The organism is Arthrobacter sp. 9V (assembly GCF_902506065.1).
GTDB lineage: Bacteria > Actinomycetota > Actinomycetes > Actinomycetales > Micrococcaceae > Arthrobacter.
This window is the reverse complement of sequence record NZ_LR732912.1, coordinates 2225614-2282965: the sequence shown is the minus strand read 5'-3', so window position 1 is coordinate 2282965 and position 57352 is coordinate 2225614. Positions and strand designations below refer to the sequence as shown.

At 62.2% G+C, this 57352-nt stretch carries 50 protein-coding genes (2 of these 50 running past the window's edge); 28 read left to right on the top strand and 22 right to left on the bottom strand.

Translation table 11 applies throughout. The features are described from left to right. A protein-coding gene (locus BACI9J_RS10690) for an alpha/beta fold hydrolase (protein ID WP_159734350.1) crosses the window boundary here: on the top strand, positions 1-893 show its final stretch. 1849 nt of this gene lie to the left of the window's left edge; 893 of the gene's 2742 nt are visible here — the last part of the coding sequence; the start codon falls outside the window, past its left edge; the stop codon is at positions 891-893. After that, positions 890-1948: an NAD-dependent epimerase/dehydratase family protein gene (locus BACI9J_RS10685; RefSeq protein WP_159734349.1), complete on the top strand. Its 1059-nt coding sequence runs from the start codon at positions 890-892 to the stop codon at positions 1946-1948. Before BACI9J_RS10690 ends, BACI9J_RS10685 begins: the two co-directional genes overlap by 4 nt. Here BACI9J_RS10685 and BACI9J_RS10680 read toward each other — a convergent pair. Continuing rightward, positions 1860-2672, bottom strand: a complete 813-nt coding sequence (locus tag BACI9J_RS10680; RefSeq protein WP_159734348.1) for an MBL fold metallo-hydrolase — start codon at positions 2670-2672, stop codon at positions 1860-1862. The genes BACI9J_RS10685 and BACI9J_RS10680 overlap by 89 nt on opposite strands. A gap of 120 nt (positions 2673-2792) precedes the next feature. Between BACI9J_RS10680 and BACI9J_RS10675 the strand changes: the two genes are divergently transcribed. Then, on the top strand, positions 2793-2999 hold the full coding sequence (locus tag BACI9J_RS10675; protein WP_159734347.1) for a DUF2945 domain-containing protein: 207 nt from the start codon (positions 2793-2795) through the stop codon (positions 2997-2999). A 2-nt stretch (positions 3000-3001) separates the two neighbouring features. Next, on the top strand, positions 3002-4198 hold the full coding sequence (locus BACI9J_RS10670) for an NAD(P)/FAD-dependent oxidoreductase (protein WP_159734346.1): 1197 nt from the start codon (positions 3002-3004) through the stop codon (positions 4196-4198). Positions 4199-4295: 97 nt separating this feature from the next. Here BACI9J_RS10670 and BACI9J_RS10665 read toward each other — a convergent pair whose 3' ends face one another. From BACI9J_RS10665 to ligD, 3 genes are all read right to left on the bottom strand, one after another. Beyond that, a complete protein-coding gene (locus tag BACI9J_RS10665) occupies positions 4296-4499 on the bottom strand; it encodes a cold-shock protein (protein ID WP_014921815.1) in 204 nt (67 codons plus the stop codon). A gap of 159 nt (positions 4500-4658) precedes the next feature. Next, positions 4659-5909, bottom strand: a complete 1251-nt coding sequence (locus BACI9J_RS10660; protein WP_236558658.1) for a cation:proton antiporter — start codon at positions 5907-5909, stop codon at positions 4659-4661. A 57-nt stretch (positions 5910-5966) separates the two neighbouring features. Continuing rightward, complete coding sequence (gene ligD, locus BACI9J_RS10655; protein WP_159734345.1) at positions 5967-7211, bottom strand: non-homologous end-joining DNA ligase; 1245 nt, start codon at positions 7209-7211, stop codon at positions 5967-5969. A gap of 356 nt (positions 7212-7567) precedes the next feature. On the opposite strand from ligD, the gene BACI9J_RS10650 reads away from it, so the two are divergent. Then, positions 7568-7918 carry a DUF3846 domain-containing protein gene (locus BACI9J_RS10650; protein ID WP_159734344.1) on the top strand — a complete coding sequence of 117 codons (351 nt, stop codon included), beginning with the start codon at positions 7568-7570 and terminating at the stop codon, positions 7916-7918. A gap of 87 nt (positions 7919-8005) precedes the next feature. Further along, a complete protein-coding gene (locus tag BACI9J_RS10645; RefSeq protein ID WP_159734343.1) occupies positions 8006-9754 on the top strand; it encodes a pyruvate dehydrogenase in 1749 nt (582 codons plus the stop codon). 2 nt (positions 9755-9756) lie between these two features. On the opposite strand, the gene uvrA is transcribed toward BACI9J_RS10645, so the two are convergent. Beyond that, positions 9757-12327, bottom strand: coding sequence for an excinuclease ABC subunit UvrA (gene uvrA, locus BACI9J_RS10640; RefSeq protein ID WP_201296558.1), 2571 nt, complete (start codon positions 12325-12327; stop codon positions 9757-9759). A 134-nt stretch (positions 12328-12461) separates the two neighbouring features. Between uvrA and BACI9J_RS10635 the strand changes: the two genes are divergently transcribed. Then, positions 12462-14000, top strand: a complete 1539-nt coding sequence (locus BACI9J_RS10635; RefSeq protein ID WP_236558657.1) for a hypothetical protein — start codon at positions 12462-12464, stop codon at positions 13998-14000. 11 nt (positions 14001-14011) lie between these two features. Here the strand turns inward: BACI9J_RS10635 and BACI9J_RS10630 are convergent, their stop codons facing one another. Together BACI9J_RS10630 and BACI9J_RS10625 are read right to left on the bottom strand one after the other, a co-directional pair. Then, positions 14012-15259 (bottom strand): M20 family metallo-hydrolase, encoded by a 1248-nt coding sequence (locus BACI9J_RS10630; RefSeq protein WP_159734341.1) that lies wholly within the window; start codon positions 15257-15259, stop codon positions 14012-14014. Then, entirely contained in the window at positions 15256-16971 is a 1716-nt protein-coding gene (locus BACI9J_RS10625; protein ID WP_159734340.1) for an amidohydrolase, read from the bottom strand. Before BACI9J_RS10625 ends, BACI9J_RS10630 begins: the two co-directional genes overlap by 4 nt. 138 nt (positions 16972-17109) lie before the next feature. Between BACI9J_RS10625 and BACI9J_RS10620 the strand changes: the two genes are divergently transcribed. From BACI9J_RS10620 to BACI9J_RS10610, 3 genes are all read left to right on the top strand, one after another. After that, positions 17110-18345, top strand: a complete 1236-nt coding sequence (locus BACI9J_RS10620) for a helix-turn-helix domain-containing protein (protein WP_159734339.1) — start codon at positions 17110-17112, stop codon at positions 18343-18345. A 154-nt stretch (positions 18346-18499) separates the two neighbouring features. After that, on the top strand, positions 18500-19831 hold the full coding sequence (locus tag BACI9J_RS10615; protein ID WP_159734338.1) for an MFS transporter: 1332 nt from the start codon (positions 18500-18502) through the stop codon (positions 19829-19831). 31 nt (positions 19832-19862) lie between these two features. Then, complete coding sequence (locus BACI9J_RS10610) at positions 19863-21140, top strand: ArgE/DapE family deacylase (RefSeq protein ID WP_159734337.1); 1278 nt, start codon at positions 19863-19865, stop codon at positions 21138-21140. Here BACI9J_RS10610 and BACI9J_RS10605 read toward each other — a convergent pair. Beyond that, positions 21100-23493, bottom strand: a complete 2394-nt coding sequence (locus tag BACI9J_RS10605; RefSeq protein WP_236558656.1) for an alpha-L-rhamnosidase — start codon at positions 23491-23493, stop codon at positions 21100-21102. The genes BACI9J_RS10610 and BACI9J_RS10605 overlap by 41 nt on opposite strands. A gap of 110 nt (positions 23494-23603) precedes the next feature. Here BACI9J_RS10605 and BACI9J_RS10600 point away from each other — a divergent pair, with 110 nt between their 5' ends. After that, positions 23604-24251, top strand: a complete 648-nt coding sequence (locus BACI9J_RS10600; protein WP_236558655.1) for a TetR/AcrR family transcriptional regulator — start codon at positions 23604-23606, stop codon at positions 24249-24251. Here the strand turns inward: BACI9J_RS10600 and BACI9J_RS10595 are convergent. Then, a complete protein-coding gene (locus tag BACI9J_RS10595; protein ID WP_159734334.1) occupies positions 24248-25072 on the bottom strand; it encodes an IclR family transcriptional regulator in 825 nt (274 codons plus the stop codon). The genes BACI9J_RS10600 and BACI9J_RS10595 overlap by 4 nt on opposite strands. A gap of 237 nt (positions 25073-25309) precedes the next feature. Between BACI9J_RS10595 and BACI9J_RS10590 the strand changes: the two genes are divergently transcribed. The 9 genes from BACI9J_RS10590 to BACI9J_RS10545 all read left to right on the top strand — a co-directional run bounded on the left by BACI9J_RS10590 (position 25310) and on the right by BACI9J_RS10545 (position 37833). Next, the gene (locus BACI9J_RS10590; RefSeq protein ID WP_159734333.1) at positions 25310-26866 is read left to right on the top strand and encodes an ABC transporter substrate-binding protein; all 1557 of its coding nucleotides are present in this window, start codon (positions 25310-25312) and stop codon (positions 26864-26866) included. A gap of 55 nt (positions 26867-26921) precedes the next feature. Further along, positions 26922-27875, top strand: coding sequence for an ABC transporter permease (locus BACI9J_RS10585; protein ID WP_159734332.1), 954 nt, complete (start codon positions 26922-26924; stop codon positions 27873-27875). Continuing rightward, on the top strand, positions 27872-29932 hold the full coding sequence (locus BACI9J_RS10580) for a dipeptide/oligopeptide/nickel ABC transporter permease/ATP-binding protein (RefSeq protein ID WP_159734331.1): 2061 nt from the start codon (positions 27872-27874) through the stop codon (positions 29930-29932). The genes BACI9J_RS10585 and BACI9J_RS10580 overlap by 4 nt, the downstream gene beginning before the upstream one ends. Further along, positions 29929-30936, top strand: a complete 1008-nt coding sequence (locus tag BACI9J_RS10575; RefSeq protein WP_159734330.1) for an oligopeptide/dipeptide ABC transporter ATP-binding protein — start codon at positions 29929-29931, stop codon at positions 30934-30936. Before BACI9J_RS10580 ends, BACI9J_RS10575 begins: the two co-directional genes overlap by 4 nt. A gap of 54 nt (positions 30937-30990) precedes the next feature. Further along, on the top strand, positions 30991-32001 hold the full coding sequence (locus BACI9J_RS10570) for an alpha/beta hydrolase (RefSeq protein WP_159734329.1): 1011 nt from the start codon (positions 30991-30993) through the stop codon (positions 31999-32001). Then, a complete protein-coding gene (locus BACI9J_RS24340) occupies positions 31998-33932 on the top strand; it encodes an alpha/beta hydrolase (protein WP_236558653.1) in 1935 nt (644 codons plus the stop codon). The genes BACI9J_RS10570 and BACI9J_RS24340 overlap by 4 nt, the downstream gene beginning before the upstream one ends. A gap of 91 nt (positions 33933-34023) precedes the next feature. Next, entirely contained in the window at positions 34024-34881 is an 858-nt protein-coding gene (locus BACI9J_RS10555; RefSeq protein ID WP_159734328.1) for a fumarylacetoacetate hydrolase family protein, read from the top strand. Beyond that, positions 34881-36617 (top strand): FAD-dependent monooxygenase, encoded by a 1737-nt coding sequence (locus tag BACI9J_RS10550; protein ID WP_159734327.1) that lies wholly within the window; start codon positions 34881-34883, stop codon positions 36615-36617. The genes BACI9J_RS10555 and BACI9J_RS10550 overlap by 1 nt, the downstream gene beginning before the upstream one ends. Next, positions 36595-37833, top strand: coding sequence for a DUF3500 domain-containing protein (locus BACI9J_RS10545; protein ID WP_159734326.1), 1239 nt, complete (start codon positions 36595-36597; stop codon positions 37831-37833). Before BACI9J_RS10550 ends, BACI9J_RS10545 begins: the two co-directional genes overlap by 23 nt. A 78-nt stretch (positions 37834-37911) precedes the next feature. On the opposite strand, the gene BACI9J_RS10540 is transcribed toward BACI9J_RS10545, so the two are convergent. The 4 genes from BACI9J_RS10540 to BACI9J_RS10525 form a co-directional block, all read right to left on the bottom strand. After that, positions 37912-38979 (bottom strand): quercetin 2,3-dioxygenase, encoded by a 1068-nt coding sequence (locus BACI9J_RS10540; RefSeq protein ID WP_159734325.1) that lies wholly within the window; start codon positions 38977-38979, stop codon positions 37912-37914. Positions 38980-39062: 83 nt separating this feature from the next. Next, a complete protein-coding gene (locus BACI9J_RS10535; protein WP_159734324.1) occupies positions 39063-41342 on the bottom strand; it encodes an alpha-L-rhamnosidase in 2280 nt (759 codons plus the stop codon). 50 nt (positions 41343-41392) lie between these two features. Continuing rightward, positions 41393-42682: a glycoside hydrolase family 1 protein gene (locus BACI9J_RS10530; protein ID WP_159734323.1), complete on the bottom strand. Its 1290-nt coding sequence runs from the start codon at positions 42680-42682 to the stop codon at positions 41393-41395. Positions 42683-42728: 46 nt separating this feature from the next. Beyond that, positions 42729-44033 carry an MFS transporter gene (locus tag BACI9J_RS10525; RefSeq protein ID WP_159734322.1) on the bottom strand — a complete coding sequence of 435 codons (1305 nt, stop codon included), beginning with the start codon at positions 44031-44033 and terminating at the stop codon, positions 42729-42731. A 189-nt stretch (positions 44034-44222) separates the two neighbouring features. Between BACI9J_RS10525 and BACI9J_RS10520 the strand changes: the two genes are divergently transcribed. Then, positions 44223-44834 carry a TetR/AcrR family transcriptional regulator gene (locus tag BACI9J_RS10520; RefSeq protein ID WP_159734321.1) on the top strand — a complete coding sequence of 204 codons (612 nt, stop codon included), beginning with the start codon at positions 44223-44225 and terminating at the stop codon, positions 44832-44834. A gap of 75 nt (positions 44835-44909) precedes the next feature. On the opposite strand, the gene arfB is transcribed toward BACI9J_RS10520, so the two are convergent. Beyond that, positions 44910-45329: an alternative ribosome rescue aminoacyl-tRNA hydrolase ArfB gene (arfB, locus tag BACI9J_RS10515; RefSeq protein ID WP_159734320.1), complete on the bottom strand. Its 420-nt coding sequence runs from the start codon at positions 45327-45329 to the stop codon at positions 44910-44912. A gap of 114 nt (positions 45330-45443) precedes the next feature. Next, positions 45444-46112, bottom strand: a complete 669-nt coding sequence (locus BACI9J_RS10510; RefSeq protein ID WP_236558652.1) for a TetR/AcrR family transcriptional regulator — start codon at positions 46110-46112, stop codon at positions 45444-45446. 87 nt (positions 46113-46199) lie between these two features. Here BACI9J_RS10510 and BACI9J_RS10505 point away from each other — a divergent pair, with 87 nt between their 5' ends. The 5 genes from BACI9J_RS10505 (at position 46200) to BACI9J_RS10485 (ending at position 49366) form a co-directional block, all read left to right on the top strand. Beyond that, positions 46200-46655, top strand: a complete 456-nt coding sequence (locus tag BACI9J_RS10505; RefSeq protein ID WP_159734319.1) for a nuclear transport factor 2 family protein — start codon at positions 46200-46202, stop codon at positions 46653-46655. After that, on the top strand, positions 46652-47527 hold the full coding sequence (locus BACI9J_RS10500; RefSeq protein WP_159734318.1) for an SDR family oxidoreductase: 876 nt from the start codon (positions 46652-46654) through the stop codon (positions 47525-47527). Before BACI9J_RS10505 ends, BACI9J_RS10500 begins: the two co-directional genes overlap by 4 nt. Before the next feature lie 17 nt (positions 47528-47544). Further along, on the top strand, positions 47545-47940 hold the full coding sequence (locus tag BACI9J_RS10495) for a hypothetical protein (RefSeq protein WP_159734317.1): 396 nt from the start codon (positions 47545-47547) through the stop codon (positions 47938-47940). Between the two features lie 98 nt (positions 47941-48038). Then, positions 48039-48659 carry a dihydrofolate reductase family protein gene (locus BACI9J_RS10490; RefSeq protein WP_159734316.1) on the top strand — a complete coding sequence of 207 codons (621 nt, stop codon included), beginning with the start codon at positions 48039-48041 and terminating at the stop codon, positions 48657-48659. Further along, entirely contained in the window at positions 48659-49366 is a 708-nt protein-coding gene (locus BACI9J_RS10485) for an MBL fold metallo-hydrolase (RefSeq protein ID WP_159734315.1), read from the top strand. Before BACI9J_RS10490 ends, BACI9J_RS10485 begins: the two co-directional genes overlap by 1 nt. A gap of 89 nt (positions 49367-49455) precedes the next feature. Here the strand turns inward: BACI9J_RS10485 and BACI9J_RS10480 are convergent, their stop codons facing one another. Next, positions 49456-49881, bottom strand: coding sequence for a hypothetical protein (locus tag BACI9J_RS10480; RefSeq protein WP_201296557.1), 426 nt, complete (start codon positions 49879-49881; stop codon positions 49456-49458). Positions 49882-50114: 233 nt separating this feature from the next. Between BACI9J_RS10480 and BACI9J_RS10475 the strand changes: the two genes are divergently transcribed. Together BACI9J_RS10475 and BACI9J_RS10470 are read left to right on the top strand one after the other, a co-directional pair. Next, positions 50115-50597, top strand: coding sequence for a pyridoxamine 5'-phosphate oxidase family protein (locus tag BACI9J_RS10475; protein WP_159734314.1), 483 nt, complete (start codon positions 50115-50117; stop codon positions 50595-50597). Between the two features lie 6 nt (positions 50598-50603). Beyond that, positions 50604-50960 (top strand): TraR/DksA family transcriptional regulator, encoded by a 357-nt coding sequence (locus BACI9J_RS10470; protein ID WP_159734313.1) that lies wholly within the window; start codon positions 50604-50606, stop codon positions 50958-50960. 16 nt (positions 50961-50976) lie between these two features. Here the strand turns inward: BACI9J_RS10470 and BACI9J_RS10465 are convergent, their stop codons facing one another. From BACI9J_RS10465 to BACI9J_RS10440, 6 genes are all read right to left on the bottom strand, one after another. Beyond that, a complete protein-coding gene (locus tag BACI9J_RS10465) occupies positions 50977-51237 on the bottom strand; it encodes a hypothetical protein (RefSeq protein ID WP_159734312.1) in 261 nt (86 codons plus the stop codon). Positions 51238-51299: 62 nt separating this feature from the next. Further along, positions 51300-52607, bottom strand: a complete 1308-nt coding sequence (locus BACI9J_RS10460) for an MFS transporter (RefSeq protein WP_159734311.1) — start codon at positions 52605-52607, stop codon at positions 51300-51302. A 55-nt stretch (positions 52608-52662) separates the two neighbouring features. Then, the gene (locus BACI9J_RS10455; protein ID WP_236558651.1) at positions 52663-53889 is read right to left on the bottom strand and encodes a VWA domain-containing protein; all 1227 of its coding nucleotides are present in this window, start codon (positions 53887-53889) and stop codon (positions 52663-52665) included. Then, on the bottom strand, positions 53886-56219 hold the full coding sequence (locus BACI9J_RS10450; protein WP_159734310.1) for a DUF5682 family protein: 2334 nt from the start codon (positions 56217-56219) through the stop codon (positions 53886-53888). Before BACI9J_RS10450 ends, BACI9J_RS10455 begins: the two co-directional genes overlap by 4 nt. Positions 56220-56222: 3 nt before the next feature. Continuing rightward, positions 56223-57329, bottom strand: a complete 1107-nt coding sequence (locus BACI9J_RS10445; RefSeq protein WP_159734309.1) for an ATP-binding protein — start codon at positions 57327-57329, stop codon at positions 56223-56225. Beyond that, positions 57326-57352 carry the end of a DUF5691 domain-containing protein gene (locus tag BACI9J_RS10440; RefSeq protein ID WP_236558650.1) on the bottom strand. 1095 nt of this gene lie beyond the right edge of the window, so 27 of the gene's 1122 nt are visible here — the last part of the coding sequence; its start codon lies off the right edge, out of view — the gene reads right to left on this strand; its stop codon occupies positions 57326-57328. The genes BACI9J_RS10445 and BACI9J_RS10440 overlap by 4 nt, the downstream gene beginning before the upstream one ends.

Genomic DNA, 57352 nt, shown 5'->3' with positions numbered 1-57352 from the left:
TCTTCGCTTCTCCGGCTGCTTTGCGTAACGTCGTGGCCACTCGGGATAACCTCAGCGGGTCGCTCAAAAAGGCTCTCGAAGAAGTGGAGTTGCTCCTGTCTGCCGGTGCGCCGGTGCCGGAGTCACTCCTGGCCGACGTGCAACAGTTGATGCCCCAGGCTTCCCTTCATACGCCCTACGGGATGACGGAGGCTTTGCCGGTCACAGACATCAGCTTTGAGGAAATTCGGGCCGCTGGCGCGGATGCTGTGGCCGGGTCTGTACTTGGAGCCGGCAACGGGGTCTGCGTGGGCACGCCCGTGCATGGCGCCCGGTTGGCGATCAGTCCGCTGGAGGCCGATGGAACCGCATCCGGAGAGCATCGAGGCACCGAAGCCGGTGTGACCGGGGAAATCCTGGTCAGCGCGCCGCACGTAAAAGAAGCCTATGACAGGCTTTGGCTGACCCAACGGGAGAGCGTCGGCGTGAAGGGATGGCACCGAACGGGAGATGTAGGCCACTTCGATGCTGCCGGCCGTCTGTGGGTGGAGGGACGCCTTGCCCATGTGGTGACGGCGCCGGGGGCTGTAGTGACGCCGGTTGGTGCCGAGCAATCCATTGAACGCCTGGACACTGTGCGGATGGCCGCCATCGCCGGAGTGGGCCCTTTGGGGACGCAAGCTGTGGTGGCCGTCGTCGAGACCGTTCCCCCTGCTTCCAAAGCCGGTCCGGCAGCGCCGCAACTGGCAGCGAGTGTCCGACGAGCAGCCTCCGAGGCGGGCGTCGATGTCAGCGCCGTGCTCGTAGTCCCCGCACAACCCACCGACATCAGGCATAACGCCAAGATCGACCGGACCCGCTTGGCACGTTGGGCCTCACGGGTGCTGGCCGGCGGCCGTCCGGGGAAGCCATGAGGGTACTTGTCACCGGCGCCAGCGGACTCCTTGGAGGCGAGGTGGCCCGGCAGCTGGTGCGTCAGGGCCATGACGTAGCATCGTTTCAGCGCCGCCCTTCAGGGGTGGACGGCGTGGAAGACTTCCGGGGATCCATTAACGACGACGACGCCCTCCAGCGCGCACTGGATGGTGCAGAGGGAGTGGTCCACCTCGCTGCCAAAGTATCCATCACCGGGCACGCGGCCGAATTTGATGCCGTAAATGTTGAAGGCACCCGCCTGCTGCTGCGCCTTGGCCGGGCTGCCGGAGTGCGGGACATGGTGTTTGTCTCCTCACCGTCTGTTGCCCACTCCGGTGCAGCCATCATGGGCTCCGATGCGGAGCAAGCTGACCCGCCGCATGCGCGCGGTGACTATGCCCGTACCAAGGCCGAGGCTGAATTGCTGGCCCTCGCGGCCGACGGTGCCGATTTGCGGGTGGCAGCAGTGCGCCCCCACATTGTGTGGGGGCCCGGCGACACCCAGTTGGTTGAACGCGTTCTGGCGCGCGCGGGACGCGGCAGGCTACCACTGCTTGACTCCGGCGCTGCCCTGATCGACACAACGTATGTGGACAACGCCGCTTCGGCAATCGTCGCAGCGCTGCACCGTATGGAATACGTCCATGGCAAAGCCGTGGTGGTCAGCAACGGTGAGCCCAGACCCATCGGCGAGCTGCTGGCAGGCATTTGCGCGGCAGGCGGGGTGGCCCCGCCGTCGTGGTCTGTTCCAGGTGAGTTGGCGCGGGCAGCCGGAGCGGTAGTGGAGAAATTGTGGATCCGGGCAGGACGCCAAGAGGAGCCGCCCATGACCCGGTTCCTCGCTGAGCAGCTCTCTACCGCCCATTGGTTCGATCAACGCGCCACCCGCGACCTCCTCAACTGGACACCTGCCGTCTCCATTGATCAAGGACTGGCAAAGCTGGCCGAGTACTACGGAGGGGACATCACGTCAGGTGGTCAAAGTCTCCCCGTGTCCAAGCTGCATGCCGCCGGGCAGAGTCCAGCAGGGCGTCTTTCGCTCCGAAAGAAATGACGTTGTTGAAGTTGCCGTAGATCCGGTCGAACTCAAGCTTTCCCAGTTGGGCCGCGATTCGCAGCGCCACCGCTCCGGAGAGTGGCAAGCGATTCGGGTAGCTGCGCATGAAGGCGACCGTGCGCCGATCAGGGTTGGGAAAAACGCTGTCACCGGTCAGCAGAACCCCTTTTCCGTCAGCACCGGCGGCCCAGTGCGCTACAGCACTGCCCGGGAAGTGCCCGCCTGTCTGGTGCAGGGCCAACCCCTCGGAAATCGAAACGGTGCCGGTCCAATAAGCGATGCTTGGGTCTGTGCGGCCGAGCCATTCCCGGTCTGCCTCCGCCACCAGGACCGGAACGTTGCCAAGGCGGCGCGACCATTCCACCTGCACACCAAACATGTGCGGATGACTGGCGGCGATCGCCACAACCGGACCGTGCTCAAGGATCGATTGCACAGCTTCGTCATCGAGAAAACCCACAGGATCCCAGAGCAATGAGCCCTGCGAGGTCACCACAAGCTGGGCAGTTTGGCCAATACCGACCTTCGGCTCAGTACTGACCGCTATGAGTCCGGGTTCATTTTGCTCCAGCACGGCCTGACCTCCACTTTGGGCGAGCTGGTCCAAACTAAGCCAGTGTTGTCCGTCCTCGGGGACATACTGCCGATCGTCGGCACAGATCGGACAGAGATCCGGTATGGGTTCCTCGCGTTCCACGGCACAGGTGGCGCAGATCAGCATCGAAAGTCCTTTCCGCAGTACGTGGTTTCCGGTTGCTCCACCACGTGGCCATAAATGATCACCATGCTTACTATTGTGGAGCAGCGGAAGATGGACCGGGATACCACACTAGGAGCGGACATGGCACTGAGCAAGGGAACACACGTGGAGTGGAACACCCCGCAGGGCAAGACGCACGGAAAGATCGTGGAAAAGAAGACGAGTGACTTTGAACTGGATGGAAACAAACACGTGGCCAGTGAGGACGAGCCCCAGTACGTGGTGGAATCCGGGAAAACCGGTGCCAGGGCAGCGCACAAGGGCTCCGCATTGACTGAAAAGAGCTAGGGGTGGCACGGCATCACGAGGTGGTGATCATCGGCGGGGGCAATGCCGGCGTGTCCCTGGCCGCACGTTTGAAGCGGTACGGCATCAAGGACATTGCCCTGATCGAACCCAAGGAGCACCACCTCTACCAGCCGCTGTTCTCCCATATTGCCGGTGGCAGGGCGCTGGTGAAGGAAGCCGTCCGGAGCCAGGAATCCGTAACGCCCAAGGGCGTGGCGTGGATCAAGGACAGGGCAATGGATGTGGACGCCAAGTCCAATTCGGTGGCGCTGGCCTCCGGTTCAACAGTGACCTACGAGCACCTTGTGGTGTGCCCGGGACTGCAGTATCACTGGGATGCAGTGCCGGGGCTGGCAGCGTCCGTGCACTCGCCGTATGGTGCATCGCACTACGAGTTTGAGCTTGCCCCGAAACTTTGGACACTGTTGAGCTCCATGACCTCCGGCACGGTCATCTTCACCATGCCCCCGGGGCCGGTCAAATGCGCTGGAGCGAGCCAGAAACCCATGTACCTGGCCTGTGACTACTGGAGGGAGCAGGGCGTCCTGGAGAGCATCCGGGTTGTGATGGTCCAGCCTTATCCCACAGTTTTCGGCATCCCCGAGGTTGACCGTGAGCTTGACCGCAATATCGCCGAGTACGGCATCGAACTGCGGACAAACAGCGAACTCGTGGCAGTGGATGCTGCCGATCGCGTGGCCACTATCCGCAACAACAAGGACAACAGCTCGGAGGAACTGCGCTACGACGTCCTCAACGCCGTTCCGCCCCAGTCAGCACCGGACTGGCTCAAAACGACGGACTTGCCGGCGCCTGGAGACCATCACGGCTTTGTGGAGGTGGACACGCGGACGTTGCGGCATTCGAGGTACCCCAACGTCTGGTCACTGGGGGACGCTGCGGGAACTGCCAACTCGAAGGCCGGCGGCGCGCTCCGTAAGCAGACAAAGGTCCTGGCGAAGAATCTGCTCTCGGCACGAAAAGGCGAAGCTCTCAGCGCGAAGTACAACGGATATTCCGTGTGTCCGTTTACTGTTTCCCGGAGAACCGTGGTCTTTGCCGAGTTCGATGCCAATTACCAACCGATGCCCACCATCCCCAAGGTGCCCACATGGAAGGAAAGCCGGCTCTCCTGGTGGGTGGATCGCGACATGTTCCCGCAGGTGTACTGGCACCTTATCCTCAAAGGCCGGGCGTAAGATTCGCCAAGAGACCGGTCAGGCCAATAGGCCCGGCCGGTCTCCCGTTACGTACTTTGTATTGTGAACGTTAAGTTCTGAACCTTATGTTCTGAACTCAGGCGGGCTGAATGTTTTCAGCCTGCGGGCCTTTGGGGCCCTGCGTGATGTCGAATTGGACCTTTTGGTTCTCCTCCAGCGAACGGTATCCGCTGGACGTGATTGCTGAGTAGTGAGCAAACACGTCCGGGCCTCCATCGTCCGGGGCGATGAATCCGAAACCCTTTTCAGCGTTAAACCACTTGACTGTTCCTGTTGCCATGCCTTTATTTCCTTCACCCGGGTCGCTGGTCGGTCCCGCTGGTCGGTTTGCCGTCCCTGCCACTCACGTTATGAGCCTATGGGCCGGTTCCGCCGGGGGCAACACTTTCGGCAGGCTTCCGGGCAAACAAGTTCCCTGCGCAGCGTCAGTTGCGCAGCGTCAGGCTTTTGGCGGGCGCAGCCCGGCGGTCAGCGCTTCCGGGCGGCGCAACCGGCGAAGCGCCAGCAAAGGAAACAGGAGCACCGAGAGCATCCCTGCACCGATGAGGGCGGACGAAATTCCAGTGGTGATCAGTCCGTGTTCCCGGCCAATGGTCGTCACGGCCACGATGATGGGCAGCGCTGTGGCACCGAACAGCATGAGCGCACCTTTGTCCCTTGGGCTGGACCCGGGGGGTGCTGCGAGCAATGAGGGCAGGCCACGGATGATCAGCAGTAGGACAAGGAACAGCGGGACCATAGCCAGGGCGAAGGGGCTGGAGGTCAGGGCGCCCAGATCGAAATCAATGCCGGTGTCGATGAAGAAGATGGGTACCAGGAAACCGAAAGCTACGGCATCGATCTTCGTCTCAATAGTCTTCCTGTCCGATTCAGGAGCGCGTGCTATGGTCACCTTCCACAAAACCCCAGCGGCAAAGGCACCCAGCAGCATATCCAGTCCCAAGACCATGCTGAGCACCACCAGCGAACTGAGAATCAACAGGATGGACCGCATGGCGAACTGGCTGCTGGTGTGCAGAGTCGCCGATACTTGGGCGTGGAACAGAGTGTGCCGCGCTTGGGAAGCCAGGTAGATTGCCACTCCGGTCAAGAGAACGAACCCCAGAAGGACTCCTGATGCCACTCCCGGTTGTTTGCTGCTGAAGAACAGCGAGATGGCAATCAGCGGACCAAATTCGCCGGCAGCGCCCACGGCAGTGACTGCCACACCGATTGGCGAAGTTGAGGCGCCGGCGTCGCGGAGGATGGGGAGCAACGCGCCCAAGGCCGTTGAGCACAAGGCAACGCCGATGATCACGGCAGCCTCCGGGGAGGGAACCAGGACAAAACCTGCCCCGATGCCCGCCGCCAAGGAGATCACCCAGCCTGTGGAGGCGCGGTAGACGGGTTGTCCGCGGATGGCTGTGAAGTCAATTTCGTTGCCCGCCACGAAGAACAGCATGGCCAGCCCGAAGTCGGCCAGTGTATCGGTGAACGAGGTGGATTGGACCCAGCCCAGGAGGCTGGGACCTAAGAGGATGCCAAGGAGAATCTCAAAGACCACGATCGGCACTTTGACCCAGCGATTAAGGAACCTGCCGGCAAGAGGAGCAACCACCGCCATGAGGGCGATCAGGACCAGCGACGTGGACAAGCCTTGCATCGGCAGTGCCTCCGGTACCTCGGCTGCTTCAAGGAAAAGTACTCCCAAGCTACCGCCACGCGCCGCTGTCCGCCATAACTGCTGCGCTGCAGATCATGCGCGGTTTCAGGGCGCCGGCCGGCCCGGCCATTGTTTACCCGCCCATGGGTCGTAGTCTGCAATGAGTTCCTCTTGGGGCGGACGCCGGTCTTCGGGAATATGTTGAAGGTTAATCCGCACCCGGTACCAGAGCGAGCTGGATCCCCGCATCCCGTCCACCAGGACGTCGGCGGGATGCAGCAGGGAAACAACATCCTGATGCCGGGCCTTCCACTCATCCAGTGCCGCCTGGGCCTCGGGTTTGGTCTTGGTCCGGGCCAGCTCGATGAGCGGCATGGTTGAAACCCGGCGACCGGATCCGTCTCCGCTCCTGGGTGCTTTCTCAGCAGGACCAAGCTCAGCTGCAAGGGCCAACAGTCGGTCCAGCGAGCCGGCAGCCTGGTCGATTCCTGTGTGGGGGTCACCCATATCCCGGAAACGTGCGGGCACTGTGCGGACGGTGAACTGCCCTGGGCGTGCGGATCGGACTTCTTCCCATGTGAGCGGGGTTGAGACGCGGGCGTCGGGGCGGGAACGAACCGAGTAGGCGGAAGCTACGGTGCGGTCCTTGGCGTTCTGGTTGAAGTCCACAAACACGCTCTCACCGCGTTCCTCTTTCCACCATTTGGCCGTTGCAAGTCCGGGAGCGCGATTTTCCACTTCGCGGGCAAGTGTTTCCGCGGCGAGGCGAACGTCGCGGTAAGACCACTGCGGTGCAATGCGGACCAGGATGTGGAGCCCTCGGGAGCCGCTCGTCTTCGGCCAGCCCACCAAGCCGACGTCGTCCAGTACCTCCTGAGCTACATAGGCGGTGTCAACAATCCGGGACCAGTCGACTCCGGGCATCGGGTCCAGGTCAACCCGTAGTTCGTCGGGGTGGTCAAGGTCCTCGGCGCGTACAGGGTGTGGATTGAGGTCCAGGCATCCCAGGTTCACCACCCATGCAAGGCCGGCAGCATCCCGGATCACCGTTTCCTCTGCGGAGGTACCGGAGGAGTAATGGAGTGTTGCCGTGTCAATAAAGCCAGGGTGGTTCTCGGGCACGCGCTTTTGAAAGAACGGTTCGGCGTCGATGCCCTTGGGGAAGCGCTTGAGCACCATGGGGCGGCCCCCTGCCCCACGTAGTGCCCCTTCGGCCACGGCGAGGTAGTAGTTCACCAGGTCCAGCTTGGTCACCCCCGGCTCAGGAAACACCACCTTGTCCGGGTTGGAGATTCGGACCTCGTGGCCGGCGATGTTGAGGATCTCAGCCGGGGGCTTCGATGGGTTCATGCGGCAACGCTAGCAATTAACCGGTCACCGGGCCAGAGCATTGTTCAGGAAAATGCGTAGACAGGGTTCGCTTCGGGTCCATAAATTCGGTAGCTGGCTTTAAAAATATAAGTTGATATGGTGTTGTCATACCCAAATATTGAAGGAGAAAAAATGTCCGGTAAGTCGCCATCCAGTTCCAAATCCAAGAAGTCCGGCAAGTCCATACTGGAAAAGCGGGCAGAAAAAAGAGCGAAGGCTGAAGGCAGTGAAAACCTCTTTGCGAAGCCTAGGAAAAACCAGCGCTAAAGAGCAGCTGCCTGCCCTGTGAGGCTGGAAAGGAGAGGTGTTGACATGGAGAAAAGGAACTTCAAGCTATGCCGAAGCTAATTTATGCTCTAATTATTCCTGCACAGCTCAATGCGCCTGTTCGTGTAGAGCCCACCGAGAATTCAGTCGAAAATTATCAGTCCCTTGTGGCAGGAAATATTGAAGCAATAACGGGAAATGGCTGGCATGTTCTTCTGAACGACCAAGCAATGCACCTCCCTTTGCCCCTGAACCCGCGCGCTGAAGTCCTGATCCGGGAGGCGGGCGTTCCCCTTGAGGACACCGTTGGTGGAACTGCCGTTTTCCTCGGTCACGGCAGCAGCGGCAACGACGCAAATGTGCCGGGCCACGTGGTGAGCCTGGCGGAGCGCCTCTTCGAGACTCGGCTGGCAGCTTAAGCCGCAGGCATTCCCAGGTGAGACCGGGTGGGGCCGACTATATTGGCCCTGTCAGCCCACCACCACCACTGAGGGAGCCTGCACACTATGGCCAAGGAACTTGCCACCCAACTCATCGAACAACTCCAGGCTGCCGGGGTGCAGCGGATCTACGGAATTGTTGGCGACAGCCTGAATCCAATCGTGGATGCTGTACGGCAAACAGGAGGCTCAAAGAAGGGCGGCATCGACTGGATCCATGTTCGCCATGAGGAAGCAGCAGCCTTTGCAGCTGCTGCGGAGGCCCAATTGACGGGCAAGTTGGCTGTGTGCGCGGGGTCATGCGGCCCCGGCAATCTGCACCTGATCAACGGGCTGTACGACGCAAATCGCACGGGGGCGCCTGTACTGGCTATCGCTTCGCACATCCCCAGCAAGCAGATCGGCAGCGGATTCTTCCAGGAAACCCATCCGGACCGTTTGTTCAATGAATGCTCCGTGTATTCGGAAATGATCAGTACCGCCGAACAAGCGCCACGGGTCATGCACAGCGCTATTCAGAACGCCCTAGGGCTTGGGGGAGTCGCTGTTGTCACCCTGCCGGGCGACATCGCCGGCATTGAGGCTACGGCGCCAACTCCACTTCCTGCCACGTTCCGGCCAGCCGTTTTGGTTCCGGATCCGGAAAGCGTCCGCGATCTGGCGGACGCCATCAACGACGCCGGTAAGGTTGCCATTTTCGCCGGAGCGGGCGTCGAAGGCGCCCACGATGAACTGATCGCCTTGGCCGAATTGGTCAACGCGCCCATTGGTCATTCCCTACGTGGCAAGGACTTCGTCCAGTACAACAACCCTTTCGATATTGGCATGACCGGGCTGCTCGGCTATGGAGCGGCAGCGGAGGGCATTGAAGACGCAGACTTGCTCATCCTGCTCGGCACCGACTTTCCCTACGACCAATTCCTGCCGGACACCCGTACGGCCCAGGTGGACAGGGCCGCACAGCGGCTGGGACGGCGAACCGACGTCGACGTTGCAGTTCATGGCGATGTCCTGCCCACCCTGACGGCCCTGCTGCCGTTGGTCACGCCGAAGAAGAACCGGCGTTTCCTTGACCAGATGCTGAAGAAGCATGATCGCCTGATGAACAAGGCCGTGGGTGCCTACACGCGCAAAGTGGAGAAGAAGCAGCCCATCCACCCGGAGTACGCCGCTTCACTTCTGGACCAAGTGGCGGCGGAGGACGCTGTCTTCACAGCCGATACCGGCATGTGCAATGTCTGGACCGCGCGTTACATCAACCCGCTGGGCACCCGCAGGCTGATCGGCTCGTTCCTCCACGGATCCATGGCCAACGCCCTTCCACACGCCATTGGCGCGCAGGTGGCTTATCCCGGACGCCAGGTCATTTCCGTCTCGGGCGACGGTGGACTGTCCATGCTGCTGGGTGAGCTCATCACGGTGGCCGCGCACCAGCTGCCGGTGAACGTGGTGGTCTTCAACAACTCCACGCTGGGCATGGTGAAACTGGAAATGCTGGTGGATGGGCTTCCGGATTTCGGCGTGGACGTGCCGGACGCCAACTACGCTGCAGTGGCCCGGGCCTTGGGTTTCCATGCCGTGCGCGTGACGGATCCTGCGGACATCGAGTCAGCGTACCGGGCGGCCTTCGCGCACCCGGGGCCGTCGTTGGTGGAGCTCATCACTGATCCCAATGCCCTGTCCATTCCGCCGAAAATTTCGGGCTCGCAGGTCATTGGCTTCGCTACGGCCATGTCCAAAGTGGTGCTGAACCGCGGTGCCGGGGAGGCCGTCAGCATGGCGCGCAGCAATCTGCGCAATATTCCCCGGCGTTAGGTTCAGAGTCCGCGCGCGGCGGTCAGGTAGGGTGCGGTCCGGCTCGTTGAGGAACCCGCGACGACGGTTGGCGGGCCGGCCACCATGATCTGCCCACCGGCATCGCCACCGCCGGGACCCAGATCGATCACCCAGTCCGCACCTGCCACAACATCCATCTCATGTTCGACCACGATGACCGTGTTCCCGGCATCCACAAGCTTGTGCAACTGGGCCATCAGGAGTTGGACGTCTGCCGGGTGCAATCCGGTGGTGGGTTCATCCAGCAGGTACAGGGTGTGGCCGCGCTGGATGCGCTGCAGCTCGGTGGCGAGTTTGATGCGCTGTGCTTCGCCGCCGGAAAGTTCCGTGGCGGGCTGGCCCAGGCGAAGATAGCCCAAGCCCACCTCTCGAAGTGTTTGGAGGCTGCGGGCGACGCCGGGAAGTTCAGCCAGGAACTCAGATGCTGCGTTCACGGTCATGCCCAGGACCTCGGCTATGGTGCATCCACGGTAGGTGACTTCCAACGTTTCGGGATTGAAGCGTGAACCGTGGCATTCGGGGCAGGGGCCGTAACTGCCAGGGAGGAACAGCAACTCCACGGAGACAAAGCCTTCACCCTGGCACGTTTCGCACCGGCCTCCGGCTACGTTGAAGGAGAACCGTCCTGCGCCATAGCCGCGGGAACGTGCTTCATCGGTGGCGGCGAACTCCTTCCGGACTCCGTCGAAGAGTCCGGTGTAGGTAGCCAGGTTGGAGCGAGGCGTCCGACCGATGGGTTTTTGGTCCACCTTGACGAGGCGATCCAGCTGGTGGAGGCCGGACACCAGCCCCACGGCGTCGGGTGTTTGTGGAGTGGCTGCAGCTTGGTTTCCTGATTCAGGAGTTTCCGGATGAAGCGCAGCGCCCACCACTTCGGCGAGAACGTGGCTGACCAAGGTGGACTTACCCGAGCCGGACACGCCTGTCACTGCTGTCAATACGCCCAACGGGAACTCAGCGTGGACGTCGCGAAGGTTGTGCCTGTTGATGTTGTGAAGTGTGAGCCATTCTTTCGGTGGCCTTGGCTTTGCCTGTTGACTCGCATTATCCGATCGAAGAGGTTCATGCGGAGACGGCGCAAATTCCGGGAACAGGAAGGGCCGCGTCACGGATTCCTGTACAGCTGCCAGCCCGGCCACCGGGCCGCTGTAGAGGATGTGCCCTCCGCCCTCACCCGCGTCCGGACCAACGTCGACCAACCAGTCGGCCGCCCGGACAAGATCCATGTTGTGCTCCACCACGAACACAGAGTTTCCTGAGCTCTTCAGCTGGTTGAGCACCGCGAGCAGCGGCTCGGCATCGGCCGGGTGAAGTCCGGCGGACGGTTCATCAAGTACATAGATGACGCCGAAAAGCCCCGAGCGCAGTTGTGTGGCTATCCGGAGGCGCTGCATTTCCCCCGGGGAGAGGGTGGGCGTGGGCCTACCCAAGGCGAGGTAACCCAAGCCAAGGTCCAGGAGTACTGTGACGCGGCTCAGGAGGTCGCGGGTGATGGCGACGGCAACCTCGTTGCCTTCACCGGAGGTCTGCGCACGGGAAGCAGTGCCGGCGCCGGTCAACTCCGTGGTGGGGCGGATGATGGCCGCCAGTTCGCTCATGGGTAGCGCGTTGAGTTCTGCGATGGTTTTCCCGGCGAAGGTGACGGCGAGCGCTTCCGGGCGGAGGCCGCTGCCACCGCACAGCGGGCACTGTCCCGTTTCCATGAAGCGCAGCACCCGCTCACGCATAGTGGAACTCTTGGAGTCCGCCAGAGTATGGAGCACGTAGCTTTTTGCACTCCAGAACCGGCCCTTGTACGGCTTCGCGACGCGGTCACGCTGGGGCGTCACCTCCACGACTGGCTGCTCGTCGGTGAAGAGAATCCAGTCGCGGTCCTTTCTTGGAAGCTTCCGCCATGGCGTGTCCACGTCATAACCCAGGTGCGTGAGGATGTCCCGCAAATTCTTTCCTTGCCACGCGCCAGGCCACGCCGCGATCGCACCATCCTGGATGCTGAGCGATGGGTCAGGAACCAGGGACGACTCCGTGACAGTGTGGGCTATGCCCAGTCCGTGGCATTCGGGGCAAGCTCCGGCAGCGGTGTTGGGGGAGAAGGCATCGGAATCCAGTTGGCTCACCCCTTCCGGATAACTTCCGGCTCGCGAGAAGAGCATCCGCAACGAGTTGGACAGCGTCGTCAGCGTGCCAACGCTGGAACGGGCGGTGGCCGTGCCGCGGCGTTGTTGAAGTGCGACGGCGGGTGGCAGCCCGGTGATCATTTCGACTTTGGGATTGTGGCCCTGTTGGATAAGCCGGCGGGCGTAGGGGGCCACGGACTCGAAGTAGCGGCGTTGGGCTTCGGCAAAGATGGTGCCGAACGCCAAGGACGATTTTCCGGAGCCTGAGACTCCGGTGAACGCGACGATTGAATCGCGGGGAACGTCTACATCCACGTTGTGCAGGTTGTTCTCACGTGCTCCACGGACCTTGACGAAGCCGTCTTGGGCGTCAGCTTCGGGCATTGTGGGTTGCTGGGGAGCTGTACGCGGGTCAACTGTCAGATTACTGTCCATTGATACGACTCTATCGGGCATCATCAAACGACACTTTTAGTTGTGGCCATTTGCGTGAATCAGCCAGGAGACCAATAACCTTCTTTGTGGGGGCACGTTTTGCCCTTGCGGATTGTCTCGTTGGGGGAAGACTCATGATCAGAAGAATTTTGTGTGCCTGGTTCCTTGCGGTGGCCCTGGCGGCGGTGTCATTGGTGTTCGCAATACCGGCCGAGGCGGGCTCCCAGGTGCACAACCCGTGCCAGCGGCTCAGCTTCGGGCAGGTGAAATTCCCGTCGTACGCGGCCAATCGTGTCACCTTTGCCACTGCAACGGACCGTTCCCAGTCGGCCGTGCTGATCACGGGTTGTGTCCGGTCCGGCAGCGGGTACGTGCAGGAGTGGCAAACCACCGGATTCGCCGGGTCCAAGGGGTTTTCTGCGCAGAACCTGGCATGGGAAGACACTTGGAAGTCTCCCACCGGAAGCTTCAGTTTCACGGAGGCCTTGGGCAGATCCAATCCGGGAACTGCGTTGAAGTACTACACCGTGAACCCCGATTCCCGCTGGGGCGGAGAGCACGGACCCACCTATAACCAATACTTCGAGGGTGTCGGGGGTGAATCCGATGAGAACCTGTGGACCTTCATGAACCAAGGCTTCTACGAGCAAGCCGCGGTCATCAACTGGAACAGGTATCCGGACATGCCCACTGTCCAGGGGGCTTCCTTCGCGATCTTTTTCCATGCCGGCAACGTGCCGAGTGCGGGCTGCATTTCTACGCATCTGGGCACGGTGACGCAGCTTCTGAAAACCAACCGGCCCGGGGACCGCATCATTATGGGCGCGGTGGAGGACGTCTTTACTCCCTTCAGCAGCTCCCCCTTTGGGGCGATCACCAACAAATATGCCGCGATTGGCGGGCCTGCCTACGCGGGGGATCCCGTGAGCAATGAGATGTATGGGCTCAGGAACGGCGGCGCCGGCCAGGCCTTCCAATACGGCTCCATCTATCATTCCCCGGTTTCCGGTACCTTCTTCAGCACCGGCGTGATCCGCAGCAAGTGGGGTTCCACGGGCTTCGAGAACGGCTTCCTTGGATACCCGGCGTCGGATGAAGTGCCCATGGTGCGTGGAGCTTTGGGACAGGCTTACCAGTACGGATCCATTTATTGGGGTGGAAGCACAGGAGCGCACATCAGCATGGGTGCCATCCGTGCTGCCTGGGGTGCCACAGGATACGAACGAGGCTACCTGGGCTATCCCACCACGGACGAAATTTCCGGCATGTCCCAAGGTGGCATCGGACAGGCATACGAGGGCGGCTCCATTTACTTCACCCCTGGCACCGGAGCCCATGTCAGCACTGGCTTGATCCGCAGCAAATGGGCCTCCCTCGGCTACGAGACCGGGGTCTTGGGGTACCCGGTCACGGACGAAATCCGTGGAATGGTGAACGCCGGCGTAGGGCAGGTCTACCAGAACGGTTCCATCTACTACTCGCCAGCCAGTGGCGCCCACGTCAGCATGGGAGCAATCCGCGGTCTCTGGGCTCAGCATGGATACGAAAAGGGCAAACTCGGTTACCCCATTTCCGATGAGTACGTGTCCGCAGGCGCCGTGGTGCAGAACTACCAGGGCGGTACCATCACCTGGTTTGGTTCCAGCGGCAACGTAGCTTTCAAGTCGGCCTAACCCGGATCGCTTTAACCCGGATCACCCTGAAGAAGACGACGCGTCACCTCGGCAAGCAGCTCCACCCCACGCAGCGCGTCCTCATCCCGGGTGTACTCGGCCTCATTGTGCGAGATTCCCTCCACGCTGGGCACGAAGAGCATGACTGTGGGGACTACGTCCTTCATGTTGGTCGAATCATGGCCGGCTACCGTCATGATGTTGGTATGGGTGAAGCCGAGGCGTTCAGCGCTGGCAATACCCAGGGCCACGCCCTCGGGCTGGTAGGCAACCAAACCCCAGTGATGCGTCAGTTCAAGGCTGATCTCCGTGCGGGACCGGTCGGTAGCCTCGCCTGCCCATTTCCCCAAAAGATCTACTGCGCGGGCCAGCACTTCCTCATCGGGGGACCGCAGGTCAAGGTTCATGGTGACCTGCCTGGCAATGGTGACCGGTGAGTTGGGAAGGACGTATAACTCGGACACCGAAGTGTGCAACAGGCCCGGTTCAAACTCGGCGGCAAGTTCCCGGGCAGCGGCGATCAGCAGGGCAGCACCGTAGAGGGCGTCCCTCCGGTCCTCCATTCGTGTGGCTCCGGTGTGGGATTGGGCGCCGTCCACGGTTACCCGGAATTTGCTGGCCGCCCACGTGCGGTCAACCAACCCCACCTGCGTGCCGCTCTCTTCGAGGTTCCGGCCTTGTTCAATGTGGATTTCAGCGTAGCGGGCCACGTTGTTCAGGACAGGTGCGGTACCGTCGGGGGAAATGTGCCCACCGGCCAGAGCCTCGGCCACGGTGGTTCCGCTGTGATCAGTAGTAGCCAAGGCGTCCTTTAGCGGGAGCTTCCCCGTGAAGACCGAGCTTCCCATCATGCTGGGGGTGAAGCGGCTACCTTCCTCGTTGAACCAGTTCACCACTGCAAGGTTGTAGACAGGGTTCAGCTTCCCGGTCCGGGCTTCTGCTGCAACCACCTTGGCGGCCGAGGCGGCGGCAAGCACCCCATAAGCGCCGTCATATTTACCTGCCAGTGGTTGTGAATCAAGGTGGGACCCCAGCAAAACGTAAGGAGCACCCGGAACCAGCTCGATCGTACCGAACTGGTTGCCCGCCTCGTCCACTGATTCTGTGTATCCATTCCGGGCCAACCATTGTCCGAACCATTCACGGGTGCCGTGGTCTGCCTGGGTACCGGCCTGCCGGTCAACGCCTCCACCGCTGGTGGCGCCGAAGGAGGACATTGCCGCGAAGTCGTCCAGGAAGTCGGGGAAGATGCTGCTCATGCTGAGTCCTTAGTTGTCGGTGCTGGTTGAAGTGGCAGTGCTGGTTCGAGTTCTTCGGTTCGAAGCCGGGGTGGGAACTTATCCGCGCCGTATCGGATGTCACCGCCCACCATGGTTGCCAGGACCCGGGTAGCCCCGATTGCAGAGGACTCCACGGTGGTGGGGTCTTGGTTGAGGAATACCAGGTCAGCCAAATATCCGGGGGATAGCCGGCCTTTGATGTCTTGAGTACCCGTAGCTGCAGCCGAACCCGTGGTGTACGCTGCCAAGGCTTCTGCCGCGGTGATCCTTTCGGCGGGACCGTAGATTTCTCCGGAGGGGGTAAGCCTCTCCACGAAAGATTGCATGACATCCAGCGGACGGCCGTTGGAAACGGGCCGGTCGGAGCTGCCAGGCAGAATCACGCCCTTGTTCAGCAGGCTCTTGCCCGGGTATGACCACAGTGTGCGTTTGGGTCCCAGCAAACGTGCCATCCCATCGCCGAACTCGGTGATGAAGTGGGGCTGGGGCACCAGGATTATTCCGGCTTCGGCGATCCTGTCCAGCTGATCGGGCCGGACAACGCCTCCATGCTCAATCCGGTTGGGCAGGGCATTGAGCCCGAACGTTTCCTGGGCTTCAGTGAGGATATCGATCGCATGGTCGATTGCGTGGTCCCCAATGGCATGCATGGCAACCGCCCAGCCGGAACTGTAAGCCCTAAGCGCCGCGTCGCGCAGCTTCTCCGCATCCATCTGAAGGTAGCCGTGGTTGTGGGTACAACCGATGTACTCTTCCGTGACATAGGCGGTGCTGCCCAAGAGTGAGCCGTCGCTGAAGATCTTTACGGGACCAAGACGGAGCCAGTCATCTCCCAGGCCCGTACGTATACCGGTATCCAGGCCACTCGTTACTGCGTCTGAAGCGTGTCCCTGTAACGGACGCAGGGCGTCCAGCACAATCATTGGCTGCATCCTGACGCTGAGCAGGCCCTTGTCCTTTGCGTTCTGGTAGGCCGCGAACTCCTGGGGCGAATGCCCGATCCAGCCGCCCGCGATTCCGGCGTCAGTGACGCTGGTGATGCCTTCGCTCAGGTAATGGGTGGTTGCCAGATCAAGCGCGCGTTCGATGGCTTCCAGGGGATAAGGAAGCAGGAGGTCCTGGACGAGCCGCATCGCGTTTTCTTCGAGCAGCCCGGTGGGACGGCCATCGGGCCCCATCACAACTGCACCGCCGTCCACCCCGGCGTGTATGTCAGCGCCTGCGGCTTCGATCAGGGCCAGTGCTACTCCGTTGAGCGTGCAGGCGTGACCGGAGGAGTGCTTGATCCATACGGGACGTCCGCCGGCGGCTGCGTCAAGAAGGTCGCGATCCGGCTGCCCGCCGTCGAGAAGCAGTGGACTGAAGCCGGAGGCGATCACCCACTCCTTGGGTCCCAGCGACGCCGCTGCCTTCCCGATGACGTCGTAAACCTCATCAAGGCTCCCCACTGACCCCAAGCCTGCTTCCATCAGGCCCAGCCCGAACCAGACGGTGTGTGCATGAACGTCGTTGAAGCCGGGGACGATCGTAGCGCCCGCGGCGTCAATGGTCCGGGCGGCAAGAGCGGCTGCGCCGGCGTCGGGGTCAACAGCAAGTATCTTCCCGTCATGGATAAGCAGGCTCTCCGCAACAGGGCGGGAGGGATCCTGCGTCAGGATGTGAGCGTTGCGGATCAGGAGGTCTACCAGCATGAATCCTCTTTGATAGGGCCCGGGATGTCCGGAGCAAAATGGAGCCGACTTCCATTCAACGCTGGAAAAATAGCTACTTCAATGGACAAAAGCCGCCGCCTTGATGACATGGTTTGGGCGTTTGCCTAAAATCAACGTATGAACCCAGACTCTCCCGAACGTCCCGGCGCCGTCTCGCCCAAGGCCCGGGTCTTCAACCCTCCGCCCTCAACCGAGCCCGAATGGACCGGCCTGATTGGACGACTATGGAAGGAACGGGGGTTGTTGGTCAGCGACTTCCTTGAGCGGTTTGCCGAGATCTCTTATGGCCAAGCCCTGGTTCCTGCGGAGGACATCTACCGCACAGCAGAGGACACCATGGATCTGTTGCTGCTCCGGATGGCGGGAATGGAGCTACCGCCTGACTTGCAGGCCCTTCCCCGTGAAATAGCGAGGCGTCGGGCCAGCCAGGGAGTCCCGCTTGATGCCTTCCTGGAAGCCATCAGAAATGACTTCCGCGTTCTCTGGAAGGGTCTTGAGCGAGTTGCGGGGGACTCCGGAATCGCTCTCCTGGTGGCCAACATGACCAGGGTCCTGGACACGGTGGAAGGCTATGTCAGCAGCATCCAACAGGCGTACGCCGAGGAGGAGGCCCGGTTGACCAGGAATAAGCAGCTTTACCGGCAGCGGATTCTGTCCCGCCTCTTCAACAGCAATCCGGGGATCAACGGTGATCCCGGTACCGCAGGCGAGGTTCAGAGCGTTGGTGACCTTCAGGAAATGGCTGCGGCTTTGGGTGTGGAGGCTGCGGGCACCTTTGAAGTTTTGGGAGTTACGGCCGGCAACATCGCCCATGCCCAGCGTCAATTCGAATCAGAATCCCGGGCATTCCTCTACGAGCATGCCGGAGCCCTATACATCTTTCGTCAGCAACGGAAGAACCGGAGTTGGCGGGAGGCCGGCCCGGAATTTCCTGCCGGCTACGTGCCTGATGTCAAGGGACTCGCCTCGGTCCCCTCGGCCGCCAGGGGCGCCCTTGTGCTGGCGAACAACAGGAGCCCGGGTGTCGGGTTGGCAACGGTGGAGAATACCTGGATGGGAATCGCCTCCGCTTTGCTGGAGCAAGCGCTGCCGGGGTTTTCTGCACGCATCACCGAGGCCTTGGACGGTTGCACGTCCCATGAACGCCAGCGACTTCTTCAAGTGGCCCGGATCTACGGACGAACCGGATCCATTAAGGAGACCTCGGAGGAACTTTACTGCCACCGGAACACCACAGTGAACCGGCTGCATGGCCTGCAGCAAGTGATCGGCTTGGATCTGACGGTCCCGGCCCAGGCTGCTCTGGCACTGGTGGTGTTGAGCGGCTACGAGGATTCGGTGGAGGAGTTGTGATTTTGCACAATTAGCTCATGCAAGGCGGGTGGATATTGTCATTGATGAGTGCGTTCTCACTGGCTTAGTGTCGAAGATAACTCCCCAACCAACGGCCGGAACATCCCGGCCGCAGGATGCGAACTACACTCCACCTGTTCGAAAGGCTCACATCGTGACCACCTCACATCCCGTTCCAACCTCAGAGGGTACCGCTCCGGTGATCTCCGGCAAGGACGCCGGAAAAATTGCCCGCGCCGCCTTCGTCGGCACTGCGCTGGAATGGTACGACTACTATCTCTTCGGCACAGCCGCCGCACTGGTCTTTAATCGTCTCTTCTTTACCAATATGGACCCCACCGCGGCGCTGCTGGCTTCTTTTGCCACGTTTGGTGTCGGCTTCGCAGCGAGGCCGCTGGGGGCAATGATTTTTGGTTACATCGGCGACAGGTTCGGGCGCCGGCCGGCGCTGCTCATCACCATTGTGATGATCGGCGTTGCTACGGCCTTGATCGGCCTGTTGCCTGACTTTGGCAGCATTGGTTTGGCCGCCCCTGTCTTGCTGGCGGTACTGCGGCTGGTCCAAGGTTTGGCTGTCGGCGGTGAGTGGGGTGGTGCGGTGACCATGGCCGTGGAACATGCCCCGGCCGAAAAGCGCGGCCGCTACGCAGCACTGGTCCAGGTAGGATCACCGGTTGCTACCCTGCTTGCGTCCGGGGCGTTCTCCTTGGTCCTGCTCTTCCCCTCCGAGGCCTTCGATGCATGGGGCTGGCGTATTCCGTTCCTGCTGGCCTTCCCTATGCTCGGTGTTGCCCTCTGGATCCGCCTCAAGGTTGAGGAATCGCCCATCTTCAAGGACCTCCTGTCCATGGGTGAGACGTCCAAGGTTCCTGCGTTCGAAGTCTTCCGTAACGCCAGCGGCCGCTTGGTGGTAGCAGTTCTGGCCGCATTGCTTGGCGTGGGCGGCTTCTACATGATCACCACTTTTGTAGTCAGCTACGGCTCCAACACCCTTCACATAGACCGCAACGTCATGGTCAACGCCACCCTGATCGCTGCTGTGGCGCAGATCGTGGTGACGTTCTTCATGGGCCGCCTTGCCGAAAAGATCGGCCCTGGCAAGGTCACCATGTGGGGTGGCATCGCCAGCGCGATCATGGCTTTCCCCTTGTTCGCCATGATCGATACCAAGTCTCCGCTGCTGATCACCCTTGCCATCACTGTGGGGATCATGCTGATTGCTGTCGCTTATGCCGTCAACGGTGCCCTGCTGACCGAACTGTTTCCGCCAAAACTGCGCTACTCGGGTGTGGCTCTGGGGTACAACATCGCAGGTGCCACCAGTGGGTTCATGCCCTTGCTTGCCACCGCCATGCTCGGAGTCTCCGGCAACCAGTCCTGGGGCGCCGCCCTGATCCTTGCCATCATTTCGCTGCTGACCGCGGTGGGCGGCTTCCTCGGTGAGCGCCTGCGGGTGGAAGACAAGCGACTGGTCCGGGATCACTAGAGCGGGCTAAACAGAACCAAGGAATCCTAAAATGATCACCGACGAACAGTCACAGCGAATCCTCGACGCCGTGGACGCCGCCTTCGACGCACAACTGGCTTTCACCCGGGAACTGGTCAAGCATCCCTCCCTCCGCACCAAGGAGGGCAGTGCTCAGGACCTTCTCCATGCTGCGATGGCTGGCCGCGGGCTGGAAATGGACCAGTGGGAACTGGACGCGGAGGAACTTTCCACTCACTCGGGGCACGGGGCTGTGACAGTCTCCTACGAGAACGTCACCAACGTTGTGGGCACCTACCAGCCGAGCGCCGAAACCGGGCGGTCACTCATCCTGAACGGCCACGTTGACGTCGTCCCTGAAGGGCCTGCAGATATGTGGTCCCGCTCCCCGTGGGACGCGCCTGTCATTGACGGGTGGCTGTACGGGCGCGGAGCAGGGGATATGAAGGCGGGTCTGGCGGCGAACCTGTTCGCGTTCGACGCCGTCCGTGCCGCCGGTTTCGAACCTGCGGGCCGGATTCACCTCCAGTCGGTGGTGGAAGAGGAATGCACGGGGAACGGTTCGCTTTCTGCCCTGATGCGCGGCTACCGGGCGGACGCCGTGATCATCCCCGAACCCGAGGAAGACATGCTGGTGCGGGCCAACGTGGGCGTGCTCTGGTTCAAGGTCCGGGTGTCCGGCAACCCTACCCACCCCAGGGAAATGGGCTCGGGCTTCAATGCCATTGACGCCGCCTACACAGCCATCGCCGCCCTTCGGGAGGTGGAAGGTAAATGGAACACTGAACGGGCCAACCATCCATACTTCGAGGATCTGGATCATCCCATCAACTTCAACTTCGGCGGAATAGTGGGCGGCGACTGGCCTTCCAGCGTGCCGGCCTGGTGCGAGTTCGACGTCAGGGCAGCGATCTATCCGGGTATCAGTGCTGATCACGCCTGGTCCGAGCTTCAGGAATGCCTGGCCAATCTGGGCCACGGTGAGGAGCCCATTGACGCCGTTCCGGTAAAGACGGGTTTCTTCGCCGAAGGGTACGTTCTGGAGCCGGGCAGCGAGGCCGAAGCAGTACTGGAGCGCACTCATGCGCAGGTGTTCGGCACGGAGCTGGGCAGCTTCACCACCCCCGGCTACCTCGACGGACGGGTATTCACTCTCTACGCTGACACTCCCACGCTGGTGTACGGCCCCGTTTCGGAGTCCATTCATGGGTTCGATGAACGAGTCTCCGTGGAGTCCATCCGGCGGATCACCAAGAGCATCGCATTGTTCATCGCCCAATGGTGCGGGATTGAAGAAGCGGCGCACTGAAGCGGTGCGAGCCCCCTGTAACAGCGTGCACAGACCCATCCGGCAGTCGCACACACGCCCGCACGGCGTGCGGAATCTGAACGTGGAGGCTAAACACCCCATGGGAACTGGTCCAGTCGCTGCTGATCCGCCCGTGGGGCGTCACGACGGCGGCACTCGCTGAGGTGATGCCCCCTCCGGGCTGTGGTGCTATGGTCACTGTCCGGTAAGCGGTCCCGGCCTCATCCGGGTTTTCCGGGATTTGGATGCCGGCCAAATGGGTATAGAGGAAGGACCCCGCGGCGCCTTTGCTGTAGTGGTTCAAGGAGCCCCGGGCGCCGCTGCTGGTGACGCCGTCCCACCATTCCCACATGGTGCTGGCACCGGATTCGAGCATGCCAAGCCATGAAGGTGTGCCACTGGCAAGCAGGAGCTCGTAGGCCAGTTCGAGGTAGCCATGGTCCGCCAGCGTCGGCAGCAGGAGGCCGGTGGAAAGGAAGCCTGTACCCAGGCGGTCATGGTTGAGTCGGATGAGCTCCGCCAGCCGGGCGGCAGTCAGGTCCTCCAGCTCCGGGGGGACCAGGCCGAACGCCAGGGCCCGGACGTAGTGGCCCTGTGATTCTTCACTTAGCCGCCCGGCGGTGTCCAGGTATTCTGCCTGCCAGGCAGCACGGACGCTGGCGGCCAACGATTGGTACGCAGTTGCAGTTTCCTGCTCGCCCAGAACGTTCGCGGTCCTCGCCAGGAGGGTAGCGGAGCGGAACAGGAAGGCCGTTGCCACGATCCCGTGATCACGGGAGGGGTCCGGATTCGGTGGGCTGTCCGGTTCCAGCCATTCCCCGAAATGGAAGCCGGTGTCCCACAGGAATTTCTCGTGGGGTTGGGGCGTGGGCTTTACGGCCTCCCGGTCCGGGTGGCGTGCGGAGGCTGCCGCTGAGGCGGCGTAATCAACCCAACGCCGCATGGACGGCAGTGCTCGAGCCAGGGCGTCCTTGTTGCCATAGGCACGCCAAAGCGACCACGGAACCAGAACGGCGGCGTCGCCCCACCCGGCTGAGCCCGTCGCCAGATCCTCGAAGAAGTTGCCGGAGGGTCCATCACCGGCCGGGTTGGGAACCACGGTGGGTACGCGGCCGTCCGGCCACTGGTCTGCTGTGAGATCCTGCAGCCACTTTTCGCTGAATCCCGAGACATCGAACATGAGGGCGGCCGTATCCACAAAGACCTGCCAGTCGCCGGTAAACCCGGACCGTTCCCGTTGCGGGCAGTCCGTGGGGACATCGCAAGCGTTGCCGCGGAAGCTCCATAGGATGGCGTCATGGAGGGCATTGAGGCGGGAATCGCTGCATTCGAAGGTGCCGGTGCGTTGAAGGCCGGTGTGGACCACTACGGCGGTGACGTCTTCGGGTAAGACGGGGCTGCCTCTTCTTTCGAGCTGCACGTACCTAAAGCCATGCGTGGTGTGCCGTGGCTCAAAAACGTCTCCGGGACGACCTGCCGAAATCACTTCATCCACCTGGCCGGCGGGCAGGGGAGTCTTGCTGGTGAAGTCAAAGGCACGGAGGTTTTCAGTGCTTACCAAGCCCGCTTCATCCAAGACTTCTCCATGGCGGAGGGTGGTGAGTGTGCCCTCAGGGCCGAGTTCGCTTAGACGGACCCAGCCGTTGATGTTCTGACCAAAGTCCACCACGGTTACTCCCGGCATCGGAACCGAGACGCCGGCTGGGCTGAGATCCTCAACGCGGCGCACAGGCGGAGCATTCGGCCCAACCAGGCGTTCCCGATTGTCGTAGAGCCCGCCTTGGCGGGTAACCGCTGGTACCCAGCCATCCGGCGTCGTGGACTCATTCCGGGCATGGTAGAGCCGGAAGTCCACCGTCTGTCCGTCCATGAGGTCGGCGCGGGTGATGTGGCTTTCGCTCGAACGCCAGGCGTTGTTTGTCACTGCCAGCATGCGGGCTGGAGTGGAAACGCCGGCGAGGAAGGCGGTGTCCCTGCCGAATCCATCGGCGCGACGCTCGAATCCATGCCGCCCCCGGAACCATCCATCCGACAGCAGCGCCCATATGGTGTTCTCCCCGCTGACCAGCAGGTCTGTGATGTCCCATGACTGCACCTGGAGGCGTTTGCGGTATGAGGTAAAACCAGGAGTCAGTTCTTCATCACCCACACGGCTGCCGTTGACGAACAGCTCGTAGAGGCCGTGGGCAGTTGCATGGATGGTGGCTTTCCCGTCCTGGGTAGTCCAGGTGAAGTTGCTTCGGAGCCAGTAGGCAGGGCGCATGCCGGGTGCGGCCGCCTCTGTTTCTACAGGTGAGATCCAGGCGGCCTCACGCAGGGCATCGCGTGGTGCGGTGGATAGTTGATCGATCACGGGAGCTCCTCTGGGAAAAGCCGGCAGCGTTGCCGCTTTCGCCAATGCTAGATCATAAAAACCATGCATGCACTGTTTTTACGGATCGCCGGTATGACTACCCTGAGAACGTGCGAACGCGAAGAAAAACCGGCAGCTACGAAGTGGGGCGCGCCAAGCGTGCCGAAATCCTGGACGTGGCCACCCGGCTCTTCGCCGCGTCCGGCTACCACAAGGTGCCGCTTTCGCAGATCGCCGCAGATGTGGGGCTCAGCGAGAGCGGCCTCCTCCATCACTTCCGGTCCAAGAAGCACCTGCTGCTCGCTGTGGCAGAACGTCGCCTTGAGCAAACCGCCCTGTGGTGGGGTTCCCGGCGGCATGATGGCGAGGATGATCCGCTTGAGGTGTTTCGGAACATGGTGGAATCAACCCGCGAGCTCGTTCGGGAGCCGGGTCTGATTGAGCTGTTCGTGCTGATCTCTGCCGAGGCAGCGGACGCCACAACGCCGGCCCACCAGTTGTATGCCTCGTGGTATCAGCGGGCCGTGGACGAAACTGCCCAACGGCTCCGCGACGGGGTGGAGCGCGGTTTCCTGGAGCCTGGCACCAACGTGGGCGGCTGCGCGCGCGAGATCATTGCCGTCAGCGATGGCCTGCAATTGCAATGGGTGCTGTCAGGCGGGGAGGTGGACCTTGTTGAGGCAATCCGCGACCACTCACGCCGGCTGGCCCGCGCACTCCTGACCCCGGAACACGCCGCTGCTGCGGACGGACTTTAGCGCATCCGCACACTTTCGCTTGGGCCGGGGTTGAAACCGAGGTTTCGCGACACTGCCCTTGCGGTGGCCTGCACGGCAGGAGCCAGGACGTTGGGAGGCGTCGCGCCGTCGGGCACCACGATGGACAGTGCGGCAACCACCAGGCCCTCGGCGCCAAAAATAGGTGAAGCCACGGACACCGTTCGCGACGGTGCCGTGCGGCGGATCATTGCCAGCCCGGTTCGCCGGACGTCGGACAACGTGCGTCTCAACTGGCCTTCCGGCATGGAGTCCACTCCCACTTCGAGATCGGGAGGTTGGCTGATGACTGACTCCTGGAACGCCGTGTCGGCTCCCGATAGCAGGACCAGGCCCACCGCCGTAGACCTCAACGGCGCTCTGCCACCAACGCGATAGGCGACTTCGGTTGCCTCCTTTGAGGAGAGCCGTTCGATCAGGACTGCTTCGTTCTTGTCGCGAACAGCCAGCAGGACGTGGTGGCGGGTCACTGCAAAAAGATCTTCAAGGTAAGGCAATGCGATCTCGCGAACGCCGTGGCCGCGGGGCGACAAAGACGCCACTTCCCACAAGCGGACGCCCACCACGTACCGGCCGTCTTCCAATCGCTCCAGGGCACCCCATGCCACAAGCCGTGCAATGAGCCGCAGGGCAGTGGGGGCCGGCATGCCGGCAAGCCGCGCCATTTCGGACAGCGTCAATGCACGACGACGGTCGCTGAAGACCGCCAGCAGGCTCAAGGCGCGGTCAATGACGGGTTCGCCCTGCTTGGGCCGCTTGCCGCGCAGCGGCTTTTCGGTGGTGTCCCCATCCTGGATCGGCATCCTGATGAATCCTTTCAATATCCCGCAGTGATCTCCACCACAATACTGTTTCAACCAATGAAATCCACAGGGGGCAAAGTGCCGCCCGCCTACGACTCTTGAAGAAGCCGGTTACCGGAAGCCATCTGACGAGAGGGCGCCGACGGATCGGCCCGGGCAGGTCACAGCCGACCACCTCCAGGCCTCCGGTCCCACATCCCGACTCACGATTCCATCACAAATGCGAAGGCGCAGCACATGAATCTCATCTCCTCACCTGTACGTCGGAGCGCGGCCGTCCTGGCCGGGGCGCTCTTTCTGGGGTCCCTGACAGCCTGTGGCGGCGGTACCGCAGCCACGTCCGCCGTGGACAAGAGCACGCTGACCATTGCCACCGATAGCGACAGCGCGTCATTCGGCTACGACCCCTTGCGGGTATCGGATGCCCAGCGGCAGTTCTTCGAAGGCCTGTACGAAAATCTGATGACGCTGCAGCCCGATGGCAGCGCCGGCCCGGGCCTGGCCAAGGAATTCAGCTACAACGCGGACAACACCGTGCTGACACTTACACTCAAGGAAGGCGTCACCTTCACCGACGGTTCCACGCTGGATGCAGCGTTGGTTAAGGCCAACCTGGACCGCCGCAGTGACACTGCCCTGAGTGCCTACTCAGCCGTTGCCAAGGGCGGCGCTCAGGAAATTGCGTCCGTTGATGTGGTGACGCCCACCCAGGTAGCCATCACCTTTGCCAAGGCCCAACCCGGTTTTGAAAAGAACCTCACCTCCACATTGGGCATGATCGTGGGCAAGAACGCTGTCACTGACACCGCCGGCCTGGCCACAACGCCGGACGGCTCGGGCCCCTACACGCTGGACAGCGCCGCCACAGTCAAGGGCAATAAGTACGTCTTCACCAAGAATGAGAAGAACGCGGATGCTTCCAAGTACCCGTACAACAAGATCACGTTCAGCGTCATCATGGATCCGCAGGCCCGGGCGAACGCCCTGGTTTCCGGTCAGGCAGACGTTGCTTCCCTCACTTCGCCCACGGTGGACTTCGCCAAGTCCAAGGGCGTTGGCGTTTCCCAAATCGGCGGCACCGTGCAGACCATGATCTCGTTCGACAAGATCGGCAAAACATCACCGGCCTTTGCCAGCGAGAAGGTTCGCCAGGCCTTCCAGTACGCCATTAACCGCCAAGCGTTGGTTGATGCCCTCCACAAGGGAGACATCCCGGCATGGAACGCCTTGCCCAAGGATTCGGCAGGCTTTACTGAAGAACTGAACTCCAAGTACGCCTACGACCCCGCCAAGGCAAAGAGCCTGCTGGCTGAGGCCGGATACGCCGACGGCTTCGAGTTCACCATCCTTGCCGGACCCCAGACGCAGACTGACCTCCAGGCCGTCCAGAAAGATCTGGCCGCCGTGGGAATCACCATGAACGTCAAGTTGGCGGCTTCCACAGACGAAGCATTCGCTGCTGTTGCCACGACGCCCCTGGGCTACGCCCCGCTGGGCTGGGACAACCCGGTTGGATTGATGTACGGAGCGATCCTGAGCGGCTTCACCAACGTGCAGAAGGCTACGGACGATCAGCTGAACGCTGCCACTGCAGAAGCGGCAGCGGCCAAGGACGACAATGCCAGGAAGGCCGCGTTGACCAAACTCAATACGCGCCTGGTTGAGTCCGGCTGGATGATCCCGCTGTACGAATCCCTTACCAACCAGGGCTACAACACCAAAAAGGTCCAGCAGGTGAAGTTCGCCGGGACCAACGTGTATCCGCTGCTCTCCTCTTACGCACCCACCAACTGATCCACCGAACAGGCCGGGCGCCACGCCCTCAACAGCTTGGCGTCCGGCCCGACCAATGGAGGTCACCATGGCAATGTTTGTCACCAAGCGCCTGCTGATGGCGCTTGCCACCGTCTTGGTGGTGGCGGTGCTGGCATTCCTGCTGGTCCACGCCATGCCCGGCAGCCCGGGCGCAGTCTCACTGGGAGCAGGTGCTTCGCAGGAAGCCATAGAACAGTTGAACCAAAGCCTCGGTTGGAATGACCCCCTGGTGGTTCAGTTCTTCCGCTGGTTGGTTGAGGCGGTTCAAGGAAACTTCGGAGCCTCGCTCATTGACGGCCGGTCCATCAGCGCAGACCTTGCCAACAGGCTTCCGGTTACCGCTTCCCTCGCCGCAGGCGCTACCGTTCTCAGCGCTGTCTTCGGCATAGTCCTGGGAGTCACCGCGGCTGTTCGCGGCGGGTTCCTGGATCAGCTGATCGGCGGGTTTGTTGGACTACTCGTGGCACTGCCGGCCTTCTGGATCGGCGTCATCTTCGTTTACCTCTTCGCCGTCCAATCCTCGGTTTTCCCGGCCACGGGCTATGTGCCCTTTGAAGTGTCAGCACAAGACTGGGCGATGTCCCTGGCGCTCCCGGTGATCACCTTGGCGGTGGGCGGCGCTGCGTTCATTGCCCGCCAGACCCGCGCTTCAATGCTCGAGGCCTTGCAGCAGGAACACATCCGGACCCTCCGGGCCACAGCCACCCCCACGTGGAAGATCCTGTACGTCCACGCCCTGCGGTACGCCAGCCTGCCGATTGTGGCCGGCATCGCGCTCCAGTTCATCGGCCTGTTCGGCGGCTCGGTCATTGCCGAGCAGCTGTTTGCCATGCCGGGCCTTGGACAAGCCGTCCAAACCTCCGTCAGCACCCACGATGCCCCTGCGGTTCAAGGCGTTGTAGTCATCGCCACAGTTGTGGTGGTGGCCGTAAACCTGGTGCTTGAACTCGCCACCAAATTCCTTGACCCGAAGTTGCGTGCCTCATGATTCCCACACTCCCGGCGACTCCTCCCTCCACCCCCCGCAAGAACGCGCTCACAAAGCTCTCCGGCCACCGCCTGTTGGCTTCCCCGGCCGGTCTCGCCGGCACGGTGTGGCTCGCTGCGATGGTCATAGCCTCCCTGACTGCGCCGTGGTGGTTGCCCTTCAAAACAGAGGACCAGGATTTCACAGCTGTCCTCACCGGCCCCACTGCAGTGCACTGGTTGGGAACGGACGAGTTGGGGCGCGACATCCTCAGCCGCATCTTCGCCTCAGCAGCCGAAACCCTGGGGACCTCGTTCATCACGGTGATCGTCGGCGTCGGACTCGGCACTCTGCTGGCCCTGACAGCGGCGAACAGCCAGCGGGGCGAGGGCATCATCAGCCGCGTCACCGAAATCATGATGTCGCTTCCCGGAACGGTGATCATCCTGGCAGTCATTGGTGCCGTGGGCACCAATATCCCTTTGATCATGGCGATCCTCGGCGTGCTGATTTCCGCCGGGATCTACCGGGTGATGCTCGGCCAGGCCAAGTCGTTGCAGAACCAGCTGTATGTGGATGCCGCAAAGGTGGATGGTCTGGGGCCACTGGCCATCAGTACCCGCCACGTGCTGCCCGGCCTGGCCACAACCATTGTGGTGCAATCCGCGCTGATCTTCGCGGTGGGTCTGCTGATCCAAGCAGGCCTGGCCTTCATCGGCTTTGGTCCGCCCCTGCCGCAGCCCAGTTGGGGCGGCATGATCCAGAGCGCGTCACAGCACGTTTATGACGCCCCGTGGCTCATGGTTCCCACCGGCGTCGTGCTGGCACTGACGGTGCTTTCCGCCAACGCCATCGGCAACGCCCTGGGCAAAGCCCCTAACGCTACGGCCTCGCACCTGCCCTCAGCGTCCATCCGCCGCAGGCGGGCGGACCAGGCTGCTGCAGCGGCAGCCTCTGCCCCTCCGGTCCATGACTCGCCTGAGGCCGGCAAGCTCAGTGTCCGGGGACTCTCCGTAGGGGTCGACGGCGGTACTCCGCTGGTCACGGACGTCTCGTTCGACGTCGAACCCGGCACCGTTCTGGGCCTGGTTGGGGAGTCAGGCTGCGGTAAGACGATGACTGCCTTGTCGCTCATGGGGCTGTTGCCCTCCGGTGTGGCTGTGACGGGCGGGCAGATCCTCTGGAACAACAAGAACCTGGCTGCCGCGACGGATAGGGACATGGAGGCCATCCGTGGCCGCGACGTCGCCCTGATCTCACAGGAGCCGATGCGGGCACTCGATCCCATGTTCAGTGTGGGATACCAGTTGATCTCCGCGATACGTCGCTTACGCTCCGTGGGTAAAGCTGCCGCCAAAGCCGAAGCGCTGAGCTTGCTGGACAAGGTGGGCATTGTCGATGCCAAGCGCATCCTCAAGACCTATCCGCACCAGATCTCCGGCGGCATGGCCCAACGCGTGGCCATCGCTTTGGCCCTGTCCGGGCAGCCCCGACTCCTGGTGGCAGATGAGCCCACAACGGCACTCGATGTCACCGTCCAGGCAGAGATCCTCTCCTTGCTGCGGTCGCTGGTGAAGGACACCGGAATGTCTGTGGTCATGGTGACGCACGACCTCGGCGTTGTTGCCGATATCTGCGACCAGGTGGCCGTCATGTACGCCGGTCAAGTGGTGGAGAACGGTTCCACTGTCAACATCCTGGACGACCCCCGGCACCCGTACACGCTGGCCCTCCTCGCTGCCGACCCCCATGCGAACACCGCACACGACATGCCCGAGCGCCTTGCCACCATCAAAGGCCAGGTTCCGCAGCCGAAGGACTGGCCTGCCGGTTGCCGCTTCGCAGCACGCTGCCAGTTCGCCGGCTCCGCATGCCTGGTACCCGTACCGCTGCTGGCTTCCGGAAAAGATTCGGGCCTGGTTCGCTGCGTCAAGGCCGACGAACTGGCCGTGGAAGGACTGGCATGGGTGCACACCGACTTTCCTGCGGAGCACACCGACTTTCCTGCGGAGCACACCGTCCCGGCGGAAGTTCCCGCCCGGCATCGGCTGGACATCATTGAAAAGGACATGGCATGAGCATCGAAACCCCACTGCGCCGCGGGCAGGACACCACTGTCCAGCAGACACCCATGCTTGAAGTCACGGATCTGGTAGTCCGGTACGGCCGCGGGCGTAAGGCAGCCGCCGCGTCGGCCGCGGTCGACGGCGTCAGCTTCACTATCCAGCCCGGCGAAACCGTTGGGCTCGTAGGGGAGTCCGGGTCCGGCAAGTCGACCATCGGCAAAGCGATCCTGGGACTGCAGAAGGTCTCCGGCGGCTCTGTGAAATTCCAAGGCGAGGACATCACGCACGCCAACTCCGGCAAGCGCCGCACCACTGGCAGTGAGCTCAGGGCCGTCTTTCAGGACCCCAACTCGTCCCTGAATCCCCGCAAGACAATCGGCGCTTCCTTGGCAGAGCCGTTGCGTGTTCGAGGCATCTCCGCGACGGATGCCCGGACACGGGCCGAGGACATGCTGGAACGGGTGGGCTTGCCACGGGATGCTGTGGACAGGTATCCGAGCCAGTTCTCCGGCGGCCAGCGCCAACGCATTTCCGTGGCCCGCGCGCTCATCTGCGAGCCCAAGCTAGTAGTCTGCGACGAAGCCGTGAGCGCCCTGGACCTCTCCACCCAAGCGCAGGTGCTGAACCTCCTGGCCGACCTGAGGGACGAACGGGGGCTGAGCTACCTGTTCATCGCACACGACATCTCCGTGGTCCAGTTCCTGGCCCGGCGCGTGGTGGTGCTGTACCGCGGGCAAGTGATGGAATCGGGCCCCGCCGCCGCTGTGACAGAGAACCCGAAACACCCTTTCACCCAGGCCTTGGTGGCTGCGTCTCCGGTTCCCCGGCCCGCGGAACAGGCGGAGAGGCGGGCTGTCCGCGAATCCCTGGGGATCCGCACTGCCGCCGCCGCGGCGGCAACCCCGGGTGGCTGCCCGTTCCGTCAGCGCTGCCCGTTGGCCACTGAGCTCTGCGCCACCGAACGACCTGCACTGCGCCGTGTGGGCGAATCGGATGTCGCCTGCCATTACGCCTGAATTACCAGCAAGCTTTCCTACCACCAACTTCATCGAAGCTTCCAGGAGGAACACATGACACTAGAGACCGCCGAACACCGCGCGCCCACCCCGCCTCCGTTCCCGGCTTTCCATGCACCGGGCCAGCCAGTGGCAGTATCCGATGACTCGATGGTCCACCGCGAGCTCAGCTATGCAATTGCCGTAGGCTTCCGGCGACTATCCATGGACATTTGGCTTCCGCGCAAGGCGGCAGCTTCAGCCGTACCACTGGTGGTGTGGATCCATGGAGGCGCATTCCAGCTGGGAGACCGCCGCGAACTACCCCCAACGTTCGCGCCGGACTCGGTGTTCCGCCTCCTGAACCAATCCGGTATTGCTTGCGCCACCGTGGACTACCGGCATTCGTTGGAAGCGCCCTTCCCTGCGCAACTGCACGACATCAAGGCAGCGGTCCGGTATCTTCGCCAGCACGCAGGTGACCTTGGGATCGATCCGGAAAGGATCGGAGCCTGGGGAGAATCCGCTGGTGGGCATCTCGCGGCGTTGCTTGGCCTCACCGGTACCCGTGAAGACCTCGAAGGCGGCCTGGGCGTCCAAGGACAGTCCAGCTCCGTGAGTGCGGTGGTGGACTTCTTCGGAGTGTCCTCCTTGAACCACATGCCCCCGATGACGGCGGCAAATGACTTGATGGGCCCGGCACTGCTGGCTGCTGTGCCTGAGGGAACGTCAGTGCACCCGGAGACCATGTTGGTAGGTGGTTCCACTGATCCGGTGGTGCTGGACGCGGCCAGTCCGAGCAACTACGTGACGCCGGATGCTGCGACGTTCCTGCTGGTTCACGGCGACTCAGACGGCCTGGTGCCGCTGTCCCAGAGCGAACTTCTGGCAGACCTGCTAAGTCAGGCGGGCGTCCGGCACGAGCTCATCATCGTTCCAGGTGCTGACCATTGCTTCTTCTTTGCCGAAGACCAGCTGGACGGAATCCTTGGCACGTCCGTTGACTACTTCCGGAGAGAATTTGGCATGGCGGAATCCCCAATGCCGGGTAAAATACCGCCGCCGCCCGAATCAGTCCAGCCATGACCCTGGATCGCCAGCTTGCACGCGCCATGGTGCATGTGGCCGGGGTAGAGTCCTTTGCCCAACTGCTATCGGATCCGTCCGGGGCCGAACGGCTCGAGGCCTTCAATGGGGGCGGCTTCGACTATTCACTTCCTGAGGTACCGGTCTGCGTGGTCCACGCCCCGGGTCCGAGCGGAGCGGTCCCCATCCGCGTTTACGGAACCAGGCGCCCGGCGAAGCCCGGTTTTGCCGACACCGGCGTACCGGGACTCGTGTGGCTGCACGGTGGTGGATTTACCGGCGGCGACCTGGACATGCGGGAAGCTGACCAGCTGGCCCGCGAACTCGTTCAGCGTACCGGCGGGGTAGTCTTCTCCGTCGACTACCGCCTGGCGCGGGAAGGTGTGCACTTCCCGGTTCCGCACGAAGACGCCCTCGCTGCTTGGCTCTGGGCGGCCGGCCACGCCGAAGAGTTCGGGGTTGTTCCGGGAACACTGTGCCTGGGCGGTGCAAGCGCCGGGGCAAACCTGGCTGTGGGCGCCGCGATGTACTTGAACGACATCGGAGAGCCGCTGCCCGCCAAGATGCTCCTGGCCTATCCCTTCCTGCACTCGGAACTGCTTCCGTTGGCCGATCCCGACGGAACGTTCTCGGCCGTTCCCCGGATCCTGCGTCTCACCCCGGACGACTGCCGGCGAATGCTGGAGAACTACATCGGCGGTCCCGTAGGCATGGCGTCCTCCTACGCCGTGCCAGGTAATGCGGACCCTTCCGGAATGCCACCCACGGCAGTCCTGGCCTGCGAATACGATGATCTTCGCACCTCGGCAGAGCACTATGCTGACAGCCTCCGTCAGGCCGGTGTCCCCGTCCGGTACAGGCTGGAGCAGGGAGCCACCCATGGATTCCTGAACCACTCAGCCGCCATGGATATTGTGCAGCGTGGGCTGTCCTTCCTCGCTGCCGAGCTAACATCGGCTGCGACGGTTTCAATGATTGGAATCGGCGGTTCAGGTTCAAGCGCCGGTCCTACATTCTTGGATGAACAGGCCGGGACAAACGTGATCCCGCTGAGGCAACAGAGGGAATCAATGATGACGGAAGGTCGCGTGCTGAAAAGTATCGAATTCGCCCGTACCGGCGAGGACGGTTCGCGCCCGCTGTTGTTGGACCTCTACCTGCCCGCCGGACAAGACGGGCCCCACCAGCAAGGCCGCCCGGCCGTCGTTCATTTCCACGGCGGCGGCTGGCGCGTCGGTGAGCGTTCATCCCTGGGACCCGTCTGCGACAGCTTTGACCTGACTCCTTTCGATGTTCTTACTGAAGCCGGGTTCGTGGTGGTTTCTGCGGACTACCGGCTCAGTGACCAAGCACAGTTCCCTGCGCAGCTTCATGATGCGCAGGCCGCAGTGCAGTGGCTCCGGGACCACGCCAATCAGTATGCAGTGGACCCGGACCGCATCTATGCGTGGGGTGACTCTGCGGGAGGGCACCTGGCCAGCCTTGTAGGTCTCGCAGCCTCCAAGGCCGGCGAAGACCTGGTCGCCGCCGTCGCCGCCTGGTACCCGCCCACAGACCTGGTGCACATGGGGGAGCAAGCACTGCCGAACGCCGTTGCCCGCGCCAGCGACCCCGGCTCCCGCGAGGAACTCCTGGTGGGCGCTGTGCTGGCAGAGCAGCCGGACAAGGCAGCAGCCGCGAGCCCCATCAGCTACGTCAGCTCCCATGCTCCGCCCTTCCTTTTGATCCACGGCACCGCTGACCGCTTCGTTCCAGCAGCCCAATCACAGTCGCTTGCGGCCGAACTTGAGAAGGCCGGCGCCGACGTCGAACTTCTCCTGATCGAGGACGCGGACCACATGTGGCAGCTCCCTGACGGCAGCCCGGCCGCGGCCGGGAAGGCGCTCGCCGCCACTGTCGCTTTCTTCCGTCAACAAGCGGCCCACCCATAACTTTCCATCACCAACCTGCATCACCCCACGGGGTCTCCTTGCCATGCCCTCCTACCAAATATCGCCCGCGGGCGAAGCTGAAAGGCCCACAATGCAGTACATAGGCATCAAACACGACGGCGGAACCTGGGTCGCGGCGCTCAGCGGCGAGCGCGTTTTCCCGCTGGCGTCCGTGACGGACTTCTGGGCTGACGCGGCCCGTTGGCAGGAGAAGGCCCCGGCGATTATCACCGATCCTGCCGGCGGCGGCGAGCGCGAATTGTTCACCGAGGTGCCGTTGGTTCCGGCCTCTGCCCGTGTGATCTGTGTGGGCCTGAACTACAGGGCGCACGCGGCAGAGGGCAGTTACAAGGACCAGGAGTTGCCCTCACACCCCACCCTGTTCGGCCGTTGGACGGCATCGTTGTCCGTGGGAAACGTCCCCGTTCCGGTGCCCGGCAATGAAGAGGGTTTGGATTGGGAGGCAGAGGTGGCCGCGTACATCGGCAAACGTGTCGAGTCAGTGGACGAGGCTACTGCGGAGGACGCTGTGTTCGGGTACTCGACGTTCAATGACATCACCGCCCGCCGGGCACAAAAGCTGACCTCTCAGTGGACGCTGGGCAAGAACGGCGACTTCACCGGCCCGCTGGGCCCGCTGGTCAGCCGGGACGAAGTTGGCGATCTCAGTGATGGCCTGCAGGTCCGGACCCGTGTGAATGGGATCGAGGTGCAGAACGGCAATACGAGGGACATGATCTTCTCCGTCCCTGCCATTATCGCGTTGATCAGCCAGACCTTCACACTTCACCCCGGTGACGTCATTGCCTCCGGTACGCCCGAAGGCGTGGGCTACGCCAGGACGCCGCAGTGGCTCCTCAAGGCGGGCGACTCCGTGGAGGTTGAGATCGACAAACTGGGTACCTTGGTGACCCCCATCGGTGATCCTTCACTCCGGACGAGGGCGTGATGAGTGCCGTGCACAGTGCGCGTCCGGCAGATCTGCCGGATGAGATCCCGGTCCTGATCGCCGGTGGCGGGCCCAGCGGGTTGTTCCTCGCCTTGGACCTTGCCCAACGGGGGATCCGCAGCCTGGTGATCGAGCCCCGCACCACCATCGATCAGGATCGGCCGCGCGCCAAGACCACCAACACCCGCACCATGACGCATCTGCGCCGGATCGGGCTGTCTGAGGCGCTGCGGAAGGCGGCCCCGCTCCCGGTGGAGTTCGCGCAGGACGTCATCTTCTGTTCCTCGTTGACGGGCCGTGAAATTCGGCGGTTCCCGAACGCTTTCCAGCTTGTAACCGGACGTTACGCCCCGCAGCCTGAATGCGGGCAGCAGGTGCCGCAGCCCGTGCTTGAGTCTGTGCTCAGGGAAGCAGTTGAGGCATCTACCTATGCCAGGTTGCTGACGGGATTGCGGGTGGAGTCCCATGCGGCCTCGGATTCAGGACAGTTGGTCTCCGTGGTTGACGCGGCGGGCACCTCCAGGACCGTTCGCAGCAGTTTTTTGGCAGCAGCCGACGGCGGCTCGTCAACAGTCCGCCGTGGGTTGGGAATACGACTTGAGGGCGGTTCGGCAGCGCTGTCCAATATCAGCATTCTTTTCCGCTCCGCTGACCTCGCCGACACCATCAGCCTGGACCCCGCCGTCCAGTACTGGGTCCTTGGCCCCGGGACGGCCGGCATGGTGGGCCGTATGAACATGGAACAGATCTGGTGGGCCATCATCCAAGGGGTGGACGTTGCCGCCGGTACCCAGGATGTGGATCCTGTTGGGCTGGTCCGTTCTCTGGTTGGGGCCGACGTCGATGTTGATGTGATTGCCACGGATCCCTGGACAGCCCGCATGCTCCTGGCTCCCCGCTATGGCCGTGATGGGGTATTCCTGGTGGGAGACGCCGCGCACCAGAATCCACCGTGGGGTGGGCACGGTTTCAACACGTGCATAGGGGACGCCGCAAATCTGGCGTGGAAGATTGCTGCCGCCCTGGAAGGGTGGGCGGGACCGGCATTGCTTGACAGTTATGGTGTTGAACGCAGACCGGTTGCGCAGCGAACCATCAACGACGCCGCAGCCAACGGCAAAGCGCTCGCATACCACTTTGCAGATCCTGCGCTGGAGCTTGAAGGAGCGGCCGGCGATGCCGCGCGGGCAACCGCTCGCGCAGCCCTGGCGGTCAAGCAAAGTGAGTTCGACTCTTTGGGCCTGGTCCTCGGCTATTCCTACTCGGGGTCTCCTCTGGTTGTCCCCGATGGAGCGCCCGTACCCGCCGAGGATCCCATCCTTTACACGCCCTCGGCCACGCCGGGAGCCCTGCTGCCGCATGCCTGGTTGGATCATTCAACGTCCCTCTATGACGTTCTTGGTCCCGGTTTCACGCTGCTTGTCGACGCCGAAACCCTGGGTGGTGCCGTGGTGGAGGATGTCTACGCTCGGGTCCTTGCGACAGCCGCCGAACAGGGCGTGCCGTTGACCGTGCTGGCCGTAGGGCCGGCCGTGAACGGGCTTGCCATGGCGGATCTCTGGGCTGCCACCGCCGTTCTTGTTCGTCCTGACCAGCACGTAGCCTGGCGCGGTTCGTCCGCGGAAGCTGCGGCTCACGCCCTGCCTGTCGCCGCGGGATGGACCCGCCCCGAAGCATCAGAAAGTGAAGCATCAGAGATCAAGGAGAGCGCACATGCCGACGCCGTCATTTCGTGAATACCTTTACGCGCCGGAGCATCCCCGGGTAGCGAAACTTCGCGGCCTGGATGCACGCTCCTACGCGGAAGCCGCCAAGGACGATTCCTTCGCCGGTCCCATGATTGAGGGCTGGAAGAAGCTATACCCGGCGCCGTTTGCCGGCGTGACCAACGATGGTGTGGTGCGCGAAGGCTTGTTCCCGCAAACTGAAGCCCGTCCCGGCGAGGAGGCTCCGACGTCGGACATGGTTGCTGCCGCGGAGAAGCTGCTTGCGTTGCTGGGCCCGGCGCAGCGCGAGCGGCTGACTTACGCCGTGGACGCTTACGAATGGCAAAGCTGGGCCAACCCCGAATTCATGCAGCATGACACCGGACTGCGCCTGGATCAGCTGGACGTTGCCGTCAGGGAAGCTGCCTTGGCTGTAGTTGAGGCCAGCCTCAGCGCCGAGGGTTACGCTTTGGCACGGAATCTGATGAGGATCAACGGCTTCCTTGGTGATCTGGTGGACTTGCCGCTGCTCATGAACGAGTTCAGCTACAACTTTGCGCTCTACGGAGACCCTTCCGAAACCGAACCTTGGGGCTGGCAGCTGTTCGGCCACCATGTGGCACTGAACTGCCTTGTGGTTGGAAGCCGGCTGGTCATCTCACCGGTTTTTTTGGGTGCTGAACCGGACGGGATCGACGCCGGCCCTCACCAGGGCGTCAAGGTCTTCAAAGAACGCATTCAGTGGGCGCGGGAACTGATGGATGCCCTGCCGGAGGCGCTCCGTGCCGAGGCTGTGATATTCGAGCGCATGCAGGACCCCTCCATGCCCGAGGGGCGCCTGCATCCCGGGGACGAACGGCACCTGGCGGGCTGCTTCCAGGACAACAGGGTCATTCCCTATGAGGGCATCCTGGTCAGTTCGATGCCGGCTGCGGCGGTGTCCCTGCTGGACAACATCGTGGAGGACTCCATCGCCTACCTGCCCTCTGGACCACGAGCTGCCCGGATCCGTGAGATCCAGGCGCACTATGGGGAGACCTACTTCTCATGGATTGGCGGTTGGAAAGGCGAGGAGGCCTTCTACTTCCGCATCCAGAGCCCCGTGGTCATCCTTGAGCTGGACCACCACACCGGCGTTTTCCTTGACAACGACGAACCCGCCCCGTTCCACATGCACACCGTAGTCCGCACCCCCAACGGCAACGACTACGGCCGTGCCCTGGTCAAAGCAGCCATTCCCGGATAACCGGGTAGACGAAAAGGAAGAAGGCCCGGATCCTTTCACAGGATCCGGGCCTTCTTCGTTGTGCATGCGCTGCGACTGCTAGATGTCCAAAGCCACCCGGCGCTGCGGAGGAGGACCAACCACTGTCAGGTCCATTTCAGCCTGGGCCCGACCGAACCCTTCCACGTCCATGTAGGGCTCACCGCCCTCGGTGTAGATGTAGTCTTCCGTGGGCTTGTTGAAGTACTCGAAGAAGCCGTTGAACACTGATGGCGTCAAGAAGCCAACCATTTGGGTGTTGTGGGCGTCGAAGGCGAAGGAATGGATGGTGCCGGCGGGGGCATGGACAAAGTCACCCTTGGTCAGCAGCATTTCCCGTCCGTTGGCGTAGAGCCACATGCGGCCCTCGGTACAGAGGAAGTTCTCGGTGTGCTCGGAGTGGAAATGCAGCGGGATGTAAGGGGATTTGGCACCCTTGGTGTGAACGGCGAAGTAGGTATCGCCCGTGTTCTGCGGCCTTGAAAGGTAGGAGAACATGGTCTGGTAACTGACAAGCCGTTCGCCTTCGCCTGCACTGAGGAAGTACGGGCTCAGCGATGCCGGCAGGCCGGCGTTCTGTTGGAAGCCGGGCTGGACGCGTTCGAGGTCAGGGAAGGTGAGACCGAATTCGGCGCCCACTTCTTCCTGCTCCTGGATGGTCAGCTTGTGGCCTGCGTGTGCGGGTGGAACGTGGGAGTTGACAGGCGCGCCTACGCGTTCGTAGTACGCTTCTGCGCCACCGGGCGTCATCCAGTTGAGGAACCGCGTGTAGTGGCTGGCCATCCGGTATGCGTGCGGGGTGCCGGGGGGAATGACCACGGAGTCTCCCGGAGTCAGGATGCGGCTTTCGCCAGGCAGCCAGACGTGGAGGATTCCGTCGAAGACGTACAGGGTTTTGTGTTCGATTGCGTGGGTGACAAAGGCAGACTCCGCTCCCATGCCGCCCGAGATATAGGCTGCACTGAAGATCCCTCCCGTGTCCGCTGCCCGGGCGATCACGGTGACCAGCTGGCCGTTGACCTCATAACGGATGCCCTCACCGGAGGCCATGTAGTAAGGGACCGCTTCGCCCGGGAGCGTATTGGACAGGGGGAGTGCTTTGTTGATTTCCTCGACGCTGAGGGACATGTGGTTCCTTCTTTCCTTCGTCGGACTGTGTGCCTGTTAGTAGCTTTGCTCATTGCACCCGTGGCGCGGAGCGGTGATTTCAATCATTGGAAGGTGAGCTCTGCGGGGCGCACGCTCCGGCTGTGCCGGCCCGACCCAACAATTTCATCCTCGCTGCCGGGAAGCCGGAGGACGGCTTCGCTGCCATCCGGCACAGTGGCCGAGACTTCGAGGCGTCCGTTAACGAGCTCCCACCTCACCGAAGCCAATCCCAGCGGGGTTTCCAGACTGCACTGCGCCCATTCCAATCCGCCTCCGGGCCTGGGGGCCATGAGGATGCGCCGGTATCCCGGTTCCAGCGGTGCAATTCCGCCGATGGTCCTGTGCATCCAATCCACCACGGCGCCCAGCGCGTAGTGGTTGAAGCTGGTCATTTCGCCGGGGTTAATCGTGCCGTCGGGCAGCATCGAGTCCCAGCGCTCCCAGATCGTGGTGGCACCCATGCTTACCGAATACAGCCAGGACGGGTTTTCGGTTTGGAGCAACAATCTGTAAGCCTCTTCGAGGTGTCCTGTATCCGTGAGTGCATCGGTGACAAACGGTGTGCCGGCAAAGCCGGTAGAGATCCGGAACCCTGACTTTGCCACCAGTTCCGCGAGCCGTTCACCGGCGAACTCCCTGTCACTGTCATTAAGGATTCCGAACACGATGGCCAGCGCATAGACAGTTGTGCAATCGCTAAGGATGACCCCATCAGAGATGTAGTGCTCCGCGAACGAGGTTCGGAGCGCATATGCCATGTCCCCGAACTCAGTTGAAGCGGCCTCATTCCCGAGGACCGCTGCGGTAGCGGCCACCAACGACGCCGTCCGGAACGCACACAGCGTCGCCACCACATGCTTGTCAGCTTTGGCGGCCCATGGCTGGTCCGGCGAGGCGTCGGGATCAAGCCAGTCTCCAAACTGGAAACCGGTGTCCCACAAACCGTTAGGGGAGAGCTTGTTCCGAAGCCGACGGGCATGCCCGGTCATGGACTCGAATTGCTCCTCCAGCACGCGCTTGTCCCCGTACGCAGTCCAGAGGGCCCACGGAACCCACACTGCGGCATCGCTCCAGACCGCTGCGCTGTCCGGAGCGCCGAACTCGGCAGGCTGTTCGATGTACTTCAGGACGTTGGGGACCACGAACGGCACCAAATCATCGTCACGCTTTTGTTCCAGCGCCAGGTCGCGCAGCCAATCCCTCAGGAAGTCGCGGCTATCGAACAAGAACGCCGCGCTGGGTGCGAAGGCAGAAAGATCACCGGTCCAGCCCAACCGCTCGTCGCGCTGCGGGCAGTCCGTGGGAACGTCCACGAAGTTGCCGCGCATACCCCACACTGCGTTCTCGTGCAGGCGGTTCAGCAGCGGGTTGGACGTCTGGAAGGAACCGATCCGCTTCATGTCCGAACTGATGACGACGGCGGTCAGGCCGCCGCCGTCGCGAAGGGAATCGGCGCCGCCTGGCCACCCCTCAACCTCGGCGTAGCGGAAACCGTGAAAAGTCAGTGTCGGCTCAAAAACATCTTCTCCGCCGGACAACGTGAAGCGGTCAGTCGCTTCCGCCGAGCGGAGGGGGCGGGTACCCAGCTCGTTTTCTTCCAGTACCTCCGCGTGACGTACCGTCACTACCTGACCCGAGGGCCCGGTAACCGTGGCCCGGACCCAGCCAACCAGGTTCTGGCCGAAGTCCACCAGCACCTTACCTGCGGGGGATGTCCATACCTTTACCGGCTGCAGTTCCATCTGGCGTCGCACGGGAGGGCCGATGTATGGCTCAAGGCGGCTGAGGTCGTCGTCGAGCACTTTGGCGGCCGACCATTCAGAGGAGGAGAAGCCGGGGGACAACCAGGCATCGGAAAAACGCCGGGCATCAATGGACTGTCCGTCGTATAAGTCGTTGGCCGTGGTGGCCGACGGGCCGGCCGTCCACGATTCGTCCGTTCCGATGACTTGCTCGTAGCCATCGGTAAACCTGACCCGGAGTTCAGCGAACGCGCCGAGCTCATGGCCGTAGTACTTCGAACCCCCCGACCACGCCAGCCGGCCCCGGTACCATCCGTTTCCGAGAGCGAGCCCAATGACGGTGGTTGTGGCTACCATTTCGGTCACGTCGAGCTCGCTGTAACGGACCCGCCATTCATAACTGGACCAGCCCGGAGTGAGCAGGTCTTCCGAGGCCCGGCGGCCATTGACCCATGCCTCCACCACGCCAAGCGCGGAGAGGAACAGAGTGGCGGACTCAACGTCGCCGTGGCTGTCGTCAAGACGGAACTCGCCGCGAAGCAGCGGTGCGCCGTCAAAGTCGGTGTCCGCAGCAATCATGCGCGCGTGCCAGGTAGTCATCAGGTGATCTCCAGTATCAGGGCTTTGGGTGCGTACTCAGGTGGGCAGTGCTAGGCAGGCTGGTTGAGGAGGGAAGCGGAATCGGTGACCTCAAGGGATCCGCCGTTGTTCTGCGCTACGCCGCCCAGCCAGTAGGCACTGGGCTTGGGGGTTCGCTCCTGCGTGGTCCGGTCCACTGCTATCAGTCCAAACTTGGGAACGTATCCGAAGATCCACTCGAAGTTGTCGAACGCGGTCCATGCGATGTAGCCACGGACATCAATGCCGTCAGCCAAGCAGGACGCGACGCCGGCAACTGCCGTGCGGAGGTAGTCCAAACGCTGGGTGTCGTCCTCGGTTGCCAGGCCATTCTCCGTGACGATCACGGGGATCTCCGCAATCCGCGCAGCTTCGCGGATGGTCGCTTCCAAGCCCTCCGGATAGATCTCCTCGCCCATCTGATTAGTGGGCACGCCGTCCCCGGCATGGACAAGACCTTCGGCTCCAAACACGGTGCGGCCGTAGGTCTGGATGCCCACAAAGTCATCTCCCCGGGAAGCTTCCAGGAAGCGCTCGTTAACTTCGCGGCGGATACGGTCAGCGTTGGCTTCCCCACCAGCTGCGGCATGAATGTCGGTGTTGGCCAGCGTCCATCCCACCATGAGCTCGGGATAACGGGTCTTGATGGCGTTGCGAGCGGCGTGATGTGCTGCGAGCTTCACCTCGAAGCCTGCCTCGGAGACGGTGAATTGGAACGGGGCAACCCTCGCTGCCTCGATGTTGAGGTGCTCCGCAGCTGCCGCCCAGATGGGTACTTGACCGCGGCTTTCCGCAGGACCGCCACCAATGCCGATTTCTTTCAGCAGCCAGGGAAGGTTTGGTTCATTGAGCGTGCAGGCGACGCCGATCAGGTCGCCGAGGTGCTCGGTAACGCGATCGCAGTAGCGGCCGAAGCGTTCCGGCGTCGCTGCATCCTCCCAGCCGCCGGCGGCAAGCAGCCACACCGGCGAGGTGAAGTGATGGAACGTGACAACCGGCGTCAGGCCATGCTCGTGGCATACTTCCAGCACGCGGCGGTAGTGGTTCAGGGCCGCCGTCGAAAATTGGCCTTCCTCCGGTTCGATCCGTGCCCACTCCAGGGAGAACCGGTAGGTGGTGAATCCGAGGCTCGCAATGAGTGCAATGTCCTCGCGGTAGCGGTGGTAGTGGTCGATCGCGTCGCCGGAGGGCTCGGCGAAGATGGTGCCGGGCAATTGCTCCAGGAGCCACGTGTCGCTGTTGACGTTGTTCCCTTCAACTTGGTGGGCGGCGGTTGCGACTCCCCAGAGGAAGCCGACGGGGAAAGACTGGGAGGTGGTCATGGAGGTTCCTTTATGTGTCTGTTTGTCTGGATAGGCAGTCCGCTGTTTAGCGGACACCCTTGATGAACGTGACGGTGATGCTTCCCAAGGCGCAGAGCGCGGCGGCTGCAGACCAGAGGAAGCCGTAGTTGTGGCCGCTGCCGATAGCGAGGATCGCAGGGGCGGCGGCCGGGACGATGATGTTGGGGATGCTGAGGGCGAGGCTGAAGACGGCCATGTCCTTGCCGGTGTCCCGGGCATCGGGGAGGACAGCGGCGCAAAGGGCCAGGTCAACGGTGAGATACATCGCTTGACCCATCGCGAAGACGATCCAGGCCACGATGAATTGTTCGAAGGATGTTGCCGTGGCGCCGAGCACCAATGCAGTGGCCATGAGGAGCGCCGCGCCAATGACGAACGGCTTGCGGCGGCCGATTTTGTCTGAGAGCCAGCCGGAGGCTGTAAAGAAGAGGATACTGACGGGAGCCGAAATCAGTGTCAGCAGGCCGGCGCTCTTTCCGGCCTCGGCGATCGGCATGCCGAGCCCGTCCATCAGGAAGAAGATGAAGTAGGCAAACAGCGCAGTCATGGCAATGCCGGCGAGGAATCGAGAAACCCAGGCCCACGCGAAGTTGGGGTGCTTCCGTGGATCTACGAGGAACGATTTCGCCAGGCCTTTGAGGTCAAGGGGCGGCAGCTCGGCGCGGGTTTTCGCCGGATCTTTGTAGAGCACCAGCAGCGGAATGCTGCACACGAGCGCCAACAGAACAGGTACGCACATCATGAGCAGCGGCGCGTCCACCAGCCAGGCGGCGAGGTAGGACCCCGCGGACATTGCCAGCGCACCGGCCATGCCCATGGCACCCATCACACGTGCCCGCTTGTTGTCCGGAAGGGCCTCAATGGGAATGACCGCGTAGGCGTTGAACGCAGCTTGGGCAGAGACCAATGCAACCACGTAGGCCGCGACTATGACCGGAGTAGAGGGCGCGGTGCCGATCACAGCTGCGGCGAGCAATGCGGGGACCAGCCCCCCAATGATCCATGGGCGACGCCGGCCAAACCTGCCCGCGGTGCGATCAGAGAGTGCTCCGGTCAGCGGGATAGTGACGAGCAGGAGCAGCGAACTGATGGAGACGGCCATGCCATAGCTTGTCTCCTTCGCTGCCGGGTCTACTGCTGCCAGGCGCAGGGAGAGTGCTGTGCCCAGGGTCAGGCTCATGATGTACATGCCCAGTGCGGCGATGAGGACCAACGCCATGGTCTTTTTGCTGGACAGTGGCTGTAGCTGTTGTTGCGCTTGTGGCTGCTGTTGCTGTGGTTGCTGTTGCGCTTGGGCTGTTTCAATGACGTGAGCTGTGGGGTCACCCATGAGAATCCTCCTTTGGACCAGAGCCACCGTTGGCTCCTTGTGACCGGTAATGCGGGCCGTTGACGGACCGACCCGTGATGTCTTCCTGCAACGTTAACTAAACTTTGACCACATTGGAATAGTTTCGTGCAGATTTCTTTACCAAAGTGGAAAGGAAACTTGGTAGCCTCGTTCAAAGGAGGTCTACCTATGGATCAGGAAACCCGCGGCCCGGGCCGTACGGGAAAGCGCGCCCCTTATGCGAACGGCGCGAAGAAGCGCGCGGAATTGGTGGAGGCAGCCTTCCGGGTGTTCGCCGAAAAGGGGTATCTGGGCCTCTCCATCCGCCAAATCGCTGAGGCGGTGGGTACCAGCCACACTGCACTTCTCCACCACTTCGGGAGTAAGGAAGCGCTGCTGGAGGCCGTCCTGGTCCTCCGCGAAGAACGCGAAGGCCCGTGGCGCCAAGAGCTCATCAGTGAGAAGGGGCTCCTCGAAACGGTGCCGGCCGTCATGCGGCACAACGCCGGGATCCGCGGAGTGATCCACCTCGATGCAACCCTGCGGGCCGAAGCCATCAGCCCCGACCACCCGGCCCATCACTTCCTGCTCCGGCGCAATCAGGACTTCGTAGACTCGGTTCAATCCGAACTCGAACGCGAACTTGCCGCCGGACGGCTTCGGGAAGGCTTCCCGCCGGCTGTCCTGGCCCGGCAAATCACAGCCCTGGTTGACGGGATTCAACTGAGTTGGCTCTACGACGAATCCGTGGACATGGCCGAACATCTCCAAGGCTTCATGGACCTGATCAAGAAAACCTGATCCGGGGCCGTGGGGCGTCCGCGTCTTCCATCGCGGCGGGTCCCGCTAACGGCCGTCACGAACAGGGGAGTCGGGCTATTCGGCGGCAGGCCGGCGTCGTTGTTGCTTGGTAGCGGACCTGAGTTCTTTTGCTGCACGGTGACGGCGGGCGGAACCACGTGTTGGCTTGGAGGCGCGCCGCACCGACTCCGGGACAAGGCCCGCCCTGATAAGTTCAGCGAGCTTGACCACTGCGATCTCACGATTGCGCAACTGGGATCTCTCCTCCGACGCCGTGACTGTGATGGCGCCGCCGACGAGTCTTCTTCCCAGGCGCCTGAGCAGAAGCTGCCGCTGCTCATCTGTCAGGCTGGGGGATTCGGCAACATTCCACGTCAATTCCGCCCGGCTGTCCGTGGTGTTGACGTGCTGACCGCCCGGTCCTGACGAGCGGGAGAACCGCCAGCGGAGTTCCGAAGCGGGGATGGTCAGCGACGGCGGAATTTCCAGGTCCATGGATCAAGCCTTGCACGTCAGATTGGCCTACATGGTCAGGTGGTGCCGGCTGACATCATCGGCGCACCCTCATTGCACCTGCCCGAATACCTGCCGGCATCATGACCGGACCCTCTAGCCACTGGCGAGATTGGCCATCAGAGTTGAGGCAATGAAGGAGCCGAACTGCTCCGCTGTCCAGCCGCGTTTCATCACGAGGACCTCGAACAGTTCAGGGGCAGTGCAGGCGAACATGACATCGGCGGCTTGCTCCGCGCTCACGTCGGCTCGGAGGAATCCCCGGTCAAGCAGATGCTGCGCGTTACGAAGCATCCTGCCGTGGCGCGCCTCCTCGACTTCTTGCAACAACGCGGCCATAGCTGAGTGGCCGGTCAATGCGGCATCACGGATAAGAAGGTTGATGGGCACCACAAGCGGACTGACCTCTGCGGCAAGTAGGCCAAAGTGGTGCATCAGCGTCAGCGGATCCTCCGCGGTCCGCTGCGCCAACTCAGAACGCTGCTCCGCTGCTGATTGTTTCGACCCGAGAAGGCTTTGCTGTTGGATGGCCCGTACCAAACCGGCCTTGCCACCGAAGGATTTGTAAATGGTTTCAGATGAGACGCCGGAGGCTGTTGCCACCTGGGTCACGGTGGTCCCGCCGAATCCTTGCGTCAGCAGCAGATGGCGGGCACGATCAATCACTGTCTGCCGGGATGCTTCCGCAGCTTGACGACGACGGCTCGCGTCATAGCCGCGCCGAGCCGACGATGTTGCCTCAGGACCCTTGACCGTCTCCATCATCAACCCTAGACTCCAATCAATACAGAGAACTGTATTGAATTGACGATACCAGAGGTACCTGGGGACGTAGAGCTCAAGGGAGTCAAGATGAACATCGTGGCCGGCTTGGAATCCCTCCCGGAAGGTCCGGTTCGGCGCATGTTCGCCGCGGCGGGGGATCACGACCTTGAAGCGTTGGTGGCAGAATTTTCCGAGAACTACATCAACATCACCCCCAATCATCCGGAGCGCAACTTCGCCGGCACCCGGCAGGTCAGGGCCAACTGGACCAGTCTTTTCGCAGGCATTCCGGACCTGGCGCTTCAAGTCCACAACGCGGCTGCTGCTGATGAACGAACCGTTTGGGTTGAATGGAGTCTTCATGGCAATCGTCGCGACGGACCGGCCGTAGAACTAGCGGGGGTGGCGATCTTCACCGTGGACCAAGGGAAACTAGTCGGCGTACATTTCTACCTCGAGCCCGTGGAACGTGCTTCGGGTGACATAGATATCGCTGTCCGAACAACCGCGGGTCCGGTACTTCCTGTTGGGCCGGAGCCATGATTCTCGTCGTCGGTGGCACAGGGCGTTTGGGTGCGCGCGTCACGAAGGATTTTGCACGAGCCGGCATAGCCTTCCGCATTATGGCGCGCGGCCACTCACAGCCTTTCCCGGAACGGGATCATGGCGATTTCGAGGTCTTCCGAGGTAGCTTGTCCTCGGCGTCGGACTGCCTGCGTGCTGTTCAGGGTTGCGGGCAGGTGGTCTTTGCGGCATCGGGATTCGGCTTGAAAAAAGGGGGCACACCTCGCACCGTTGATCGCGACGGTGCATTGCGGCTCGTGGAAGCGGCCACAGACGCCGGCGTTCGGCACGTAGTGATGATGTCCATGCATGGCGCCGCTGCCGACGCGCCGACCAACTTTCTCCGCATGAAGTTTGCCGCAGAGGAAGCGCTCAAGTCCTCGGGAATGGGCTGGACGATCATACGAATGAGCGCAAATCTGGAACAGTTCCTGACCGTCATGAGTCAGCCACTTGAGACGGGTGGTAAGGTGCTCGTTTTGGGATCAGGCGACGTACCAGTGACATTCACCTCCACTGCTGACGCCGCAGCCCTGGTGGGTCTGGCTATTTCCGATCCAGCGTTACCAGGGCAAACCATTGAGTGGGGTTCCGGGGTCCATTCCCTCAATGAGCTCGCCGCTGCCATCCTGACCAACGGCGGAGGAGGCGAAATCAAGCGCATTCCGGTGCCCGCCTTACGCATAATGTCCGTGGCTGCGCGGCCGTTCTCGCCATTTCTGGCCAGAATGGCCACCGCGGCGCTTTGGATGGAGTCTGGCGCGGCGGCCTTCGATCCCATGGTGCAGCGACGAGCATTTCCTGAGATCCCCGTCCGTGATCTGAAAGAGAGCCTCGGTCCACGTCCTTAGGCGCTTAGGATCGAGTCATGGCCGGTTCCCTTGAAGTCCTCGGCCCCATCCTGGAGATGATGACATGGGTGGGGTTCGTTCCGGGCGTGCCACTTTTAATCAGCGCATGGATCATTGCCGGGCGGCGTTGTGTCTGGGGAACGGCGGACGGAGAACAGTTCGCGGCAGGAGGATTCCTGGGACTGCAATGGCAGGACCAATCTAATGAGGATCAAAAAGTCCTGCTGGACATTCCCGCCCTGGACGGGAGTATAGATTCGCGGTCCGTGGTGGTCCATTATGACCTTTGCCATCCCTCCCGATGCTCGCTGCGGCCCCCGCGCCATGACAACACAGTATTGATTCTGGGGTGGATCCTAACCGGCGTTGGGATAGTCAGCACCCTGGGCGGATTCGTCCTTCTTTTTCTCTAATGCTCCTCCTCCAGCGTCAGGCTCTTGAACACCGGATCGCTCAGGACTAGCGTTTCCCGCGCATGGTCAACGCGCACGGCTAAACCGAGGAGAGTGCTATGAGTGAGACCACCGCCACCCTGATGGTGGACCTGATCATTTCCCTGGACGGCTATGCATCTGCCGAGGGGTGGCCCGGCTGGTGGGGACTTGAGGGCCCCGAGTATCTGGCCTGGCTTGAGGAAGAGGGGAAGAAGGACTTCACCACACTCATGGGCGCAAACACGTACCGGGTAATGTCCAGTATGTCCCAGCAGGCTTCTGATGATGATTCAGCGTTTTCAGAAGAAGAGGGAGCGAGCCTCAGCGGGTTGGCCGCCATGCCTAAAATCGTCTTCTCCTCAACATTGAAAGAACCCCTGGCGTGGCCTAACTCGGAGCTGATTTCCGGAGACGCCGTGGAGGCCGTGAGGGAACTGAAGAGGTCCCGATCCGGAACCTTCAGCACGCTGGGCAGCCTTAGCCTCTGCCGTTCACTCCTGACGGCCGGGCTGGTGGACAGATATCGGCTGGTGATCTTTCCCGTGATCACCGGCAGGACCGGAAGCGAGCGGATCTATGATGGATACCCGGATGTTTCCCTGGAACTGGTGGCCAGCCGCACGTTCGATGGCAGGTCCCAGCTACTGGAGTACATCCCCACTGTTATTGACGGCCCACCACCGACACGGCAGGGCTGATGATGCGTCAAGGTTTTGAAACCCACCCGGAAGGCCCGTTCCAGCCGGAAGTCATTGTCCGGCAAGTGCATATGCCCGCAGGGGTAGCGGGGCCCACGGAAATCAGTTTTGACGTTCGGTGTTTCCTGCTGCCTTTACCAGGCGGAATTGTTGTGATCGACACCGGCATGGGGGATAACACCATCGATATCAACGAGGCACTGGAACGCATGGGAGCAGGCTGGGCTGACATCTCCGATGTTGTGATCACCCATCAACATCCCGATCATGTGGGCGGGTTGAACGATGTCCTTGAAAAGGCAGGGAATGCTCTGGTGTGGGCGGGTGAAGCAGATGCCGCAGCTGTTTCTTCCGGAATTCGTACTTCAGGCCGTGCATCCTTCGAAGCGAAGGTGCAATCCGCAGCCGAAGGTGCTTCCGTTCGTGGACTGCGGGTCATTCACACCCCCGGTCACACTCAAGGCCACATCAGCCTCCTGCATGAAGACGAAGGCTTGCTGTTCGTGGGTGATGCCGTGGGCAGCATGAACGGGGTAATGGTCCGGCCTCCGGCTCCCTTCACTGCTGACCCGGCAGAGGCTGAAGCATCGCTTGGGAAGCTTGCCCGTTTGACGCCCCGAAGGATGCTGTTTTCCCACGGAGCTGAGATTCCCGACGCCAACAGCAGGCTTAGGGAGCTTCTGGACCAGCCCGCGCCCCAGCCGTAAATCCGCACCAGCCCAGCCCCCTTGCCCCAAACACCGGGCGGGACAAACGGCGCCACAGGAAAAGGAGGCGCAGGAAAGGAACCGCTGACCTACCGGGTTTTCTGTTCCTGACGAGCACCAGTGTGTTCGAGAAGTGGCGCCAGGCACTGAGCGTAATACGTCATGGCTTCGGCGAAGGTGAGCAACTCCAGTTCGGCCGGACCTCCGGGAACCGTCAGGTCTACGTGGCAGAGAACCGGTTCGCGGCTGATGCCGTTGGCGGTCAGCGTGGCAATGCCCCAGGGGCGGCCGGGCTCGGTCACGGAGATTCCGGCGGCGTCGAAGGGATCGCGCAGGACGTAGTGGGTGACCGTCCGCCAGGACTGGAGATACGGCGGCTGCAATTGCTCTATGAGGTCATCATTATTGCTGTGATAGGCCTCCACGAGGGCAGCGCTCAGTCCGTCCCACTCGTCGGCGTCGCGGACCATCAGGTGCGCGGTCTTCAGGCGGTCTATGGTTTCATTCAACGTCATGGCAGTCCCCAAACTTCCCGTCCTTTTTGCCTGCCATGCAATGGCAAGCCTGACCGCCGTCGGCGTGTCACTCTCAATGAGAACGGATGAAGCCCCGCCATGATTCCCAAAAGAATGGGAGGACCTGCGTTGTGTCCGGCCTGCGACATTCCTCGTCCACCTAGCAAATCAGTAGCCTTACTAATAGGGTGGCTGGGGGGAGAGTCCCCAGCGTAGGAGAAGTGAGGCGAAGAATGACCGAAGAACAAGAAATCAACAAAGTCACTGACATCATCAACGACTCCAAGATCGGAATGCTCACCACCGTTAACGAAGATGGTGCGCTGGTCAGCCGGCCGCTGGCCGTCCAGGAAGTCAAGGACGACGGCGACATGTGGTTCTTTACCGGCCTGGGAACCTCGCAGGTTGCCCATGTGCGCCAGGACCCGCGGGTCAACGTCTCCTTTGGCAAGAACACCGAGTGGGTCTCCGTGGCCGGGACTGCCGAGGTTGTCACGCATCGGCAGAAGATCCACGAGATGTGGAACCAAGTGGTGGAGGCGTGGTTCCCCGATGGCCCTGACACTCCTGAGGTTTGCCTGCTTCGAGTTGATTCAGATTCAGCGGAGTACTGGACCAGCCCGGGTGGAACCGCTGCTACGGTCCTTCAATGGGTCAAGTCCAAGGTCACCAACTCCCGGTTCAGCGTGGGTGAGAGCGGCACCGTGGAACTATGACCCGCCATGGTTGATGCCCAGCGGTTTCGGGTTCTCCTGGAGGAGGAACGGAATCGGAAACTCGAGTTGCTGACGGCGCTGGGAAGCGACATCACCTCGGTCAGTCTCGCCCGTCAGGATTCCAATGTGGACGACGAACACGATCCCGAAGGCAGCACCATAGCGTTCGAGCTTTCCCAGGCGTCCGCTCTCATGGGCCAAAGCCGGATGGGTTTGGAGCAGATCGAGGCGGCACTGGCCAGGATCGCGGACGGAACGTACGGGCGGTGCGAGGTCTGCGGTGTGGCGATTCCCGAGGGCAGGCTCGAGGCCCGGCCTTGGACACCCTTCTGCGTCCAGCACGCCTCAGGCAAACGGGATTGACCCCCAGGAAGCTTGGTCAGCCGGACATTCCCGGTGACAAGGGAACGAATTCAATACCCTGCTGAACCTTCTTCCTGGGGCCCCGGTCAAAGCCCTTGGCATCCAAATGGTTCGCCGCACGGTAGGTGGCCAGCGCTTCGTCGTAAATTTCATTGAGACGCCGTGCCGTGAAGACTTCCTCGGTTCCGTCGGCAAAGATCACGGACACCTCGGTGCTGGCGGGAAAGTGCCGTTTCATCCGGATGAATCCTTGGGCGTCCTGGTGCAGGGAAATCACGTGGCAACCGCGCTTTCAGTAGTGGTGGTGTCAGTCTTTGGTATTCGAGCCGCATTGGGAGCTTACGTCAAAGTTTCCGTGCCCGGAGCCGCTTCGGCCTTACTGGCGCGATCGGCCAACGCACCCTGCTTCCTGCTGGCCAGCAGGAACGGCAAAGCTATGAGCTCGATGACGCCCGCCACTGCCAGCGACGCCGGGTAGCCGAAAAGGTCTGCTCCGCGGCCCAGGACCGGTTGGATGACTACGCCCCCGCTGGAACCCATCAACGAATCAAAGCTCAAAACGGTAGCCCGCTGTTTGGAGGGAATCATGTCGTTCACATACGCCTGCCGAACGGGAGTGGCAGCGGAGCCCACAACGGCCCACAGCGCGAGCAGGACCAGCGCCACCCAAAAGACACGAGTGAATCCCAGAACCAGCAGGATGACGCAGCCAGCCAAAGAGCCAACGATCAGTACCGTGGTCCGCCTGTGGAACAGCCTCCGGGCATGAGGGGCAAGCCAACCGCCCAGGACCTGGGAGCCTGCCACGATCGCTGCTGCCAGACCCGCGATTGAATAAGCCTTGGGGTCACCGAACAAGTCCAGAAGGTACGGCTGCAAGGCGTAGAAGACATAGATGCCGACGCCGGCAGTGAAGGGTGCCGCCAACATGACGTAACGGACGGGCGGGTTTTTCAGACCGTTTTCGATCGAGGCGTCCAGCACCCCTTTGGTGGCCCGAAGAGGGTGCGTTGAACGCTCAGGTGAGAAGCCGACGTCGTGCATGAGCCCAAAAGCGACAGCAAACATGGCCAGCAGCACCAGCACGCGCAAGAGGAAGGGTACGCCAAGGTTCGTAGCCTGGGCTATCACCCCACCGGCCACCGAGCCCACCAACATGGCTACGCCCTGAACCATCTGCCCGCGACCCAGCACGGATTCCAGCCCGCCTTCATAGCCCGAGAAGCGCAGTGCATCAACGAGCCATGCTTCAACGGCACCCGAAAAGAACGTAAAGCCCAAGCCCAGGAGGACCGAGACCACGGCCCACATCCAGAACGGTGCGGAGATCTGCCACATCACAAAATACAGGTAGGTTGATACGGCCAAGGTCACCGTTCCCAGCAGGAACGAGGCACGCCGCCCCCAGCCATCAGCAATCACGCCCGTGGGGACTTCGAACAGAACCATGCCCGCCGTGAAGAAGGCGTTGGCGGCAAACGCCTCAAGATTGCTCAACCCGGCATCCAGCAGGAAGAGGGTGTTGATGCCCCAGATGAAGGAGGCCGCAACCGTATTGCCCAGCGTCAATGTCAAGTACACGCGTTGGATCTTTCGGGCGGCGTCGTTCAGGGTGTCGCCGCCCTCGCCGGTGCGAGGATGGACCACCAGCTAATTCTCGTCCCGTCCCGTGTGCTTCGCCAGAGCCTTTGGCAGTTACAGGCTACTTTTCGTGACTCGTAGGGATGTCTTGGGAGGCCGCCCATTCGCTGACGTCCCTGCGTTCAATGGCAGCGGCCATCATGTCCGGGAAAAGGTCCGGCGTGCACGCAAAGGCGGGTACACCGATCCCGGCCAGCGCTGCCGCGTGGCTGGAGTCAAAGGACGGATGGCCGCTGTCGCTGAGCGCCAGCAAAGCAATCATGGTGGTTCCTCCGCCCACAATGGACGCGGCACGACGCAGCATTTCTTCAGCTATGCCACCTTCGTAGAGGTCGCTGATCAGCACGAGGATGGTCTCGACGGGCTTGGTGATCTGGTCCTGGCAATAGGCGAGGGCACGATTGATGTCCGTGCCGCCGCCCAGTTGCACGCCGAACAGCACGTCCACAGGGTCGTCAAGATCGTCGGTCAGATCCACCACTTCGGTGTCGAAGACCACCAGTCTGGTGCTCACTGACTTAAGCGAACTGAGGACAGCACCAAAGACACTGGAGTAGACCACGGATTCAGCCATGGACCCGGACTGGTCAATGCAGAGGATGATCTCGCGCTGAATCTCCGTGCTCCGCCGTGCATGTCCAAGAAGCCGCTCGGGCACAACCGTCCGGTACTCAGGCTGGTAATGCTTAAGGTTGGCGGCAATGGTCCGGTTCCAGTCGATGTCCCTGTGCCGGGGCCGGCGGGTCCTGGCGGAACGGTTGAGCGCCCCGGAGACTGCCTGAATGGTCTTGGCCCGTAGCCTTTCTTCAAGCTCCTTGGTGACCTGCCGAATGACCGATCTGGCGGTCTCCCGCGACGCCTCCGGGATCACCCGGCCGAGCCCCACCAAGGTACTCACCAGGCCGATATCCGGCTGAACGGTCCGGAGCATTTCCGGTTCCAGAAGCAGTTGTCTTAGCCCAAGCCGGTCCATGGCATCGGCCTGCATGACCTGGACCACCGAGGAAGGAAAGTACCCGCGGATGTCGCCAAGCCATCTGGCAACCCGTGGTCCGGACGAGCCCAGTCCTCCCCGTCGGGTGGATCCGTCACCGTAAAGTTCCTCCAATGCCTGATCGCGGCGAACGTCATCTTCGGAGAGCTGAACCGGCTCACCATGCTCTGTGGAGATGCCGTCAGCCTCGTGACCGCCCAGGACCAAACGCCAACGGCTCAAGCGGTCCCGGCCGGCCGCAGCGGAATTATCCATCGCGTCAGCCGTGCGTGTCGTGGCTGAATCTTGGTTCATGCGCTTGCCTTCCATCCCAGAATTCTTGCCATGGTTTGTAGCGCGGGACCCGCACGCGACAGGTCCATGGGGGAGGATTCAACGGCGACGCCGGCAGAGCCCACCCGGCTTAATTGTTCTCCGATTTCCCGCCGTTCAGGCCTGCTAAAAGCCGAGAACGTCCTTCGGACCAAGGGCAGGACGTCCTCAAAGACGTCATCGTGCACGCCTTCCACCCAATCATCAACAATCTGCAGGAGGCGCCGATCATGGATGAGCAACGTAGCGTCGCCGGACAGCAGGCCGTCCAACCATGCAGCGGCTTCCGGGGCCGGTGTAGCTGTGGACAAACGACGGCTGAGCCGTGTTGCTACGTCTGGTCCTTCCACCAGGCCCGCATCCAGCAGCAGCCTGGTGGCGCGGCCGGCCACGGAGCCATGAATCGTGTCCGAGTGGGCCACCGCTGAGAGGGCAGCATGCCAATCATCCAATGGCAGCTCCGGCATGATGCTTAGACCGTCCTGCGCGGAGTCGATTGCCCTGCGCATCACCCCTGCAGCATCGTCATCGAGGCCGGCGCAGGCGGTGGGCAGTCCGACGCACGCGCGAACCATTGTGGCTCGCAGGATTCTGCGGACATCGGTCACGTCCACTCCGCGGACGTTTCCGTACCTGCAAGTGCGGGCCAAGGGGGCGATGGTTTCCAGGAGGGGCGGAACGTCCTGTTGAAGGGCGGTACGTTCCGCCAGGGCAGACACGACGCCTGCAATACCGTCGGGCAGTTCGGCCAGGAGACAGCTTTCCAGAAGCCTGCTCAGGACCGGCAGGCCTTCGGCTGCCTGCGCCCGCTCAGAGACAATCGTGGCAGCGGCGGAGGGAACAGTGGTGCCATAGCGGCTTGCTTCCACCAGTGAAACAGCCAGCTCGGGCTTCCACAGGAGGGTCCACGCTTCTTTGAACGTGCCGGTGGTCCTGCCGGTGTCCGTTGGCTGACCCCAGTCCACGCCCAGCAGCGCCAGGCGGTGGAGGAGTACCGAACGGGCCAACTGGTTGGGCTTGCGCAGGTCCAGGACCATGACCTCTTCCATGGCGCTGGGCTTCATGCGGAGCTTGCGCTGGGTAGCGGTGAGGTCCGCTGCCAATGGGAGCGTGGGCACGGAGTCCGGAACGTTTCCGAGCTCGCGTCCAACAGTCAGTTCACGGTGAACCAAGGTCAGGGGCAGGGGAGAACCGTCGCATAGAACGCTCTGCGCGGCATCATCCAGTTCCGGTAAACCAGGGCTGGGGCGCCCGCGAACGGCAGCCAAAGCAGTAGCCATCCTGCTTGCCTCCACAACGGACGCTGTGGACGCGTCCAAATTCTCTTTGCGGAGCGCATGGGCTACCCGGACCAACCACGTGGTGGCAACGTCCTTCGTGGGGTCGTTGGCAATCCAGTGTGCGAACAGATGTTGATACCAGCCCGGCGCCGTGACTCCTGCTCCGTATCCACTGCCCAGGCTCAACCGGTTCGATGTCCACGGAACCCAGGTGACGGCAACTTTGGTTTTTGGCAAGCCGGCGAGGACTTTGTTGTCGGCTGAAACGGCAGGAAAGCGGGCGGGCACCAACGCCGGAGCATGATAGGCGCCGCACACCACTGCGATGCGTTCGTGCCCTTCACGCATGGCCGCCCGCAGGAGGCGCCGCATGGCAGCTTCGCGGCGGCTATTTTCCATGACGTCAGGATGGTCCGCGGGACGTTGATCCATGGCCCGGATCTCAGTGATGGCCTCGATGAGGGCTTCGAACCGTTCAACGGGGTCCGTGCTCCGGTGCTCCACGGCGTCCTCCCACCAGCGCTCCGCGTCGCTGTAGCCTGCAGCTTCTGCCAACATGCCAATCGCATCGGGCCGGTACGCCTGTTGTGAAACCGCTGGAGGGTCCTCAACGACGGCGGCAGGCTGCCCGCCGTCGTCGGACGTGGTTTCGGTAGTCTTTTCCTCCTCCGCTTCCGGCAAGGCCGCAAATGCCCGTTCCTCTTCGGCCCTGAGCGCGAAGGTATTTGCTGCGGGCAGATCGATGGCGCGGACGGACTTGCCCGTGGACAGTGCCCACCGGATTGCCACCCACTCCGGTGAGAAGGAGGCCATGGGGTAGAAAGAAGCCAAGCGGGGCTCGTCCACCGCGTAGATCAAGCCGGCCACCGGTGGAACCATATCCGGATCGGTGACCAGTGAGATGACCTGGTCAAGCTCCGGCGGCCCTTCAACCAGCACCAGATCAGGTCGAAGCCCTGCAAGGGCTTCCGCAACCGAATGTGCCGAACCCGGACCGTGGTGCCGGATCCCCAGAATGTGGACGTCGGTCATGTTTCAGTTGGAAGATTCAAGATCGCGGCAGGCCCGGTAAAGGTCCTTCCATTCCGGACGGTTACGCACCACGGTCTCCAGGTATTCCTGCCAGATCACGCGGTCCTGCACAGGGTCCTTAATCACTGCGCCCACCAAGCTGGCCGCGACATCCTCTGCACGGACCGTGCCATCGCCAAAGTGTGCTGCCAGGGACAGCCCGTTGGTCATCACGGAAATGGCCTCTGCCGTGGACAACGTGGCCGATGGCGACTTGATGGTGGTGCGCTGGTCCTGAGTTACACCTGACCGCAGTTCCCGCATCACGGTGACCACCCTGCGGATCTCGGAAAGGGCTGCCAGATCGGCCGGCAGTTCCAAGGACTCACCCGGGCTGCGAACACGGGTGGTCACAATCTCCACCTCTTGGTCGATGCTGTCCGGGAGCGGCAGGACTACTGTGTTGAATCGGCGCCGGAGGGCGGACGAGAGGTCGTTGACGCCTTTATCGCGGTTGTTTGCGGTGGCGATCACGTTGAAGCCCTTCCGTGCCTGGACTTCCTCGTTAAGCTCGGGAATTGGCAGGGTTTTTTCACTCAGGATGGTGATGAGGGAGTCCTGCACATCGGAGGGAATGCGGGTCAGTTCCTCCACCCGCACCAAGCTTCCTGTCTCCATGGCGCGCATCACCGGACCGGCAACCATGGCGGCGCGGGAGGGGCCTTCAGCCAGCAACCGGGCATAGTTCCAGCCGTACCGCAAAGCCTCTTCCGGGGTGCCCGCGGTGCCCTGCACCACCAGCGTGGAAGAACCGGAGATGGCAGCGGCCAGGTGCTCACCAAGCCAGGTCTTTGCGGTTCCGGGAACACCCAGCAGCAGGAGAGCGCGGTCTGTGGCCAATGACGCCACTGCGATTTCCACCAGGCGTTCGGAGCCAAGATATTTCGGGCTGATCTGAACACCGTTGGCCAAGGTTCCACCGAGGATGTACGTGATCACAGCCCAGGGAGAAAGACGCCAGCTGGGTGGGCGGGGGCGGTCGTCAACAGCGTCCAAAGCGCCAAGTTCATCGGCGTACGCGTTCTCGGCGTGGGCGCGAAGAACGTTTGGGGCGTTCTGGGCATCGGTCATCGGAAAGCCTCCGTCAGGGATTG

Coding starts and splice junctions, on each gene's coding strand:
- BACI9J_RS10685 (WP_159734349.1), top strand. CDS start 890: ATGAGGGTACTTGTCACCGGCGCCAGCGGACTCCTTGGAGGCGAGGTG.
- BACI9J_RS10680 (WP_159734348.1), bottom strand. CDS start 2,672: ATGCTGATCTGCGCCACCTGTGCCGTGGAACGCGAGGAACCCATACCG.
- BACI9J_RS10675 (WP_159734347.1), top strand. CDS start 2,793: ATGGCACTGAGCAAGGGAACACACGTGGAGTGGAACACCCCGCAGGGC.
- BACI9J_RS10665 (WP_014921815.1), bottom strand. CDS start 4,499: ATGGCAACAGGAACAGTCAAGTGGTTTAACGCTGAAAAGGGTTTCGGA.
- ligD (WP_159734345.1), bottom strand. CDS start 7,211: ATGAACCCATCGAAGCCCCCGGCTGAGATCCTCAACATCGCCGGCCAC.
- BACI9J_RS10650 (WP_159734344.1), top strand. CDS start 7,568: ATGCCGAAGCTAATTTATGCTCTAATTATTCCTGCACAGCTCAATGCG.
- BACI9J_RS10645 (WP_159734343.1), top strand. CDS start 8,006: ATGGCCAAGGAACTTGCCACCCAACTCATCGAACAACTCCAGGCTGCC.
- uvrA (WP_201296558.1), bottom strand. CDS start 12,327: ATGGACAGTAATCTGACAGTTGACCCGCGTACAGCTCCCCAGCAACCC.
- BACI9J_RS10635 (WP_236558657.1), top strand. CDS start 12,462: ATGATCAGAAGAATTTTGTGTGCCTGGTTCCTTGCGGTGGCCCTGGCG.
- BACI9J_RS10630 (WP_159734341.1), bottom strand. CDS start 15,259: ATGAGCAGCATCTTCCCCGACTTCCTGGACGACTTCGCGGCAATGTCC.
- BACI9J_RS10625 (WP_159734340.1), bottom strand. CDS start 16,971: ATGCTGGTAGACCTCCTGATCCGCAACGCTCACATCCTGACGCAGGAT.
- BACI9J_RS10620 (WP_159734339.1), top strand. CDS start 17,110: ATGAACCCAGACTCTCCCGAACGTCCCGGCGCCGTCTCGCCCAAGGCC.
- BACI9J_RS10610 (WP_159734337.1), top strand. CDS start 19,863: ATGATCACCGACGAACAGTCACAGCGAATCCTCGACGCCGTGGACGCC.
- BACI9J_RS10595 (WP_159734334.1), bottom strand. CDS start 25,072: ATGCCGATCCAGGATGGGGACACCACCGAAAAGCCGCTGCGCGGCAAG.
- BACI9J_RS10590 (WP_159734333.1), top strand. CDS start 25,310: ATGAATCTCATCTCCTCACCTGTACGTCGGAGCGCGGCCGTCCTGGCC.
- BACI9J_RS10585 (WP_159734332.1), top strand. CDS start 26,922: ATGGAGGTCACCATGGCAATGTTTGTCACCAAGCGCCTGCTGATGGCG.
- BACI9J_RS10580 (WP_159734331.1), top strand. CDS start 27,872: ATGATTCCCACACTCCCGGCGACTCCTCCCTCCACCCCCCGCAAGAAC.
- BACI9J_RS10575 (WP_159734330.1), top strand. CDS start 29,929: ATGAGCATCGAAACCCCACTGCGCCGCGGGCAGGACACCACTGTCCAG.
- BACI9J_RS10570 (WP_159734329.1), top strand. CDS start 30,991: ATGACACTAGAGACCGCCGAACACCGCGCGCCCACCCCGCCTCCGTTC.
- BACI9J_RS24340 (WP_236558653.1), top strand. CDS start 31,998: ATGACCCTGGATCGCCAGCTTGCACGCGCCATGGTGCATGTGGCCGGG.
- BACI9J_RS10555 (WP_159734328.1), top strand. CDS start 34,024: ATGCAGTACATAGGCATCAAACACGACGGCGGAACCTGGGTCGCGGCG.
- BACI9J_RS10550 (WP_159734327.1), top strand. CDS start 34,881: ATGAGTGCCGTGCACAGTGCGCGTCCGGCAGATCTGCCGGATGAGATC.
- BACI9J_RS10545 (WP_159734326.1), top strand. CDS start 36,595: ATGCCGACGCCGTCATTTCGTGAATACCTTTACGCGCCGGAGCATCCC.
- BACI9J_RS10540 (WP_159734325.1), bottom strand. CDS start 38,979: ATGTCCCTCAGCGTCGAGGAAATCAACAAAGCACTCCCCCTGTCCAAT.
- BACI9J_RS10535 (WP_159734324.1), bottom strand. CDS start 41,342: ATGACTACCTGGCACGCGCGCATGATTGCTGCGGACACCGACTTTGAC.
- BACI9J_RS10530 (WP_159734323.1), bottom strand. CDS start 42,682: ATGACCACCTCCCAGTCTTTCCCCGTCGGCTTCCTCTGGGGAGTCGCA.
- BACI9J_RS10525 (WP_159734322.1), bottom strand. CDS start 44,033: ATGGGTGACCCCACAGCTCACGTCATTGAAACAGCCCAAGCGCAACAG.
- BACI9J_RS10520 (WP_159734321.1), top strand. CDS start 44,223: ATGGATCAGGAAACCCGCGGCCCGGGCCGTACGGGAAAGCGCGCCCCT.
- arfB (WP_159734320.1), bottom strand. CDS start 45,329: ATGGACCTGGAAATTCCGCCGTCGCTGACCATCCCCGCTTCGGAACTC.
- BACI9J_RS10510 (WP_236558652.1), bottom strand. CDS start 46,112: ATGATGGAGACGGTCAAGGGTCCTGAGGCAACATCGTCGGCTCGGCGC.
- BACI9J_RS10505 (WP_159734319.1), top strand. CDS start 46,200: ATGAACATCGTGGCCGGCTTGGAATCCCTCCCGGAAGGTCCGGTTCGG.
- BACI9J_RS10500 (WP_159734318.1), top strand. CDS start 46,652: ATGATTCTCGTCGTCGGTGGCACAGGGCGTTTGGGTGCGCGCGTCACG.
- BACI9J_RS10495 (WP_159734317.1), top strand. CDS start 47,545: ATGGCCGGTTCCCTTGAAGTCCTCGGCCCCATCCTGGAGATGATGACA.
- BACI9J_RS10490 (WP_159734316.1), top strand. CDS start 48,039: ATGAGTGAGACCACCGCCACCCTGATGGTGGACCTGATCATTTCCCTG.
- BACI9J_RS10485 (WP_159734315.1), top strand. CDS start 48,659: ATGATGCGTCAAGGTTTTGAAACCCACCCGGAAGGCCCGTTCCAGCCG.
- BACI9J_RS10480 (WP_201296557.1), bottom strand. CDS start 49,881: ATGACGTTGAATGAAACCATAGACCGCCTGAAGACCGCGCACCTGATG.
- BACI9J_RS10475 (WP_159734314.1), top strand. CDS start 50,115: ATGACCGAAGAACAAGAAATCAACAAAGTCACTGACATCATCAACGAC.
- BACI9J_RS10470 (WP_159734313.1), top strand. CDS start 50,604: ATGGTTGATGCCCAGCGGTTTCGGGTTCTCCTGGAGGAGGAACGGAAT.
- BACI9J_RS10455 (WP_236558651.1), bottom strand. CDS start 53,889: ATGAACCAAGATTCAGCCACGACACGCACGGCTGACGCGATGGATAAT.
- BACI9J_RS10450 (WP_159734310.1), bottom strand. CDS start 56,219: ATGACCGACGTCCACATTCTGGGGATCCGGCACCACGGTCCGGGTTCG.
- BACI9J_RS10445 (WP_159734309.1), bottom strand. CDS start 57,329: ATGACCGATGCCCAGAACGCCCCAAACGTTCTTCGCGCCCACGCCGAG.